Annotated in this window: 57 protein-coding genes (1 of these 57 running past the window's edge); 16 read left to right on the top strand and 41 right to left on the bottom strand. The window is 41.2% G+C overall.

The genetic code is table 11. From position 1 onward, the window contains the following. The 6 genes from dcm to DW152_RS11515 form a co-directional block, all read right to left on the bottom strand. Nucleotides 1-1076: the 5' portion of a DNA (cytosine-5-)-methyltransferase gene (gene dcm, locus DW152_RS11540; RefSeq protein ID WP_055247004.1), read on the bottom strand. 220 nt of this gene lie to the left of the window's left edge; the window shows 1076 of its 1296 coding nt (coding positions 1-1076); the start codon lies at nucleotides 1074-1076; the stop codon falls past the left edge of the window. Between the two features lie 70 nt (nucleotides 1077-1146). Then, nucleotides 1147-1698, bottom strand: a complete 552-nt coding sequence (locus DW152_RS11535) for a hypothetical protein (RefSeq protein WP_007884604.1) — start codon at nucleotides 1696-1698, stop codon at nucleotides 1147-1149. 154 nt (nucleotides 1699-1852) lie between these two features. Then, the gene (locus DW152_RS11530; protein ID WP_006426993.1) at nucleotides 1853-2143 is read right to left on the bottom strand and encodes a hypothetical protein; all 291 of its coding nucleotides are present in this window, start codon (nucleotides 2141-2143) and stop codon (nucleotides 1853-1855) included. After that, complete coding sequence (locus DW152_RS11525) at nucleotides 2140-3048, bottom strand: ParM/StbA family protein (RefSeq protein WP_044912250.1); 909 nt, start codon at nucleotides 3046-3048, stop codon at nucleotides 2140-2142. Before DW152_RS11525 ends, DW152_RS11530 begins: the two co-directional genes overlap by 4 nt. A 187-nt stretch (nucleotides 3049-3235) precedes the next feature. Beyond that, nucleotides 3236-3568, bottom strand: coding sequence for a DUF5720 family protein (locus DW152_RS11520; protein ID WP_005341391.1), 333 nt, complete (start codon nucleotides 3566-3568; stop codon nucleotides 3236-3238). A gap of 40 nt (nucleotides 3569-3608) precedes the next feature. Continuing rightward, entirely contained in the window at nucleotides 3609-3920 is a 312-nt protein-coding gene (locus tag DW152_RS11515) for a hypothetical protein (RefSeq protein WP_215727210.1), read from the bottom strand. A gap of 210 nt (nucleotides 3921-4130) precedes the next feature. Between DW152_RS11515 and DW152_RS11510 the strand changes: the two genes are divergently transcribed. Then, nucleotides 4131-4367, top strand: a complete 237-nt coding sequence (locus tag DW152_RS11510) for a helix-turn-helix domain-containing protein (RefSeq protein ID WP_005341369.1) — start codon at nucleotides 4131-4133, stop codon at nucleotides 4365-4367. A gap of 297 nt (nucleotides 4368-4664) precedes the next feature. On the opposite strand, the gene DW152_RS11505 is transcribed toward DW152_RS11510, so the two are convergent. The 3 genes from DW152_RS11505 to DW152_RS11495 all read right to left on the bottom strand — a co-directional run bounded on the left by DW152_RS11505 (nucleotide 4665) and on the right by DW152_RS11495 (nucleotide 6743). Further along, the gene (locus DW152_RS11505) at nucleotides 4665-5843 is read right to left on the bottom strand and encodes a DEAD/DEAH box helicase family protein (protein WP_118288686.1); all 1179 of its coding nucleotides are present in this window, start codon (nucleotides 5841-5843) and stop codon (nucleotides 4665-4667) included. Nucleotides 5844-5890: 47 nt separating this feature from the next. After that, a complete protein-coding gene (locus tag DW152_RS11500) occupies nucleotides 5891-6121 on the bottom strand; it encodes a helix-turn-helix domain-containing protein (protein ID WP_118288685.1) in 231 nt (76 codons plus the stop codon). A gap of 190 nt (nucleotides 6122-6311) precedes the next feature. Further along, nucleotides 6312-6743, bottom strand: coding sequence for a helix-turn-helix transcriptional regulator (locus tag DW152_RS11495; protein WP_118288684.1), 432 nt, complete (start codon nucleotides 6741-6743; stop codon nucleotides 6312-6314). A 177-nt stretch (nucleotides 6744-6920) separates the two neighbouring features. Here DW152_RS11495 and DW152_RS11490 point away from each other — a divergent pair, with 177 nt between their 5' ends. Together DW152_RS11490 and DW152_RS11485 are read left to right on the top strand one after the other, a co-directional pair. After that, nucleotides 6921-7118, top strand: coding sequence for an excisionase family DNA-binding protein (locus DW152_RS11490; RefSeq protein ID WP_118288683.1), 198 nt, complete (start codon nucleotides 6921-6923; stop codon nucleotides 7116-7118). A 66-nt stretch (nucleotides 7119-7184) separates the two neighbouring features. Then, entirely contained in the window at nucleotides 7185-8249 is a 1065-nt protein-coding gene (locus tag DW152_RS11485) for a recombinase family protein (RefSeq protein ID WP_118288682.1), read from the top strand. 25 nt (nucleotides 8250-8274) lie between these two features. Here DW152_RS11485 and DW152_RS13530 read toward each other — a convergent pair whose 3' ends face one another. The 6 genes from DW152_RS13530 to DW152_RS11455 form a co-directional block, all read right to left on the bottom strand. Continuing rightward, nucleotides 8275-9159 (bottom strand): YecA family protein, encoded by an 885-nt coding sequence (locus tag DW152_RS13530; protein WP_118288681.1) that lies wholly within the window; start codon nucleotides 9157-9159, stop codon nucleotides 8275-8277. An 8-nt stretch (nucleotides 9160-9167) separates the two neighbouring features. Beyond that, nucleotides 9168-9650, bottom strand: coding sequence for a hypothetical protein (locus tag DW152_RS11475; protein ID WP_022465213.1), 483 nt, complete (start codon nucleotides 9648-9650; stop codon nucleotides 9168-9170). A gap of 12 nt (nucleotides 9651-9662) precedes the next feature. Then, entirely contained in the window at nucleotides 9663-10805 is a 1143-nt protein-coding gene (locus tag DW152_RS11470; RefSeq protein ID WP_118288680.1) for a DUF2971 domain-containing protein, read from the bottom strand. Between the two features lie 176 nt (nucleotides 10806-10981). Beyond that, a complete protein-coding gene (gene rlmD / locus DW152_RS11465) occupies nucleotides 10982-12442 on the bottom strand; it encodes a 23S rRNA (uracil(1939)-C(5))-methyltransferase RlmD (protein ID WP_118288679.1) in 1461 nt (486 codons plus the stop codon). 54 nt (nucleotides 12443-12496) lie between these two features. Continuing rightward, nucleotides 12497-13438, bottom strand: a complete 942-nt coding sequence (locus tag DW152_RS11460; RefSeq protein ID WP_118288678.1) for a 3'-5' exoribonuclease YhaM family protein — start codon at nucleotides 13436-13438, stop codon at nucleotides 12497-12499. Nucleotides 13439-13457: 19 nt separating this feature from the next. Continuing rightward, on the bottom strand, nucleotides 13458-14729 hold the full coding sequence (locus DW152_RS11455) for a S1C family serine protease (protein ID WP_118288677.1): 1272 nt from the start codon (nucleotides 14727-14729) through the stop codon (nucleotides 13458-13460). A 117-nt stretch (nucleotides 14730-14846) separates the two neighbouring features. Here DW152_RS11455 and DW152_RS11450 point away from each other — a divergent pair, with 117 nt between their 5' ends. The 3 genes from DW152_RS11450 to DW152_RS11440 are packed head-to-tail and all read left to right on the top strand — an operon-like array spanning nucleotide 14847 to nucleotide 19402. Further along, the gene (locus DW152_RS11450) at nucleotides 14847-17222 is read left to right on the top strand and encodes an endonuclease MutS2 (RefSeq protein ID WP_118288676.1); all 2376 of its coding nucleotides are present in this window, start codon (nucleotides 14847-14849) and stop codon (nucleotides 17220-17222) included. A 30-nt stretch (nucleotides 17223-17252) separates the two neighbouring features. Next, complete coding sequence (locus DW152_RS11445; protein WP_021860266.1) at nucleotides 17253-17957, top strand: response regulator transcription factor; 705 nt, start codon at nucleotides 17253-17255, stop codon at nucleotides 17955-17957. A gap of 23 nt (nucleotides 17958-17980) precedes the next feature. Next, nucleotides 17981-19402: a HAMP domain-containing sensor histidine kinase gene (locus DW152_RS11440; RefSeq protein ID WP_118288675.1), complete on the top strand. Its 1422-nt coding sequence runs from the start codon at nucleotides 17981-17983 to the stop codon at nucleotides 19400-19402. An 80-nt stretch (nucleotides 19403-19482) separates the two neighbouring features. Here the strand turns inward: DW152_RS11440 and DW152_RS11435 are convergent, their stop codons facing one another. Then, nucleotides 19483-20259: an SDR family oxidoreductase gene (locus DW152_RS11435; RefSeq protein ID WP_021860268.1), complete on the bottom strand. Its 777-nt coding sequence runs from the start codon at nucleotides 20257-20259 to the stop codon at nucleotides 19483-19485. 342 nt (nucleotides 20260-20601) lie between these two features. On the opposite strand from DW152_RS11435, the gene DW152_RS11430 reads away from it, so the two are divergent. Further along, nucleotides 20602-21762 carry an ROK family transcriptional regulator gene (locus tag DW152_RS11430; protein ID WP_118288674.1) on the top strand — a complete coding sequence of 387 codons (1161 nt, stop codon included), beginning with the start codon at nucleotides 20602-20604 and terminating at the stop codon, nucleotides 21760-21762. Between the two features lie 534 nt (nucleotides 21763-22296). Here DW152_RS11430 and DW152_RS13285 read toward each other — a convergent pair. Next, the gene (locus DW152_RS13285) at nucleotides 22297-22461 is read right to left on the bottom strand and encodes a hypothetical protein (RefSeq protein ID WP_021860271.1); all 165 of its coding nucleotides are present in this window, start codon (nucleotides 22459-22461) and stop codon (nucleotides 22297-22299) included. Between the two features lie 13 nt (nucleotides 22462-22474). Continuing rightward, a complete protein-coding gene (locus DW152_RS11425) occupies nucleotides 22475-23329 on the bottom strand; it encodes a hypothetical protein (protein WP_117538513.1) in 855 nt (284 codons plus the stop codon). Nucleotides 23330-23503: 174 nt separating this feature from the next. On the opposite strand from DW152_RS11425, the gene DW152_RS11420 reads away from it, so the two are divergent. The 3 genes from DW152_RS11420 to DW152_RS11410 all read left to right on the top strand — a co-directional run bounded on the left by DW152_RS11420 (nucleotide 23504) and on the right by DW152_RS11410 (nucleotide 25272). Then, complete coding sequence (locus DW152_RS11420; RefSeq protein WP_242993006.1) at nucleotides 23504-23899, top strand: BlaI/MecI/CopY family transcriptional regulator; 396 nt, start codon at nucleotides 23504-23506, stop codon at nucleotides 23897-23899. 157 nt (nucleotides 23900-24056) lie between these two features. Beyond that, nucleotides 24057-25022 (top strand): M56 family metallopeptidase, encoded by a 966-nt coding sequence (locus DW152_RS11415; protein WP_158549933.1) that lies wholly within the window; start codon nucleotides 24057-24059, stop codon nucleotides 25020-25022. A 4-nt stretch (nucleotides 25023-25026) separates the two neighbouring features. After that, the gene (locus DW152_RS11410; RefSeq protein ID WP_117538510.1) at nucleotides 25027-25272 is read left to right on the top strand and encodes a hypothetical protein; all 246 of its coding nucleotides are present in this window, start codon (nucleotides 25027-25029) and stop codon (nucleotides 25270-25272) included. Between the two features lie 82 nt (nucleotides 25273-25354). On the opposite strand, the gene DW152_RS11405 is transcribed toward DW152_RS11410, so the two are convergent. The 14 genes from DW152_RS11405 to DW152_RS11340 all read right to left on the bottom strand — a co-directional run bounded on the left by DW152_RS11405 (nucleotide 25355) and on the right by DW152_RS11340 (nucleotide 41312). Beyond that, nucleotides 25355-26782 carry a rhodanese-like domain-containing protein gene (locus DW152_RS11405; protein WP_118288673.1) on the bottom strand — a complete coding sequence of 476 codons (1428 nt, stop codon included), beginning with the start codon at nucleotides 26780-26782 and terminating at the stop codon, nucleotides 25355-25357. Nucleotides 26783-27045: 263 nt separating this feature from the next. Continuing rightward, nucleotides 27046-27798 (bottom strand): hypothetical protein, encoded by a 753-nt coding sequence (locus tag DW152_RS11400; RefSeq protein WP_118288672.1) that lies wholly within the window; start codon nucleotides 27796-27798, stop codon nucleotides 27046-27048. Between the two features lie 282 nt (nucleotides 27799-28080). Then, complete coding sequence (locus tag DW152_RS11395; RefSeq protein WP_118288671.1) at nucleotides 28081-29547, bottom strand: hypothetical protein; 1467 nt, start codon at nucleotides 29545-29547, stop codon at nucleotides 28081-28083. Then, entirely contained in the window at nucleotides 29544-30035 is a 492-nt protein-coding gene (locus DW152_RS11390) for an RNA polymerase sigma factor (RefSeq protein ID WP_118288670.1), read from the bottom strand. The genes DW152_RS11395 and DW152_RS11390 overlap by 4 nt, the downstream gene beginning before the upstream one ends. Before the next feature lie 151 nt (nucleotides 30036-30186). Beyond that, on the bottom strand, nucleotides 30187-30627 hold the full coding sequence (locus tag DW152_RS11385) for an RpiB/LacA/LacB family sugar-phosphate isomerase (RefSeq protein ID WP_021860281.1): 441 nt from the start codon (nucleotides 30625-30627) through the stop codon (nucleotides 30187-30189). Between the two features lie 232 nt (nucleotides 30628-30859). Then, complete coding sequence (locus DW152_RS11380) at nucleotides 30860-32407, bottom strand: sedoheptulokinase (RefSeq protein WP_118288669.1); 1548 nt, start codon at nucleotides 32405-32407, stop codon at nucleotides 30860-30862. A gap of 148 nt (nucleotides 32408-32555) precedes the next feature. Further along, nucleotides 32556-33605 carry a zinc-dependent alcohol dehydrogenase family protein gene (locus tag DW152_RS11375; RefSeq protein WP_118288668.1) on the bottom strand — a complete coding sequence of 350 codons (1050 nt, stop codon included), beginning with the start codon at nucleotides 33603-33605 and terminating at the stop codon, nucleotides 32556-32558. A 51-nt stretch (nucleotides 33606-33656) separates the two neighbouring features. After that, nucleotides 33657-34601: a transketolase family protein gene (locus tag DW152_RS11370; protein WP_117538503.1), complete on the bottom strand. Its 945-nt coding sequence runs from the start codon at nucleotides 34599-34601 to the stop codon at nucleotides 33657-33659. A 2-nt stretch (nucleotides 34602-34603) separates the two neighbouring features. Beyond that, entirely contained in the window at nucleotides 34604-35446 is an 843-nt protein-coding gene (locus tag DW152_RS11365) for a transketolase (protein ID WP_021860285.1), read from the bottom strand. 118 nt (nucleotides 35447-35564) lie between these two features. Then, a complete protein-coding gene (locus DW152_RS11360; protein ID WP_158570039.1) occupies nucleotides 35565-36335 on the bottom strand; it encodes a GolD/DthD family dehydrogenase in 771 nt (256 codons plus the stop codon). A 207-nt stretch (nucleotides 36336-36542) separates the two neighbouring features. Next, entirely contained in the window at nucleotides 36543-37583 is a 1041-nt protein-coding gene (locus DW152_RS11355; RefSeq protein WP_117538501.1) for an NAD(P)-dependent alcohol dehydrogenase, read from the bottom strand. A gap of 174 nt (nucleotides 37584-37757) precedes the next feature. Then, nucleotides 37758-38750, bottom strand: a complete 993-nt coding sequence (locus DW152_RS11350) for a sugar ABC transporter substrate-binding protein (RefSeq protein WP_117538500.1) — start codon at nucleotides 38748-38750, stop codon at nucleotides 37758-37760. A gap of 58 nt (nucleotides 38751-38808) precedes the next feature. Continuing rightward, a complete protein-coding gene (locus tag DW152_RS11345; RefSeq protein ID WP_117538499.1) occupies nucleotides 38809-39810 on the bottom strand; it encodes an ABC transporter permease in 1002 nt (333 codons plus the stop codon). 20 nt (nucleotides 39811-39830) lie between these two features. Next, nucleotides 39831-41312, bottom strand: a complete 1482-nt coding sequence (locus DW152_RS11340) for a sugar ABC transporter ATP-binding protein (protein ID WP_330411938.1) — start codon at nucleotides 41310-41312, stop codon at nucleotides 39831-39833. A gap of 411 nt (nucleotides 41313-41723) precedes the next feature. Between DW152_RS11340 and DW152_RS11335 the strand changes: the two genes are divergently transcribed. From DW152_RS11335 to DW152_RS11305, 6 genes are all read left to right on the top strand, one after another. Then, nucleotides 41724-42665, top strand: a complete 942-nt coding sequence (locus DW152_RS11335; protein ID WP_021860292.1) for a 1-phosphofructokinase family hexose kinase — start codon at nucleotides 41724-41726, stop codon at nucleotides 42663-42665. A 69-nt stretch (nucleotides 42666-42734) separates the two neighbouring features. Further along, complete coding sequence (locus DW152_RS11330) at nucleotides 42735-43340, top strand: class II aldolase/adducin family protein (RefSeq protein WP_021860293.1); 606 nt, start codon at nucleotides 42735-42737, stop codon at nucleotides 43338-43340. 312 nt (nucleotides 43341-43652) lie between these two features. After that, complete coding sequence (locus DW152_RS11320) at nucleotides 43653-44477, top strand: DeoR/GlpR family DNA-binding transcription regulator (protein WP_117538529.1); 825 nt, start codon at nucleotides 43653-43655, stop codon at nucleotides 44475-44477. Between the two features lie 14 nt (nucleotides 44478-44491). After that, nucleotides 44492-45955, top strand: a complete 1464-nt coding sequence (locus DW152_RS11315; RefSeq protein ID WP_118288665.1) for a rhamnulokinase — start codon at nucleotides 44492-44494, stop codon at nucleotides 45953-45955. Nucleotides 45956-45992: 37 nt separating this feature from the next. After that, complete coding sequence (gene rhaD, locus DW152_RS11310; protein ID WP_118288664.1) at nucleotides 45993-46805, top strand: rhamnulose-1-phosphate aldolase; 813 nt, start codon at nucleotides 45993-45995, stop codon at nucleotides 46803-46805. Between the two features lie 37 nt (nucleotides 46806-46842). Next, nucleotides 46843-47607, top strand: a complete 765-nt coding sequence (locus DW152_RS11305; RefSeq protein WP_021859761.1) for an SDR family oxidoreductase — start codon at nucleotides 46843-46845, stop codon at nucleotides 47605-47607. A gap of 191 nt (nucleotides 47608-47798) precedes the next feature. On the opposite strand, the gene DW152_RS11300 is transcribed toward DW152_RS11305, so the two are convergent. The 9 genes from DW152_RS11300 to DW152_RS11255 all read right to left on the bottom strand — a co-directional run. Further along, nucleotides 47799-48668, bottom strand: a complete 870-nt coding sequence (locus DW152_RS11300) for a PHP domain-containing protein (RefSeq protein WP_118288663.1) — start codon at nucleotides 48666-48668, stop codon at nucleotides 47799-47801. A gap of 47 nt (nucleotides 48669-48715) precedes the next feature. Beyond that, nucleotides 48716-49981 (bottom strand): uracil permease, encoded by a 1266-nt coding sequence (gene uraA, locus DW152_RS11295; RefSeq protein ID WP_117538526.1) that lies wholly within the window; start codon nucleotides 49979-49981, stop codon nucleotides 48716-48718. A 197-nt stretch (nucleotides 49982-50178) separates the two neighbouring features. Continuing rightward, on the bottom strand, nucleotides 50179-51636 hold the full coding sequence (xylB, locus tag DW152_RS11290) for a xylulokinase (protein ID WP_021859764.1): 1458 nt from the start codon (nucleotides 51634-51636) through the stop codon (nucleotides 50179-50181). A 17-nt stretch (nucleotides 51637-51653) separates the two neighbouring features. Further along, on the bottom strand, nucleotides 51654-53138 hold the full coding sequence (locus DW152_RS11285; protein WP_021859765.1) for an L-fucose/L-arabinose isomerase family protein: 1485 nt from the start codon (nucleotides 53136-53138) through the stop codon (nucleotides 51654-51656). Between the two features lie 96 nt (nucleotides 53139-53234). Then, on the bottom strand, nucleotides 53235-53852 hold the full coding sequence (locus DW152_RS11280; RefSeq protein ID WP_118288662.1) for a DUF4867 family protein: 618 nt from the start codon (nucleotides 53850-53852) through the stop codon (nucleotides 53235-53237). Nucleotides 53853-54050: 198 nt separating this feature from the next. Next, the gene (locus DW152_RS11275; protein ID WP_118288661.1) at nucleotides 54051-54869 is read right to left on the bottom strand and encodes an AraC family transcriptional regulator; all 819 of its coding nucleotides are present in this window, start codon (nucleotides 54867-54869) and stop codon (nucleotides 54051-54053) included. Between the two features lie 223 nt (nucleotides 54870-55092). Further along, nucleotides 55093-55938 carry a hypothetical protein gene (locus tag DW152_RS11265; protein ID WP_118288660.1) on the bottom strand — a complete coding sequence of 282 codons (846 nt, stop codon included), beginning with the start codon at nucleotides 55936-55938 and terminating at the stop codon, nucleotides 55093-55095. A 212-nt stretch (nucleotides 55939-56150) separates the two neighbouring features. Beyond that, on the bottom strand, nucleotides 56151-57014 hold the full coding sequence (locus DW152_RS11260) for a hypothetical protein (RefSeq protein WP_118288659.1): 864 nt from the start codon (nucleotides 57012-57014) through the stop codon (nucleotides 56151-56153). A 300-nt stretch (nucleotides 57015-57314) separates the two neighbouring features. Continuing rightward, nucleotides 57315-57671 (bottom strand): dihydroxyacetone kinase subunit L (locus tag DW152_RS11255; RefSeq protein ID WP_118288339.1); only part of this gene is annotated, 357 nt, incomplete at its 5' end.

The raw sequence follows: 57671 nt of genomic DNA, 5'->3' as shown, positions 1-57671 counted from the left end.
TGATACAAGATGCCATGACGATCGGTTGCAGTAATTGTAAACATCGGTTCTTCGGGTTCTTTCATACGTCTGCCGTTCTGACGAACATTCTCTTTTGCTGGTGTTAAGACTGCTCTTGCTCCATCCTCTGCTAATACACCAGAACATTCTCCTTTGTATTTGTGGACACCGCATTGTCTGGTATTCAGGCTTCTGCATTCTTCCGTTACCACCGGCGGAGGTGAAAGATCGACAAAGTGCAGCGTTCCCTGTTGAACACCTGTTGTCAGGGTATGTGCGATCTGGTGTCCGACTCTTCCTCTCCTGCTGTTGAGATTCGCATAACCCAGATCGATGCTGTCCCCTTCTCTTGCAAGTTTGTAGCCGAGCTTTGTATTCTCTTTGATTGGAACACCTACATCATATAATCCTGTCTTGCCGCCCATTCCACCTGCCTGTGATGTCAGGGTACAGCTTAGTCCTTTGGGACTGTAGACTCTTTTCCCCTGACTTCCTGCCCGGACTTGAACAAGAGCTGCTCCATTTGTTTCTGGTTCAGGTAATACTTTTCCGGCACATCGGAAATCAAAATATCCGACAATATACACCCGTTTTCTTGCTTGGGGGACTCCGAAATCCTTGCTGTTAAGCACTTTCCATTCGACATGGTACCCCAGTTCAGAAAGCGTACTGAGGATGGTGCAAAACGTCCGGCCTTTGTCATGCGATAACAAACCGGGAACATTTTCAAGGATAAAATACGAGGGTCTTTTAGCTTCAAGAATCCGGGCAATTTCAAAAAAGAGAGTTCCTCTTGCATCTGCAAATCCTTCTCGCTTTCCGGCGATAGAGAATGCCTGGCAAGGAAATCCTGCACAGAGTAAATCAAAATCTGGCATTCGTTCTGGTTCGATTGTTCTTGCGTCATTACAATACCACTCCCCTTCCGTATCAAACAGCAATCGGTAGTTCTTATCCGCATAAGTATCCACCTCGCAATGTCCGACACAGACAAAGTTTCCTGCCCGTCTTAAGCCTTCACGAAATCCCCCGATTCCGCTAAAGAGATCAAAAAATTGAATGGTTGCGGCTATCAACCTCCTTTTTGCTGATAAAAACAGGCGGCATGATCTCTCATACCGCCCTTCGTTATTCTGTATCAATTGGTTACCATTCTGTTGGTTCTTCTGCTTTGGATTCTTCCGGATCAGTCTCTCCTTCTGGTTCAGTTTCCTCTTCCGGTTCACTTTCCCCTTCTGGTTTGTTTTCCTCTTTCGGTTCACTTTCTCCATCCGGTTCGGCTTCCTCTTCTGGTTCACTTTCCCTTTCCGGCTCAGTTCTTTCTTCCGGTTGAGTTTCTTCTGTTCCCAATTCTCCAGTTGTCTGTTCGGATTCTTCAGGCTGCTCTTTGCTTTGCCATTCGACCTCTACCTTTTCCAGTGCTTCTTCTATAATCTGAATTAAGAAGTCTTTCTGTTTCATGTGTTTCTTTCCGATGACTACTTTTAATCTCTGGAATAATTCCTCTGATACCTGTACTGCTACTGTTCTTACTGCTCCCATGCTTATTTCTCCTTTTCCTTCCACTCTGTTGAAATGTTCTTCAATGACCTGTTGTAAAAATTTTTGTGTGCTGCTTTCTGTGAGTTCAATCTCTTCTCTTACTTTCTCATGTAAGTCCATCGGGATCTTTCCGCAGATATTTTTCATCTCTGCCATAACCTTTCTCCTTTCACTTTTGCTACACACAACATACTCCAAAGCCGCATGGAAAGCTATTCACAATACCCACCAAAGATATCGATGCATTTCTTGCCTTACCCCTAGCAGATCCAACAATGTATGTATCGTGCAATCATAGGCCTCACCCCCTTTACAAATTTTCCATTTGAGATAGAAAATCCATCATCTGATCTGGTATTTCTTCCGATGATGGTTTCGTTTTCAATTGTTCCGTAGTGCCACATATTCCTAATTCCCGAACACTTTCTTTTATCGTCTTTTGAATGACTTCTTCCATCCATTTCCGATCCTCTTTTTCCAGAATTGCCTGAACCAGATACTGGCTTTTCTGCCCTTCTGGAACACTTTGAAATTTCTCCCATGCCCTCTGGTGTTCTGGATTTTTCAGGTTCGGGCGGAACGAATATACCGGGCGTGTCATCTCGTCCACATCTGCTCTACAATCCGTTCATACCCTGTTGCGTTGGCATGGACGTCCTCTATAAAAACGGGGCGGCAAATCGCGTCCTGTGCGGTCACGTGGCGTTTTAAAATTGCGGAGCCTCCCCCCATAAATACGGTGGGTACTGCCCGGAGATCAAACCCGGATTCTGTCACCGCAGACAGTATTCTTTCTATATATTTCCGTCCGTTTTCCTGTATGATCCGTCTGGCCTCCTCTGCCATACTGCAAGATTCCCTCCGAAGCACACGCTCAATTTGAGTTTCTGTCACAGACAGTCCGGTATTTCTACGCACTTGTTCTGCTGTCTCATCAATACATCGGATTACTCCAAGTTCCAGACTTCTGCACGTTGCTGCATTCGGAACAGCATTGTCCAGCCTCATAAGGTCAACGGTCCAGCCACCAATATCAACAAGCAGAACAGACGGTTCATTCTTCAGATACTCTGGATGCAGAGCAAGCGCAGAGTATCCCTGTGGGAACAGTTTCACATCTTTTATTGTTATCTCATATAACTCACTTTCATATAAAAATCGCACTGGCTGCTCTTTCCGCAACAGATACTCCCTGAATCCCTGTTTCTCTCTTCCAAAACTTGAAAGCGGAAGTCCAACAGCCAGAATTACCTCTGTCTTTCGTTCCGCTTTCCGATGCTTGATTTCTTCTGCAATGGCTGCCAACGTCAGCAGATAATAATTATCATTGGACGTTTTATTTTTTACCAGCGTCTGTCTTCCCGTACCGCAGACATAATACTTTCCTTGATATTGCAGAACATTCTGCATGGTATACGGCTCGTAATCATACCCAATAATTCCACTTGGGAAAGACACTTGTCTTGTTTTAATGGCATAATAGCCATGATCAATTCCTATGATTATCGCAATCACATCCTTTCATTTTTTCTGTTTAACGTAAGGTCAAAAATGTTGTCACTGCTGCAACGGATCGTTGCAAAAGTGCCATTCGTGAACACTTTTCTATGTTCCAGCGTCCCAAAACCTGCGGAAAATCTGGTTTTTTTATACCACTATCGCCAGAGGAACACTACTGTTCCTTCCCAGCCGGTTATAAAAGATCCCTCTCCCGGCGGCGGTCCAGCCTGTCCGGGGGAGGGATATATCGCAAGTTTCCTTTTTGAACAATTGCCTGTCTTTTTATTTTTATGAGATGTTTTTCCTGCTTTTGTAAAATGGGAAGATACTCCGGTTCTGTCAAAAACTTCCGTATATAATTGCCCTTTTTTCCCAGCTTGTTATCATTTTTCAGCAGTTCTATTTCTACCATGTAATGGGTATCTGGATGAAATCTCTTCTCACACAAAATGCTGTCCCCTTTTATATAATCAGATTTAGCCGATTCTCTTGCTGCCGCCAAGAGTTCATAAATACTTACTTCCACCTCTTATCACCTCCCAAAAGACCAGAAAAAAGCAGACCTCTTAATCGAAGTCTGCTCCTGTCGGATATGGTAATCCTCTTTCTTCATATTTTTTATCGATATAATTTCGAATCCATTCCCTGTATTCTTCCGTTAATGCCAGTTCCTGAAATTCTAACAACCACTTTTCCCCTTTTGCTTCGTCATCAAGCCATCGATCTTCTATGCACTCCGGCTCATCTAACATTTTCATCATCGCTTCAAATGGCTCTTTTACATCATCACCAAATTCTTTCCATAAGGCGATTCCATAGTTCTCCAGTTCAAAAAATTCTGTCAGATATGTCAATCGTTCCATATCCCCCAATGTCATTCTTTTTTCACCTGACAATAATGCTCGATCTCTTTTGCCACATAGATTTAAAAATTTTCTCTTTTCCATCTCCACATCCATTATACTTTTACCTCTTCCTGTTAAAAATAATTCCTTATTACGAAACATTATAAAATTTAAATTCTTTAGAATCAATATATATATTTCTGTATTACGAATCTTTTTATTTTATAAGGGGAGTTCATCATTATGCAAAAGATTAGACCAGATATGGATATTGGTAAAAATATCCAAGCAATTCGATATAAAAACAATATGACTCAAGACCAAGTAGTTGCAAAATTAAATCTTATGGGTATCTCCATCACCAAAAGTACCTATGCCAAACTGGAAACAAATCGCATGAACATTAAGGCATCTGAATTAGTTGCACTTGCAAAACTCTTTCATACCGATATCAATGCTTTCTTTTCCGGCTTGCTATAGTTCGACATTCCCCGACTCCCTGTGTATATAATAGCATATTAAAAATAAGAACCAGTCTATATTCTTATCGGATATAAACCAGTTCTTTTTTCTTATCAAATAATATAAAAGTGACAGGGAATTCAGATTCTTATCTTCTGTCACTCATGTAATTATTATTCTATTTTAAATTTAATGAATTTACCCATTCTTGAATTTCTTTTTCAATGTTATTTTCTATATAAACGTCATACACATTTTTCCACATTATCTGTGTATACTGTTATTTTCAACCCCATAATTATAACTTGGTACACGCTATACACTACTATAAACTGTACTCCATTTTACGGTAACATCCGTAATAATTCTATAAATTCTCGATGGCACATTGACACCATCTACGATAGAATCTTCATACTTATAATTTTCGATAATATTGTTATTGAAGAATGCATATGCCTCTGGTGTAGGAGTTGCTGTAAGACCTAATACCGTTGCTCCTGAAAAATAATCTAATACTTTTTTCCACTTTCCATAAATGGATCTGTGACATTCATCCACGATAATGAGTTGAAAATAATCTGGAGGAAGTTTCAAATCATTACAAAGTTCTACAACTTCTTTACTTTCTTTTTCCTCATTCTTCTTTGCAAGCTCATCCTCTTCATCTTCATTGCCATCTTGAATTGCCTGACCTGTGAGTACTGCAAAAAGTTTTTGAATTGTTGAAATCACTATATCTGCGTTTACATCATTTTCTTTTCTTAATCGTTTGATAGTATACAGGTTGCCCATTTGCTGCATATTTTCAGTTCTGTCAAACAAACTGAATTCTGACAGTGCCTGCTTTGCAAGGTTATTTCTATCCGCTAAAAATAAAATTCTCTTCGTCTGTGTATAATTCAACAATCTATATGAAGCTAAGCAGGCAAGATATGTCTTACCAGACCCCGTAGCTAGTACCGCCAAATTCTTTTTATTACCCAGTTTCAAGGATTCTTCCAACTTAGTCTCAGCCTTATACTGGCAGTCACGAAGTCCTCGCTTCTCAAGTAGTGGAAGTGCTCCGTACTCAGACTTCTTTCCAATTATCTGAAGCATCTTCTTTGGAGAGTGCATCTGTGACAGTTCTTCATATTCGCTATCTTCCACAAGCATATTTTTGAAATATATTTTATTTCCGTTGGCCATATATACTAATGGAATTAATTTTTCAAACCACAGCGCATACCAAGACTGTGGTGATACCGCATAATCCTCAGCCTGTTTCTTTACTTCATCACCTAACGGATTTTCTTCTCTTTTTGCCTCTACAACTGCAATTGCTTTTCCATCAACAAACAGAAGATAATCACTTTCCGTATTACCAACCATCAAAGCTTCCTTTACAGCAGTCGTACTGTTAGGCAAATATTCATTTCTTGAAATGATATCCCAGCCGGCGTTTCTTAGCTGTTTATCGATTTTCACACGTGCTTTTTCTTCCGGTAACATAGCATCTTCCTTTCTGGATTTCACTACCACATCTATACTCTATCAGATTAGCTGTCCTTTTTTACGGACTCTATCTGCACAATATCATCAAATCCACAATTTAATTCCACACAAATACGTGCAAGCACACCCATTGATACCTGCTGGTCATTATTCATTTTTGTAAATGTACTTGGTGCAATCTGCGTCTTCTTTCTTAAGTCAGTTTTGCTCATTTCACGATCTATGAGCATCTTCCATAAGGGTTTATATGTTATTTTAATTTGAGTTTCTGACATGTCATTTTCCTCCATATTTCTCACGTCAAAACAGCCTATAATACTGCATTATATTATACACTAGTTCTTTCTAATTTACAATTATAGCTTTTGAGTTCTCGAAATTACTTTTGCATAAAAATACCGTCTTGCACCTGGAATTTACTCCTGAATTTACTTCTGCACAAGACGGTTATCACCATGATATATTCTATTCTTCATTCTTTCTTCTTGTGGATATCTTTCCAAAATACACACCGGCTTCAGCCAGCTCATTCTGACTTCTACATCTATTATATTCAGCTCTGATAACTGCCTCCACAGCCTCTCTTCCGAATTGATCAAGTCTTGCATACTTCAGTGCATATTCTGTAAGGTCATCTTCCACCTGTGACAAAGCCAAATCTTCCATAGCCGCTTCATCTATTACAGGCGCAGATGAATCATCTGACTTTCCCATAATATATTCGATACGCTTCTGGAATATATCGCTCATCTTACTTAATGTTTCAAATCCAGGAGTTCTGGTATCGGTCTCCCAAGTAGATACCGTACCCTTTGTTATACCAAGTGCCTCTGCAAGTGCAGTCTGCGTCATGCCATTTTCTTTACGAAGTTCCTTAATTCTTTCACCCATTGTCATGATTTGTCACCTTCCTTCTATATTAAAGTATGCTAATTTCATCACTTTGTCAACAAAAATAATTATTTTTGTAAACTTTTAGTATTGACAGGTAATGAACAGTAATATATACTAGCATCATCAAAGTATGCCAATATCGTTACTTTGATGACAAAATAAAGAAGGAGGAATCATTACATGCAGAAACCAACAATCAGTGTTCCTGAAATGGCAGCGGAGTTAGGAATCGGCTTAACCAAGGCATATCAACTTGTTCACGAGCCTAACTTTCCCACCATTCGAATAGGAACTCGCATCCTTATTCCGGTTGACCGTTTTCACGAATGGTTAACGCAGGAATCCAAGGGAGGTGAAGCCAGTGAAGGAAAACACTAATTTACCTTTCCCTCTTACCATCTACCAGGCAGATTGCTGTGGCGATACAGAAGAAATGACAACTAAATATTATACCGCTACCAACAGGGCAAGGTACAAGTAAACCACAATCGTTTCTTAGGCTATACCAAGGATGCCGAAGGTAATCTTATCATCGACCCAGAACAAGCTGAAACAGTAAAGCGAATCTACCGTGAATACCTTGAAGGCTCTAGTATGGATAAGATTGCAGCCGGACTGGAAGCCGATGGATTACTCACTGGTGCAGGTGGAAAAAGGTGGCATACAAGCACCATAAATAAAATTCTTCAAAATGAAAAATATATGGGCGATGCACTTTTACAGAAAACCATCACAACGGATTTCCTTACCAAAACAAGAATAAAAAATAATGGTTCTGCCCCTCAATACTATGTTGAGAATGACCATGAAGCCATTATTCCAAAAGATATATTCCTATTGGTACAGGAAGAACTTGTAAGAAGACGTGGCATTAAGAAAGACCACAATGGCCGAGCCTGCTCCTACACTTCCAACCATATTTTTTCTAAGATGGTTATCTGTGGAAACTGCGAAGATTTCTTCCGAAGAATTCATTGGAATAACCACGGTTGCAAATCCATCGTATGGCGCTGTTCCAGCCGCCTTGACCGTTCACGAAGCACCATCCCTTGTACGACTAGAACTGTAAACGAAGAAGAATTAAAGAGCATTGTCATCCGGGCTATCAACGAAGTATTTGCTTCAAAAAAGGATTATTTGAAAGTACTGCAAAACCACATTGCACAGGTAGTCAAAGAATCTGCTGCCATTTCGGAAATTGAAATTGATAAGCATCTTCTGGAACTCCAGAAAGAACTCATCAACAAAGCCAACAACAAGGAAGAATACAATTCCATCGCAGAAGAAATCTTCCACTACCGTGAACTTAAGCAAAAGACTCTCACCGACGGTGCTACCCGCGATGACCAGGTTAACAGGCTCAAAGAACTCTATGATTTCATAAAATCACAATCCACTGAACTCACCGAATTTGACGAATCTCTGGTCAAAAGAATGGTCGAGAGAATCGTGGTATATGATGATAAAGTGTGCGTTGAGTTTAAGTCCGGAATGACGGTGGAGGTATAGTTTTCAAATATCAGAGGTGCTATAACTAAAGCACCTCTGAAACTAATTCTATTTTTACAAGTTTTATCTTTTCCTTTGGAGTAATAATATTTCTTTCATGTTGATAATATATATCTTTTCCACAACACTTCTTATATTTTATTCCACTTCCGCAAGGACATTTATCATTTCTTCCCGCAATGCTCTTATTCCTTCTCGTTTCAATTTTACTGTCTATTTCAAACATCTGCAAAAAAGGTAATCCAAGTTTGAGAAATTCATCCAATTTCTTAAACTTTTCGCTTTCCGGTCTATCATCATCTGAAGGCTCAATAATACATCGTTTGTCTTCCGGATGACTAACTAAACAAACTGCTTGAATCGTTTTTATTTCATCAATATGTTCAATCGCTGGTTTTCCCCAATAAAGATTCCCCTTAATATGAGAGCACGCAAGACTTTGCATTGATTCTCCACATATACTGCAATGTGACTTTGAAATAACATACTCACTACTCGCAAACACCTTATAAGGATACATGTTTTCATATTTCAATAGCAACTCCAATATAACTGGCAATTCCAGTCTGTCTTCCGCAAATTTTCCTATATACTGTATGTCATCTATACAGTCTTGTAACCTAGACCAAGAAGACTTATAACTACGCTCTTGTAACAGTGAAAAATACGACATCAGGTGGCAAAACAATAAAAAATAGCATTTAAAAACGTAATTTGAATTTGCCAATTTTTCATTATTTTCATTTTCAGCAATTGTGAAAATCTCTTCAAACGAGACATTGCATAACTCTAATTCTTTTTGGGGATTATCAAAATCATTCAAATATAATCTGTTTTTAACTTCATTCAACTGCTTACATATATAATTCACTTGCTGCAAATCAGCGCGTTCAATAAAATATCTCAGCATTATTTTCCTCACATATCATTTAAATCTATTTTTTCAAAAGATTCCTTAAATGCAACTGCATCACCTTTATAATGTAATGATTTTTCTTTTCCTTTTGATTTTACTATAAATGTTACATCTACTTGAGTTTCTTCCTTCTCACGTCCTTTACGCTTCTCCGCAATATAATTGCATACCATATTAATAGCAAACGGCAATAGTATATTAGATGCCACCCATATCACAGGCATCCATATATCAAAAGAGTGCAACGAACGCACACTAATATCTCCATCTGCCAATACATCATAAGTATGCTCCGCATCATTTAATCGACAATATTTGATAAAATCAATTGTCTCCTGTGCAAAATAATACTCTTTGTCTTGATATTTACTCGGAACAACAAGAAAATCTTTTGTTTCAAATTTCTCTTTTGTTTCATCTGAAGCATTACAAATATCAAAATATTCATTAAAATCAGCTTTAGTATCTTTTATAATCAAATCCATCTTAAAACCTCTCTATTTCTTTCCACTATCCATAAAATTAACACAATCCTCACATTTCAAGCTACACTCTTGCATCTCATATATGTTGGGATTTCTTTGGACTCCAATATATGGAATACCTTTATTATTGCAAAAATCTATTATTTCCTTTCTCTTTTCACTCTGCATACGATTTCCTAAATACACTCTAGTTATAGGAAAGAATTCCACATTACAATTATCACCATTCTTCTCACTTAACGGAAGAAGTAATCTCCATTCATTCTGAAATGCCCAATCAATACTTTTTCTTAATGCACCATTAAAATAAATATCCCATAAATATTCTTTATTCTTATTTCTATCTTTCCACTCTACCAATTCTTTTGTAATATTGGGACGCGTTTTACAATAGACCATTGGAAACAAATTGTAGAATAGGTCTTTATATTTTTCGTCATTTGGAAGTACAGTATATTCGATGCAAAAACCATTATGGCAATCTGCATATTTTCCCCACATTAATTGTGAATATGGCGTTGTTGCGAAACATGATATTCTAAATGTATTTCTCAATTCTTCCATATACTCTTGATATTCTTCCGAAATAATTTTCGAGACAACTTGTCCAATATCTTGATTTTCTGATAATCCTATTTCAATTTTATTTATGAAAATCTCATTAGACATCGATTCTATTTCAGAAGTTGGTGACACTGTAAAAATATGATCAAAATCCTTATTTTTCTCAACAGATTCTTGAATTGCTTTTAACAGCTCTATGCCAATATTTTCTATCGTTTTGCTTTCATCAACAGGTAATCCGCATCTTCTACAGTATTCTAAAAGACGATATTTATGGTAGTCATAATAGTCAATATTAATCTCAGAATCATAAACATCATCAAATAGACTCGGCGATTGCATGTACACTGTATTATTCTTTAATGCAATCATTGAATAATTCACTTTGCTTCCTTCTTTATCATTTTCTGCATTTGAAAAATATTTATATAACCTTAATGGCATATTTATTTTGGATCTATATAAAAACTCATCATATCCCATCTTTTCTACATCTTCCAAGGTCATAAATGCACCATTAATAACACAACACGTAGATGCTAATTGCGGTGCCAACTGTTGTATATTCATTATTAATTCCGATAAATCCATCTTTCTTCACCTCGCATCCAATCCACAGTCTCAGATACCCACTATCCAATCAGCCTACCCGACCATCAATTCTAGCGACATATCCATCCTGCAAAACAAAAATCCGAGCCTTTTCATCAGTTAGGCTTTTCATCCTAACCTCCGAAAAAGCCCGGAAATAAGCCATTTTCTTATTTTTACTTATCTTTCCTTGACATCAAAATCACTGTCTCCACATGCACCGTATGAGGGAACTGATCCACCGCGCGCACCTTCGCAAGCTCGTAGCCTTTCTCGCGCAGGAACTTCACATCCCTTGCGAGTGTTGCGCTGTCGCAGCTGACATACACAACACGCTCCGGCTGCATGTCAACAATCGTCTGAAGCAACGATTCCTCGCAGCCTTTGCGCGGCGGATCGACAACAATCACATCTGCGTGTGCTTTCTCACCATTGTGCGTCTTCGCATATTCTTTATAATAATCCGGCAGAACTTCCTCGGCTTTTCCGACATAAAATTCTGCATTTTTAATTCCGTTAATCTTAGCATTATTTTTCGCATCATCAATCGCCTGCGGCACGATCTCCACACCGTACACCTGCTTTGCCTTCTGAGCAAGAAACAGGGAAATTGTTCCGATTCCGCAGTACAGATCCCACACCGTTTCCTCACCGGTCAGGTCTGCATAATCCAACGCCAGCTCATATAATTTCTTTGTCTGCACCGGATTCACCTGATAAAATGACAGTGGTGAAATCTGATACTTTACATTTCCGATATAGTCTGTGATAAATGTCTGTCCCCACAGAAGTTTAATCTTATCTCCCATAATAACATTCGTCTTTGCACGATTCACATTAACAGTAATGCTTGTCATTCCCGGAATTTTTCGCAGACGCTCCACAAGAACTTCTGCGTGCGGCAGTTCTTCTCCATTTAAGATCAGACAGACCATGATCTCATCGGTTGTGAAGCCGTAACGAATCAGCACATGGCGCACAAGACCGGTATGCTTTTCTTCATTATAAGATAGAATCTTGTATTCTTCCATAAACGCAAGAATACACTCCAGAATCTCTTTATTTACCGGAACACCAAGAATGCAGTCTGTATTTGAAATAATATTGTGCGTTCTTCCGGCATAAAATCCTGCAATCACATGTCCTTCTTTATCTGTGCCGATTGGGAACTGTGCCTTATTCCTGTAACAGAACGGCTGATAGTCCGCTGCACCTGCCTTTTCAGTATCCGCAGCAGCCGCAACTTCTGCGGTTTCGCCGCGTTCCATCCCAACAACCGGCTCCATGATCTCATCTAAAAGCTCCGCTGGCACACCACCGATCCGTTCCAGATTGCCGCACACTTTTCCCTCTTTAAATGCAAGCTGCGCCGAATATTTCATTTCCTGAATCTGACAGCCACCACATTTTCTCGCCATCGGACATGCCGGTGTCTTCACTCTCGCCTCGGACGACGTCAGGATCTTCTGTAATCTCGCATAGCCATAGTGCTTCTTCGCTTTCATGACTTTCGCTTCGATCACATCTCCGATCATGGCATCTTTAATAAAGAGGGTATAGCCATCAACTTTGCCTATGCCCTCTCCATTTACGCCGATATCTTCAATTGTAACTGTTACAACATTGTTTTTTTGCATATCTTTCTCCACTTAAATTGAATCTTATCGCTGCATCTTTGTAATTTTATTTTCCTACACAATCGTCTTTCTCAGATTGGATTCAAATAATCGGTTGTATCCAAGCCAGTCATTGTTCTTCTTGTCTTTGAAAAGTTCCGTCAGTGTCTGCATCTTCGCATCGGTTGCATCTGCGAAATTCAGTGCCAGTGCCTCTGCCAGCGCAGGTTTCTTCGGTGAACCATACTCTAATTCTCCATGATGCGCAACGATACAGTGCTTTAATTCACTTGCCAGCTGCTCCGGGAATCCCGGAATACTTCTGACTGCATCAGAGATCATCTCCACACCGATCACGATATGTCCAAGCAGCTGTCCATCATCTGTATAATCATTTGTCGGGAACGGTGACAATTCTTTTGTCTTTCCGATATCGTGACAAATGGCTGCAGCATATAGCAGATCTTTGTTGAGAATCGGATATGCACTCACCATATATTCGCACATTTTCACGACGCTTAATGTATGTTCCAGAAGTCCTCCGGCAAATCCATGATGAACGGTCTTTGCTGCAGAATGTCCGACAAATGTCTTGATAAATGTTTCATCATTTACAAAATAATACTCAACCGCCTGACGCAGATAGTCATTATCGATCTTCTTCACATATCCGATCAGTTCTTCAAACATACTGTCTGTGCTTTTCTCGGTTGTCGGCATGTAGTCTGCTGCCACATACTCATCTTCATACGCCTTACGGATCTGACGGATATTGAGCTGCAGATTGTTATTATAACTGATCACATCACCAAATACTTCGATAAAATCCATCTCATCATAGTCTGCGATTCCATTAGAATTCGGATCCCAGACCTTTCCGTCCAGTGTTCCTGTCTTATCCTGCAGGATCAGATTGTCATATGGCTTCCCGTTTCTTGTCTCTGCGCTTCTTTTTCCTTTGCACAGATAAATATTTCGGATGGTTTCGCCTTCTACTAATGTGTTGATATATCTCATATTTTATAGCCTCTTTCTATTATTTATTTCCCACTGTAGCATTAAAATGCACAGCAACATACTGATCTTTCGCACCGCGTCTGTAACCTTTGATCAACAAATGTGTGCCTTCTTTTTCTTCCATCAAAAGTTCATGATACTGTTCAAAATTCTCTATATCTGTTCCTCCTATCGCAGTCAGCACATCCCCGCTCTGGATACCGGCGCGCATCGCCGGAGAATCTGCTTCTACTTTATCTACATAGATTCCTCTTGGAATCCTGCGATCTTCCGCTATGTTCTCGGACACATCCGTTGCATGGATTCCGATGTACGGAACGCTCTCTCCGTTCGCCAGAAACTGCATAACATCTTTGATGTCTGAAATCGCATATGCATGCATCAGTTCTTCTTTCGCATCTTCGCCTGCCGCATCACAGATAATTCCAATCACTTCTCCCTGCCGGTTAAACATAATACCGCTGCCTCCGGTAAATCCGGCAAGCTCTGCTCCCAGAATATGATATGTACCATCAGCCCACTCTGCTTTCTCGGTACTGGATCTCAGCACACCATATCCCACTGCATCGCCCTGCCCGAAAAGCATACCAAGCAACACGGTGGTGTCACCCTTCTTCACCTCATAGGAACTGCCAAGCGCTGCAAGCCGGATACTCTTTGCCGTCTTTTCTTCCAGCTGTGATTCCTTCACTGCGTAAATCGTCAGTTCTAGGTTCGCATCGCTCTTCTTCTCTGTAACCCGATACTTTTTTCCATCACAGAATGTTGCCTGGATCTGCTGTGTTTCTCCCACTTCCATCGTCGGTCCCAGGATCAGAAGTTCCTGCCCGTTGTCTGCAATCAGGACACCGGATACCGACTGACTCTCACTGACAAACTCTTTATTGCCAATCGTTGCACCCGTCAGTACAAGAAGCGATACTACACTTCTCTTTCCTTTCTTCGCAACATCACTTAATGACTTCACAGACTTGCTGTAATTATCTTTCTTCTGTCCGTTTCCATCTTTCCCGAATCTGTCTGCTTCATTTTCTGCAGTCTGCTTCGTGTCTCTTGGAATCATCACTTCATCCGGATTGCCGGATATTCTGCTCTCTACCCATGGTTTGAACACACTAAAAGTAAAGCAGGCAACCAGTCCGATAAAAATTCCCACGCCTATCTTACGCAGGATTCTCTTCTTCCGCTTTCCTGTGCCACCCACTTCATCTTTGATGACTTCCTGTAAAAAAGAATACTCCGGAGTCTCGTTCATTTCTGATTCTTCTTGCTGTCTTTTTTGCTCATCCATAGGTCCTCGCGTCTCCTTCGCAATCCTTTTTCTAGTATAGCGTATCACCTGCAAATGTTCAATATTTATCCTTTTCTTTATCCTGCAAATAAGGTAGAATATATCCAGGTGAGAATTATGAATAAGAAAACATTAGCAAAACTGGAATATAACAAAATTATCGAACAATTAATAGAACATGCCTCTTCTTTCAGTGGAAAAGAACTGTGCAGAAGACTGAAACCGATGACAGACATTTCTGCCATCAGGAGCGCGCAGGATGAGACTGCGGCCGCTTTTACAAGGATCGTGAAGAAGGGACGCCCGTCTTTTAGCGGCTGCAATCCGGTCAACGATTCCATCCGCCGACTAGAGATCGGCGGAGTGCTCGGAAGCGGAGAACTTCTCCGCATCTGCAAATTATTAGAGACTGCCGGTCGTGCAAGAGCTTATGGCAGACATGACAATGCCGATGAGATGGAAGATTGTCTGGACGGCTATTTTGAACAGCTCAATCCGGTAACCATTCTGGTAAATGAGATCCGCCGCTGCGTTATCGACGAGGATGAAATCAGTGACGATGCCAGTCCGGGATTAAAACATGTCCGCCGGGCAATGAACCAGATCAATGACAAAGTACACGCCACTCTTTCCAATATGGTAAATGGATCTCTCCGCACTTATTTACAGGATCCGATCATTACGATGCGTGGCGACCGCTATTGCATCCCGGTCAAAGCCGAGTACCGCAGCCAGGTTTCCGGTATGATCCACGATCAGTCTGCAACCGGTTCTACACTTTTCATTGAACCGATGGCTGTCGTAAAACTGAATAACGATTTAAAAGAATTATATGGGCAGGAGCAGGAAGAGATTCAGAAGGTTCTGGCACGTCTGAGTGCAGACTCTGCCGAATATACAACGGAAATCCACACCTGTTATACAATCCTGCGTCAGCTTGATTTTATTTTCGCAAAGGGTGCACTTGCACTTGATATGAATGCGAGCCAGCCGATTTTTAACACGGAAGGAAGAATCCACATCCGGGAAGGAAGACATCCCCTTTTAGATAAGAAAAATGTCGTTCCGATCACGCTTACATTGGGGGATACATTTGATCTCCTCATTGTCACCGGACCGAATACCGGTGGTAAGACGGTTTCGCTTAAGACCGTTGGACTTTTTACTCTGATGGGACAGGCAGGGCTTCACATTCCGGCACTGGACCGTTCCGAGCTTGCCGTATTTCACGATGTATATGCCGATATCGGAGACGAGCAGAGCATTGAGCAGAGCCTCAGTACATTCTCTTCTCATATGACGAATATCGTTTCCTTTTTGAAACAGGTAGACGAACACTCTCTCGTTCTTTTTGATGAGCTGGGTGCCGGAACTGATCCGACCGAAGGTGCAGCACTTGCGACTTCTATTTTGAATCATCTTCACAGCCGCGGCATCCGCACGATGGCAACAACGCATTACAGCGAACTGAAAGTCTATGCACTGTCTACGCCGGGCGTGGAAAATGCGTCCTGTGAGTTCGACGTTGAGACGCTCCGCCCGACTTACCGGCTTCTGATCGGCATTCCTGGAAAGAGTAACGCTTTTGCTATCGCTTCCAGACTGGGGATTCCGGATTACATCATCGAAGATGCGAAGACACATCTGACAGAACAGGATGAATCTTTCGAGGACATTCTGACAGATCTGGAAACGAGCCGTAAGACATTGGACAAAGAGCGCGAGACGATCGCTGCTTACAAGCGTGAGATCGAACGTCTGAAAATGGAAACCTCCCAGAAACAGGAGAAGTTAGAAGCCCAGAGAGACCGTATTTTACGTGAGGCAAATGAAAAAGCACATGCTATTCTGGAAGATGCCAAAGAGACTGCCGATGAGACAATGCGAAATTTCCACAAATTCGGCAAGGCGAATTTTTCTGCCGCCGAGATGGAGAAAGAACGTGAACGTCTCCGCAAGAAGATGGCGAAAACCCGTTCCGGCATGACACCAGAACCAGCGAAACCGAAGAAACAATACAAACCGTCAGATTTCAAACTTGGCGAATCGGTTAAGGTTCTGAGCATGAATCTTACCGGTTCGGTTGTATCTCTTCCGGATGCAAAGGGCAATCTGGATGTACAGATGGGAATTTTACGCTCCAAAGTAAACATTTCCGATTTGGAGATCATCGACGAGAAGCCGAACTATCTTCAAAAGACAGCGAAGCGTACCGGCAAAGGCAAGATCAAGATGAACAAATCACTTACCGTTGCTACTGAGATCAATTTACTCGGTAAGACAGTCGATGAAGCGGTCGCTGAACTGGACAAATATCTGGATGACGCGAGCCTTGCACATTTAAGCTCTGTCCGCATTGTCCACGGAAAAGGAACCGGTGCACTGCGCCAGGGCATCCACAAATACCTGAAGCGCCAAAAACATGTAAAATCCTTCCGGCTCGGTGCTTTCGGAGAAGGTGACGCCGGAGTTACAATCGCAGAACTCAGATAGAACACTGCGAACGAAGGGAGACTATTTTATATGGTAAATAAACAGAAAATTTTAATCGTAGACGATGATGAAAATATCGCCGAACTGATTTCCTTATATTTAACAAAAGAATGTTTTGACACGATGATGGTCCATGACGGTGAAGAAGCACTTGTCGCATTTGACACTTACCAGCCGAATCTGATGCTTCTGGATCTCATGCTTCCGGGCATTGACGGCTATCAGGTCTGCCGTGAGATCCGTGCAAGATCGAACACACCGATCATTATGCTGTCTGCCAAAGGCGAGGTTTTTGACAAAGTACTTGGGCTGGAAATGGGCGCTGATGATTATATTATGAAACCATTTGATTCCAAAGAAATGGTTGCCCGTGTAAAAGCTGTTCTCCGTCGCTACCAACCGGGGCAGAAGATGGAATCTCCGGTGGAAGACAAAAGTAAGCGTGTCGAATATCCGGGCATTTCCATTAACCTTACCAACTATTCGGTTATTGTGGATGGTCAGACTGTCGATATGCCGCCAAAGGAACTGGAACTTCTCTATTTCCTTGCTGCTTCTCCGAATCAGGTGTTCACAAGAGAGCAGCTTCTGGATCAGATCTGGGGATATGAATACATTGGCGATACCCGTACAGTAGACGTACATATCAAACGTCTCCGCGAGAAGATCAAAGATCATGCTACATGGGGACTTGCTACCGTCTGGGGTATTGGTTACAAATTTGAAGTAAAATAAGAAATAAACCACAGAGGCACTACATGAAAAGTACATTATATTTGAAATTTGTTATTGTATATATCATTTTCGGTTTCCTGAGCCTTTTTACGATCGCAACACTCGGCTCTGGCTTAGTCAGTGATCCGCTGACAGCCAGCACCGGTTCTTCCGTTCATCAGGAAGCGAATATCATTGCAACGAATTACCTGCCGCAATATTTTTATGGAAATATTACGCTCAACGATGTTCATCTGCAACTGTCCGGTATCGAATCGCATCTGAATGCTGCATGCTGGTTTGTTGACCGCAACGGCAAAGTGCTGACCTCGGCATCCTCCGGTGATTTTCCTTCCGCTCCGACCAGAATTGCGAACTTTGATCCGGCAGAAATTGGCAATAACCAATATGAGGTCAGTGATTACCACGGTTACTTTAATGAAGATGTACTCACGGTCATTGCACCAGTGAACAGTAACTATACTTCTCAGGGATATTTGATCATCCACAAAGACTTGAGCAGTGTTTCCGAGACACAGCATTATCTTCTGAATGCAGCTTATACGTGCTTTCTCGTCATCTACATTCTGTCCTTTATGATTCTGCTGGCGTTCCAGTTTTTCGTTTACCGGCCGCTCAGCAAGATCACGGAAGCCGCCAAGCAGTATGCTTCCGGCAATCTGGATTACGAGATACCTGTCAACACCGAAGACGAGATGGGATACCTTTCCGCATCCCTCAACTATATGTCTTCCCAGCTTCGGGATATGGAAGACTACCAGAAGAAATTTGTTGCAAATGTCTCCCATGATTTTCGTTCTCCGCTGACCTCCATCAAAGGCTATGTGGAAGCGATGGCAGATGGTACGATCCCGCCGGAATTACAGGGAAAATATCTGAAAATCATTTTATTTGAGACAGAACGTCTGACGGATCTGACACACGATCTTCTGACATTGAATGAATTTGATACGGAACATCTTCTGTTAGATAAAGTGTCATTCGATATTCATGAGATAATCAAAAACGTAGCCGCATCCTTTGAAGGGCGCTGCACCCAGAAGAAGATTTCGATTGAACTTCTTTTCGCAACCAAACATCTCTATATCTTTGCAGACAAGAGGAAGATCCAGCAGGTTCTTTATAATCTGATCGATAATGCGATCAAATTCAGTGATCAGGATTCTTCCATTACGATCGAGACAACCGAGCGTGGCGATAAAGTTTACACGTCTGTCAAAGATTACGGTATCGGTATTCCGCGAAATGCACTGAATAAGATCTGGGAACGTTTTTACAAAACTGATCTTTCCCGTGGCAAAGATAAGAAAGGAACCGGACTCGGTCTTGCCATCGTCAAAGAAGCCATACAGGCTCACGGAGAAAATATCAACGTTATCAGCACAGAAGGTGTTGGAACAGAATTTATCTTCTCCCTGCCGAAATCATCTGAAACGAGCAAATAGCAGAGAAACTGACTTATAAAAACAAGTCAATTTCTCTGCTATTTGTGCCACTCATATCTGTATTCTCCTATATTCTATGTTTAGAAACATGTAAATGCTCCGTCGATCACGAAATCAGATCCGGTTGTAAATGTGCTTGTATCGCCTGCCAGATACACACAGATGGATTCTAATTCTTCCGGTTTACCCATTCTTCCAAGCGGTGCCATCTCGTTCCATTTCTCGATCAGCGGAATCAGTGTCGGAGAGTTCAGTGTCAGTTCTGTGCCGATATATCCAGGGCTGATACAGTTCACACGCACACCACGTTTAGCCCACTCGATCGCGAGAGATTTTGTCAACTGGATCACACCTGCTTTAGATGCATTATATGCACACTGTGGCTGTGGGACATTAACAATATGTGCAGACATGGATGCAGTATTTATGATAGATCCGCCGCCGTGAGCCAGCATATATTTTCCTGCTGCGATATCTGTTAAGAAAATACCGTTCAGGTTGATGTTAATAACCTTTGACCACTGCTCATAAGTCATCTCTTCTGCCGGAGCGTTGATGCAGATACCTGCGTTGTTATGACAGAAATCCAGTCCACCAAGTTCCTTTACAACTGTCTCTACCATCTCGTCAACCTGCTCTTTGTTCGTGCAGTCTGTCTGGATCGCAATGACTTTTCTTCCTGTCTTCTCAGCCAGTTCTGCCGCTGTCTTCTTTGCTTCCTCGATATCAAGGTCAACGATTGCCACATCAGCTCCTGCCTCTGCAAATGCAGTTGCGGTACATTTACCAATTCCTCTTGCTGCTCCTGTTACAAAACCTTTCTTTCCATCCAGTCTCATTTTCTCAATAATTCCCATGATGATTCCTCCTAATTTATAGTGTGTTTTTACGTTTTGAATCATTTTATAATTTTATTTTATAAAATCATTTTATATAATGTATTTACATAATAGCCTATTTAAAGAAAATATACAATACTGTAAACTTCACAATCTTTTACCCTCGAATTTGTGAAACACTTACAATCTCAATCTGTCTCTGGACGATTGTACTTTTATTATGTATACTTATCTTATATCTTTTTATTAATTGATTTTGTAAAATAGCTGCGTAGCTGCGAAAGAACACATTTATGTGTATTTTGCGAATTGCTGGGGTAAAAGGTTTTAAACAGTTGCAGATGAATAGGGGACTAGATTATGGATTTTTTCACACTTACAGATATAAAATTAAAGAATTTGTCGGACGTGTACTCATTTATTTACCAGCATCCGTCCTGCCCGAAGCAGATGATCGCAAATGAGCTTGGCATCAGCCTGCCAACGGTATCACAGCATCTGAATACACTTCTGGATGCTTCTCTTATTAAGACATGCGGAAGGCTGGATTCCACGGTCGGACGCCGTGCGGTTGCCTATCAGGTAGAAGCGCTTGCGCGTATTGCGATCGGGATCGAACTACTGCCGCACCGGGCGACGATTGTTGCACTTAATTTATATGGAAAGGTGATTGCACGCGAGAAGATTTCTCTGGATTTTGCACCGACAGATGATTATTTCATTTCTCTGAAGAATACCGTGCGGAACTTTATGAATACCAATCACTACAAAGAAGACACGGTGCTTGGCATTGGGCTTGGTGTACAGGGACTGATTTCCCCGGACGGGAAAAGCTTTACTTACGGCGAAATTTTGAACAGTACCGGGTTACGTCTGGATACTTTTGCAAATGCATTCCGTTTCCCATGTAAGCTGATCCATGATGCGGAATGTGCCTGCTACAGCGAGCTGTGGGAGCAGCGCGACCTGAGCGATGCCATCTACATTTCTCTTGGGCAGCATCTGGGCGGCGCCGTGCTGATTGACGGAAAACTGCAGGTTGGCGCCACAGGAAAAAGTGGTACTTTCGAGCATATGACACTCGTTCCGGATGGACTTACCTGTTACTGTGGCAAGAAAGGCTGCGCCGAATGTTACTGTTCCGGACATGCTCTGTTAGGCTCCGATGCCGACGACATTCACCAGGAACTGGATAACTTTTTTGAGAAAAAAGCAGCCGGGGATACCGACTGCCTGACTCGTCTGGATCATTATCTCTCCGACGTTGCCGTGCTGATCAACAACCTGCATATGGTACTGGAAACGCCGGTTATTCTGGGCGGACACATTGCATCTTATTTCACCGATGAAGACCTTGACCTGATCCGCAAAAAGGTAGCCGCACGCTCCACATTTGACAGCAATGTTACTTACATTCTCTCCGGCAAATGCAAAAAAGACGCCGTAGCAATCGGCGCCGCAGTTCCATATATTCAGAGTTTCACCGAGCAGTTTGTCGCTCATTTGAGGCAGGATATTTAAGTGGACTCCCGATAGACGGTTAGTCCGCATACTTATGATTACAAAAGTAACCGCTTAGTTTGTCAGACTGGGGCGGTTATTTTTGTGGTTTATGATTATCCTTGCCGAATGTGTATCCAGCACAAAAGCAGGTGATGCCAAAGCTCACAACTGCAACTATTTTATATGATTAACTATATACAGCAAAAACGGCGTTAAATATCCAAGAAGCATGAAAGCTCCCCCTCCTATGAAGAATCCGATTCCTCCTGTTATAAGTGCTATACAAAAAAGTATTAATCCCGGTTTTAACATATACACGTACCTCCGATTCTTCTTCATACCTTAGTTTCCCCAGCGCATACTCCGCTTATAACCTCTACATATATAGTAACCACAAAACTTCCCATTTTGTGACATAAAATGGGAAGTTTTGTGATTTTTGTGCATTTTATATAATTATGGAAATGTGCTGTTTCTTGCCAGGTTAATCCCAGCAAGGATCAAAAGCACTGCTAACGTGATAACCAATTAAATTATAAATATAGCACATTTTTATTTCAGATGATTTCCCAAATACACAATTGACGGTGCCAAGAAACCAATAATTGCGCCTCCCATCAATGCTGCATCTGTTAATTCTCCACCCGGGAGTCCTACTACAAGCATTCCAATACCAGCAGTAAAAATCGATACCACTAGCAATAACCATCCTTTCATTTTCTTCACCTCTTTATTTTTGAACTACCTTTTTATATGCTTCATCTCCACTTCTGCATACCAATTTCGGAGCAAAACTAATTGACGCACCTCCTCCGAACGATACTGACGGAGTTGGCGCAGCTGATACAACTATATGACCATAATTTGACGCAATACCTACCTGTGTTACCTTTTTTCCAATACTCCATGATGTTGTAATGCTGCCAGCCATAGCTACATTTTTATATCTTTTTTTATCTGTATCCCAGTTTTTTCCCATTGTAATTCGTGTAAATACACCTCTTCCAGCATCTTTAGTTTTTACAATTGCATTCTGAGAAGTTACCCCCTGGTCTTTATGTCCGTATTTATAATATTTAACCGTAGCACTTGAAGAATCCTTTGTAAAATTTTCACTGGTTGTCGTAGCCGCAATATCTGTTACTAATGCCGCTGGTTCCTTGCTCCATGACCATGTCATTTTTGTTTTTAAATCCGTTTGATCTTTTTTAGGTGTAAATTTTAAACAGCTTATCGTATACGTCACTTTTCCATAGTGTTCTTTTCCTTTCAATGGTTTTTTCAGTGCTATAATATCCGCTTCTGTAAACCCATTATTTTTCAATTCAACATTTGATGCTTTTTGAGCCGCTTTAAGCATATCGTATTCTGATACTTCTCTTGTATATGTATTTGCAGCAGCTTTAGCCGCGCTAAATACAATATCTTCATCAGATTCATTGTCACATATTTCGTTATCGTTTTCAAGCACTTCTTGATTATCTGATTCCTGTGCATATACCGTTGTGGAATTTACAGATGCTCCAAACACTAATGCCCCTGTCAATACGCCAATTAATGCTAACGATACAATTCTTTTCTTCATAACATTTTCTCCTTTTGTCTTTATTTTTCGGATCCGTTTTTGTTTTGTTTACAGTATCATTATTTTTTTAATTTGTCAATAAATTATTATTTTATATTTTTATTACTTTTTACCTATAGACTTAATTTCTCTTTTGCGTTATAGTATGAACAGGCAACAACTTAGGAGGACGACATGATGAAAAAATTTAAAAAGCAAAAGCTTACTAAAAAGCAACTGGAAATCATGAAGATCTTATGGAACAGTCCAACCCCTATGATTGCCTCTGATATTGAAAAGAGTAATCCTTCTTTGAACATCAATACCATACAGGCTTGTCTGCGGGCACTGATGAAAGCAGAATATATCAAAGTCGCAGATATTGTATATAGCGGAACCGTATTGACACGAAGCTATACACCATGTGTTTCAAAAGAAGAATATTTCAATGAATCATTCAGAGACATTGTTGGATCTTCCCCCTTCGCTCTCTTCGCTTCATTGATAGACGCGGAGACGGACGCCGAAGAATTAGAGCAATTAGAACAGTTAATTGCTAAGAAAAAAGAAGAACTGAAAAAGGAGCAATAAGCAATTTATGGAACTTTCTCTCGGACCATTTCTTACTTGTCTGACGACAAGTATGATTTTAACCGTGTATTTTTATTATGTTTTATATAGGAAAAAGACATTTTTTGCACAGGGAAAACGCTTTGTATTTATTGGAATCATATTGATTCTTCTGCGCATGGCAGTTCCCTTGAATTTTCCTTTTACTTACACACTTCGATCAGAACATATTTTGCCAACGTTAATCGGATTTCTATATGATACCACACCATTTCATGGATGGAGTATTTTAGATATCCTATATCGCATTGTTTTTATTGGTGCTGTTATTCAATTAATCCGGCTATTGATCAGCAAGATAAGATTGAATAACTATATAAAGGGATTTGAAGTAAAAGACACTGCCGAGTATCATCACTTATATGAACTGGCATCGCACTATACAACTGACAATATCCGCATTGCCGTGCTGCCGGATACTATTTCTCCGGCTATTACCGGACTTTGCACACCAACATTACTATTACCGGATATTTCTTTTACCGACACAGAACTGGAATATGTTTTCAAACACGAACTCATGCATTATAAAAAACATGATCTATGGATCACGTTACTGGTAGATGTCGTCTGCTGTATTCACTGGTGGAATCCATTGATCTATCTTCTAAAAAAAGAGTATACACTCTTTATGGAAGTTTCCAACGATCAGGCAATCCTGCAGAACAGCAGCCGAAAAGAACATATCCAATATGCCAATTTAATTGTGTCCACTGCAAAGACTGTACATTACAGGCAATGTGCACACCATGCATTATCCATGAACTTTGTTGGAAAGAGTCCATCTAATTTGCGAACACGAATCAAATTTATCACAACAGATTTTACTGATGAAAAACGAAAAAATATATCCCGAATTTTTCAGTCAGCATTTATCACTATATTGTTGATATTTTCTTTTGTATTCGTGACAGAGTTAGTTTTCCCAGATCCCGAAGGCGTTATGGCTATCACTTCAGAAAATGCTTACTTCATCCATCCCAAACATTCTTCAAATTATGATTTATATGTAGATGGAAAATATTTAACAACTTTAGATCATATCCCTGAGGAAATGACCGATTTTCAGATAAAGGAGCAATAAATATATGAAAAAAAGAGTCAAATTAATTCCAGTTTATCTATTAGTATTTAGCTTATTTGCACCATGTACTACGCAGGCTTCCACAAATATTACTCATTCCACTTATACGGCAACGCCTCAGAAAATCTCTATCTCTCCAAGACGTGGTGATGTTATCGAGTGGAGATATAAAACAGTAAATGGTGTTCTGTACAAGCGGAAATACAATAAAACGACTCATAAATGGATTGGCAAGTGGGTTAAGGCTTAGTAACTTCAATTCATCCTATTTTCAAAGACAGCTCCCCGATACACTACTGTACCGGGGAGCTGTTTAAAATTGCTTATTCATTTTATTTACTCATACCGCCGTCAAGTACTACGATCTGATTTGCTGCTACTCCGTAACCAAGCATTTTCTGATATGCTTCTGCTACGTCTTCGCCTTGTCCATCTCCGACAAGTACGAATACAGAGGTCTTTCCGGCTTTCTGCACTTCTTCTTTCAATGCACTTCCGTCATTTTCTTTTACAGATGCTGACACAGCTCCGTCGATATGACCTGCATCGTAATCTGCTTTTACACGAACATCCAGTACGTTACAGATCTTGATCTCTCCTGTCATTGCTGTTGTAAGTTGACTCTTTGTCATAGTCTGCACTGCTTCTCCTGTTTTCAATGTTCCCATTCCGATAAGATACTGTGGCGCTTCATATGGATTCTTTGCCATGGATGACCATTCCGGATCCATAGACCACTGTCCGCTTTCCAAGATATAGATGTCATCATTGTTGATTCCCATCAGACTTCTTGCGACTTTTACTCCAATTTGTGCAATTTCGCCACCATAATAGCAGATAAATACATGTTTTTTACCGTTTTCATTGGACAAGCCCACTTTCTTCAGATTCTCTACACATTGATCAGCTGCAAGGTAATCGTATTCATCAGACATCATCGGGGCACCAAGTGCGCTGATCACATGTGCTTTTGTATAAGAACCCATGTCCAGTCCGCTCTTATCTATGTTCTGGCGCACGTCGATCAATTCGTATTCGCTGTTACCGGATGCAAGTGACGTAAGTACATCTTTCGCTGTAACATACTGATATGCGCTGGATTTTACAGTAACCTGACACTCTTTTTTCTGGTCTTCTCCAGATACACTGATCACTGCTTTTCCTTCTCCTACCGGTGTGATCACACCATTTTCTACAGTTGCAACTGCTTCATCGGAAGACTCCCATGTCAGCTTGTCTGTATCGATTCCACTTGCTGTTACTGTCGCTGTATAGCCATCTTTTACATACAATGTCACTTCAGATTTATCAATTTTTAATTCCGTTTTCTCGTCAATCGGCGGTTTCGACTCATCCGGTTTTGATGGCTTCTTCACCAGTTTCTTTGTCTTAAATGTCTTTGCCTTACTATATTTGCTGTACTTCTTGCCATTCAGACTGCGTACTTTTACAGAATACTTTGTATTTCCTTTCAGATTCTTTAATGTGACCGCTGTCTTTCTGGTTGTCACTTTCTTCCAGCTCTTTTTGCCCTTTGCTTTGTAAGCAACGCGGTATTTCTTCGCATTTTTTGCTTTCTTCCATTTTACTTTCACGGTTGCTGTCTTCGTGTTGCTGGTGCTCTTGTAGACTTTCACTGTCTTAGCCTTTACTGCTGCCGGTTTCTTCGCTGCTGCCTCACTGACATTTGGCAATAACATAGACATTGCTACTGCTATCATCAATCCAAACATCAGCACTCGTTTTGCTTGATTTTTCAATACTTTTTCCTTCCTTTCCTTCTGATTATAATGCTATTTTGCGCCAATAGTTCTTAGCTCCATTCTACAGAAGGTGTGGTTGGAAAACAAATTCGAAATTAATATAAGTATTATAGATAACTTATATAAAAAAAGTGTCGCAGTAACGATTTTTTTAATCGATACTACGACACTATCTTTTCTAAAACATCTATTGTATCCGAAAGAAGCTGCCAGTGGCAGGTTCTGTGGGTGCTTCTTCACTTTATTTACTCATACCACCATCACAGCAGTCCTGTTTTCTCTTGAAATTCTTCCAGGGAGTCCGCTCTCGCGGCGACTTTCAACCAGCTTGTTAAAACCTGCAAATCTTTTTCTGATTCAATCCGGGTTTGAAGTGCTTCCGGTATATCGCCAAACTCCTGTAAGAGTTCCAGTAGAGAATCACGTATTCCAACAGCTTTGCCTTCACGCAGTCCAGCAGCTTTGCCTTTCTGTATTCCAGCCGCTTCGCCATCTGCATATTCTTCCATGCGTATTAACCTTTCCCGCTTTTCCCATGTGTAATCCAGATGTGTCATTTTCTTTACTTCTTCCTTTCTTCTCCTGAAAAAATCTTCCAATATATGATGATCTATACAATCATGTATCGCACTGTCAACTGCCTCTTCCAGATTCATTTGCTGTCTTTGATTTTCTCTTACTTTTTCCACAAAGTATGTATATCCCTCCAGCACTGTTGATTTCTTTTTCAACTTCTGATTATTTTCCGGATTGATATTATAAACCTTGCAGATGATCTCTATCTGTGGTTCCTGTGCTTTGTGGTAAAAAGAATCCGACAATCTCATTTCTTCGTATTCTGGTTTCTTTTGCATCCCATTATAAAATACAATAAAGTGCGGTGTCGGTATCTGTATTTGCCTTCTGCTGAATAAATCTTTGTCATTATCTTTCAACCAGTCTTCCAGCGCATTTTCTTTGCTTTCCATTAACATGGAAAACACATCGCTTTTGTACTCTCTGTTTTTTCTCATGAATTTCTCCCTTCTTTGATTATGAGTCCTTCACAAGAAATTTGTGCGGTCTTTTAAGTACCTCAAGGACTCCTGCTGCTATTAGTGAAATTTAAAAGCATGAATTCCTTTCAGATACTTTAGATATGAATAAGACACGCTTCAAAAGCGCAAAAGAAAAAGATGCTTTTATAGGAGTTTAGCACTATCAAAGCATCTTTTCAACTTATTTCACAACTTTTGTATGCAAATTTTATTATCAAAAAGAATGAATATATCATTCGTTCGGCAACCCCATCCGTCTCATTTCAGATTTTGCGGATCCCGTCCAAACGCTTTATAATATACAAATTTCTGCTGATTTTGTTTCACATATTCTTTTAATGTTTCAACTACACCACTCTCGACATCCATGTCCAATGTCTTTTGAACTGCCACATCATCTTTTCCATATATTTGTTCCAAGTCTTTCCGGTAATAGCCTCCACCTCTTGGACAGATAATTTTCTCCACTTTATAGCCATCTTTTGTTTCTTTCAGATATGCAACCGCTCTGTTTCCATCCGCATCTGACTCGTATAATGTCTTACCTGAAGTCACAAAGCCATACCAGTAAAATGTACCAATTATTTTAACCGTATCACCCTGCTTTTTTATACCTGTAATTTGAATAATCGGAAGCACCAATTCATATTGCTTTTCAGGCAATGTAGATTCTATATTCTTTCCATGATATACACTTCCTGCATATACTTTTGGATTTTCGTAAAAGCAGTTAATCAATGCCTGTTTCACTGAATTTTTATCCTCTACATAATATTTTGGATAGTTTTTCTCCTCTGCATCAGATTCTATAGCAAAAACATAAAGTTTATCTTTTGTTATTTTTTTTGTATTCTGGTTTTGTCGATATATATACATCTGATACTTTGATGTACCGGCATTCTTTTTCAATACCAGGCAAGAGTTCTGTATTCCCCCATTTTTTACTTTCGTTCTCAAACATTTTTCACTGTAAATCTTTCCTTCAAATATTTTTTCTGCATTTGAAAATTGCTCCCAGGTTGTTTTATATCTTTGTGATTTCTTTCTTTGTTTTTCCAGATTTTCTGTAACTTTTTTTGTCTCGACCGGCGACAGCGAAGAAATTTCCTTCTTCTTTAAATTTCCCTTACACATACCAAGATCATAGCGATAATATTTTCCATATGGCTTCCCTTCTTGGCAATTGTAAATATACAAATTATCTCCATCAACAATAAATCTTGTCTTTAATGTCTCTGTACCGAAGAAATTACTTTGAATTTTATCAAGATCTATCGTTCCTTCTACCTGTCCTCTCTCCTGATCATAAATAACGACGCCAAATGTCCCTGCTAAAATAATCCTTTCTTCCGTATCTTCCAGAAGTTCCGGTGCATAAGCAGTATCTACTTTCACATGATAGTCCGTCATCTTCTGCACTACATGTTGACTGTTTTTATCCATTTTCCAGAAATTTGCAAGAACCTCCATCATTTTTCCACCATTCATCCTGTCAATGGCTCCTAAAATTCCGATTACACTCACAAAAACTGCTGCCGCTTTTAGGAAAAACTTTCTGTAATATCCTTTTCCCTTGTTCTTTTCCGATTCTATCATCCGTCCCACTGTTGGCTCATCTATCTGTTTTTCTATTTTATTCCATATATCTTCCCGCACCTGCCCTGAAGGTTCTAACAACGAAAATGCTTTTTTTATCTGATTCTTATTCATCTGCCCATGCTTCATATTTCTTCCTCCTTTCTCGTTTCTAACATCATTTTTAACTGTTTTCTTGCTGCTGATAATCTGGATTGTATCGTGCTTTCTTTTATTCCGGTCATAGCACTGATTTCCTTTACTGAATATTCTTCATAGTAATAAAAATACAATACTTCCCTATACTTTTTCGGAAGCTTTTGAACCTTTTCCAACAAGCAATATTCTTCTTTTTGTTCCTGTGGAATTTGTTGCAAATCCGGCTCGCGATCTGCTCTTCTTTTAAACCAACCACTCTTTAATATATCCAGACATGTATGTTTTGTTGTACGAAGAAGCCACGCACGAATGTGTACTTCATTTGCAAATTCCGGCTCCTTCTCCCACATTTTCAAAAATATATCCTGAACCGCATCCCCTGCATCACTCTCATTTTTCAGGTACAACATACACAACCGATACACCATGCCATTATATTCTTCATACATACGATAGAATTTGTCTTTTGTCCATTCCAATATCTTTCCACCTCCTTTTTGTTTTCACTTTATATACGAATGAGAGGGACGGAATATCCAAAAATTACGTAGTTTTGGCTTCTCATATATAAAAGAAGCTGTAAAAAAACCGCCTATGGTTTTCCATAAGCGGTGTCTTTCTTATTTTTTATTATCTCTCGTTATCGTATTTAACGAATGCGTCTACCTTCGGCTGTGATGAGCATCCCGGTACGAATTCGTTGCCAAGGAATGCATCTACAAGAAGTTCTCTTACTTTATTTCCTGTTGTGAAAGCTCCCATACAAGCGATGTTAGCATCGTTGCTCAGTCTTGCTCTCTGCGCTGAATATACGTCAGAGATCAGTGCTGCATATGCACCTTTAACTTTATTAGCTGCGATAGATACTCCAATACCTGTTCCGCAGATCAGAATACCACGATCATATTCTTTTGCTGCAACTGCTTCTGCAACTTTGACTGCTGTATGTGCGTAAATCGGGTCTTCGCTTCCGAAGTCTGTAACTTCTCCATATCCTTTAGATTCGATATACTTGATAACTTCCTCTTTTGCTGCCTGTGCGTTTGGATCGCATCCGATTGCAATTTTCATGGTTCATTCCTCCTATATAATACGTAAATTTCTTATAAAATTATTCTAGCATTATCGATTGTTTTTGTCTACTTTCGTTTACTTTCGTTTCGAAATTCTTTCCATTTTCAGCAATCTTTACCAAATATTTTTACAAATCTATTAAAAAGAGCCCTCTTAACATCATTTTCTCCTACGTATTGCTAAGAGTCTTTTATATATCCACTCATCAAATACAATCTTCTGCAGCTTTCTACGCTTCATACCGTATCAGCCTCTGCACATCTTCCAGAGTTTCACGCTCGCCGCTTGCAAGCAGGGAAAATAACACTGCTCCATATGCCGCCTCTTCTGCATATTTCGGGATACGAAGTTTCATCCGGAAACGATCGCTTGCAATCTTCTGCAACAGTGGGTTTTTGCGAATTCCATTTCCGCTTCCAACAAAGTGACTGCCATCTTTCAGATTCTCCGGCAGTACATTATAAAACTGATACAGCTCTTCGCACAGTCCTCGAAGTACACCGTACGCCAAATCTCCCGGATGGAAGGTATCTACTGTCAGCCCGGTAATACTTCCGGTCAGTGCCGGATTCTCACGACTTCCATTGAATCTTGTATCGACTGTCAATGTTTTCTCTTTTTCTGCAGCTTCTCCTGCGATCCGGTTCATGATACTGTAAATATCTTTCGGGCAGCCTACGCCTGCCAGTGCATAGATTTCCTCAAAAAATCGTTTCACAAGATTGTAGGAATATCCACCACACAAAGAAGAGCCTGCCATCAGATAGGAACCTTTCAAATATGGGCGGCACTCGATTCCATCTGCTTTTATCAGCTCTTCGCTGTAAACAGATACCTGTCCGCCGGTTCCTACATTTAACAATACTTTGCAGTCCTGATTGACAGAACCTAAGAAACTTGCCTGATTATCTCCAAATGCAACTGCGACCGGGATTGTTTTCCCCGCATATGCCGGATATTTCTCCACATCTGCTGTATAATTTCCGCATGTCGTGCTTGTTGTTGCTACTTCCGGCAGTAATTCCGGGTTCATACCGGCTTTTTCTGCTGCCGTACGGTCAAAATCTCCGACTTTCATATTGTAAAGTCCGAGACTTGCCGCCATTGTCTGATGCATCTTCGGTCTCTTCTCACCTGCCAGAGACATTGCAACATAATCCGGGATCGTGCAAAATGACTTTGCTTCTTCCGGGACAAGTCCGTGTTTTGTATTATAATAATTGGTTGTCAGTCCAAATCCCGATGCCATATGATAACCGGTTATTTTAGATAATTCAGCGGCATATGTCATACAAACATTTCCTGATTCGCCAGTCTCTGCGTTATCTGCCACTTTGTTTCCGCTATCTATATTTCCAGAATCACCCATCTCTGAATTGTCTGCCACTTTGCTTTCAGTATCTGTATTTCCCACGCCCTCAGAATCCACTACTGGTTGTTTCTTCTGGATATCAGCACATACTAAATCTCCTCTGCCATCCTGCCATGTATACAGCGGACTGACTGCCACGCCATTTTCATCTACATAGACAATTCCGTGCATCTGTCCGGTTACGCCAATGCTCACAATATCTTCCTGTTCGGAAAGATACTCTTCTAATATATTTTTGCATTTCACAAGAATTTTATCTGCATCCTGTGTGCGTTCGTATGTATGTACACTCTCTATCACAGAGTCATTGGTAAGCGTCTTCGCATCCAAAAGTTCTCCTGTCTTCGCGTCTACAAGCACTCCACATACGGTTGTTGTTCCGATATCTAATCCTATTGCTTTCATCTTCCTGCCTTCCCTTTTCCCAAACCAATCTGACGATTATCTTCTGAATTTTTTATATAGCATGCGCCCCGATAGTAACCTGTCGGAGCGCATATGAAAATCTTATATTCAATCTGTAAATTCTACACTAACTGTTTATTTTCCGTTATTATTCTTCGTAGTTTGGATGAAGGATGACTTTCAGTGTGCCCGGACCTCCCTTGGCAGCCAGCACAATTCCTTTATCGTAATCATCCAGTGGCATTTCATGTGTAACAAGTTCTTTTACCTGTACTTTTCCAGCCTCAAGATATTCCAGTGCACGTCCGAAGCAGTGTGTCTGTGCCCATGTCGGGATCAGCTGGATCTCGTGGAGATACCAGTACTCTGGATCAATTGCCCATTTTGCACCTGCGTGCGGCATTGCAAACATCATGAATTTTGCACCCATTTTTCCGAATTTGATCATGCTTTCCATTACATCTACATTTGCAGTTGTATCAACAAGGATATCAAATCCTTCCGGAGCGATTTCTCTTAATTTAGCTTCGTGTTTGCTTGGATCGTTACGATCCATAAGAATTGTCTCTTTACATCCGTATTTCTTCAGGATATCCAGTTTGTCCTGGCTTGGTCCGCATACTACAACACGATTTGCGTTAGAGTGCATCAGCAGCTGTGTCATGATGATTCCTGTCGGTCCGCATCCATATACAAGAACGTCATCACCAAATTTCACCTGGATACGGTCCATGGAATGTACCGCACATGCAGTCGGTTCTGCGAAAATTGCCTCGTTGAAAGACAAGTTATCGCTGATCGGGAATACTTTATCTGCATTCACTGCTACATACTCAGCGAATCCTCCAGGGCCGTTGCATCCCAGCGAGTAGAAATTTTTGCAATATAATGGCTCGTCTTTTCTGCAGTAGTAGCAGTCTCCACACAGTACTGTGTTATCTGCTGTTACTCTGTCTCCAACTTTAAATGTGTCTACATGCTCACCGACTTTGTATATATATCCAGCAAATTCATGTCCGTTTAACAGTGGGAACTCTGCAAGGAATCCACCTGCTGCAAGTGCTACGTCTGCGCCTTTACAAATACCGCAGGACATAACTTTGATCAGTACCTGATGTGGTCCGATCTCCGGTACCGGAACCTGTTTTACTTCGCAATGACCTGGTTTGTCATATACGTTTGCTTTCATCATGTCCATAATAATTTCTCCTTTGCTGTCGCCTTTGTCGATTGAATTATTGTTTGCAGTTTATTTTTTTAAGGCGATTGCCTGTTTTGCTTTTTCTACAATCTTCTCCGGTGTTAAACCATATTTTACCATCAATGCTTCTGCTGTTCCGGAATGTCCAAATACATCTTCTACACCATGTTTCACAACCGGTACCGGGCAGCTTTCTGTAACGACTTCTGCTACTGCTGCGCCAAGTCCGCCGATAACATTGTGCTCTTCTGTTGTTACAATTGCACCCGTTTCTTTGGCTGCTTTGATGATAATATCTTTGTCAATCGGTTTGATCGTATGCAGGTCGATCACACGGGCTTTGATTCCTTCTGCTGCGAGAAGATCTGCTGCTTTTAATGCTTCCTGAACCATCAGACCTGTTGCGATGATTGTTACATCATCTCCGTCCTTTAACTGTGCACCCTTGCCAAGTTCAAATTTATATCCCGGGATGGAGTCAGTTATATTTTCAACTCCGGAACGTCCCAGTCGCAGGTAGCACGGTCCGTCATAATCGATCATTGCTTTTACAACTTCTCTTGTCTCATTTGCATCACATGGGCAGATAACTGTCATTCCCGGGATGGTGCGCATCAGACTTAAGTCTTCGATACACTGATGAGTTGCTCCATCTTCTCCTACAGAAAGTCCTGCATGTGTTCCGACAACTTTTACATTAAGTCCCGGATATGCAATGGAGTTTCTTACCTGATCGTAAATTCTTCCTGCTGCGAACATTGCAAATGTATGGATAAACGCTGTCTTTCCGCAAGATGCTGCTCCTGCTGCCATACCTGCCATGTTACACTCTGCGATACCTGCGTTGAAGAATCTCTCCGGATACTTCTGTGCAAAATAGCAGGACATTGTACAAATTGTAAGATCCGCATCAAATACCATGATGTTCTCATCTGCTCCGAATTCACACAGAGCTCTTCCATAGGCTTCTCTTGTTGCTATTACTTCTCCCATAATTACACCTCCAATGATGCAGCCTGTGCATCTAATTCTTTGAATGCCTGTTCAAACTGTTCCGGTGTCGGTGTGCTTCCATGGAATTTTACATTGTTTTCCATGAAGGAAACACCTTTTCCTTTTACAGTCTTTGCTACGATAACCGTCGGAGCACCTTTTGTCTCTTTTGCTTTGTCAATTGCATCTGCAATCTGTGCATAATCGTGTCCGTCGATTGTAAGTACATTCCACTTGAAGGCTTTGAATTTATCTTCAATCGGATATGGTGACATTACTTCTTCAATGGTTCCGTCAATCTGCAGATTGTTGTTATCTACGAATACGGTCAGGTTGTCCAGTCCGTAATTTCCGGCTGCCATAGCTGCCTCCCAGATCTGTCCTTCCTGAATCTCGCCATCTCCTAATGCTGCATATACACGATAATCTTTCTTATCCACTTTTCCGCACAGAGCCATTCCGATTGCTGCGGATAAGCCCTGTCCAAGGGAACCTGCTGACATATCTACACCAGGTACCTTTGTCATCTCTACGTGTCCGGAGAGATAACTGTCTACATTTCTGAATGTTTTCAGATCTTCTACCGGGAAGAATCCACGAAGTGCCAATGTCGCGTACATAGTCGGTGTACAATGACCTTTTGACAGTACAAATCTGTCTCTGTCGGGATCTTTAGGCTGCTCCGGGTTGATGTTCATTTTTTCCCAATATAAAACTGTCAAAATATCTGCCACTGAAAAGGATCCACCTACGTGTCCTGAATGAGCGGCTTCGATTGCTTCTAATGCTGTTCTGCGGACTTTTACTGCCTTCGCAGCCAGCTCCTGCACTCTTTTTTCTTCCATTGTTTTAGACCTCCGTCATTGTTTTCTTAGCTTTTTTAGCTATATCGCCATGCAGCGGGGCTAACGACTGCACGGCGAAAGCATCATTGAAATAAAATATTTGAGTAATTACTCTTGTTTAGCAGATGGTAAATCCACCATCGATCACAAGATTTGCTCCGTTTACGAGGCTGGATGCGTCACTTGCAAGGAATACTGCGCATGCTGCCACTTCTTCCGGATAACCAAATCTATGTGCCGGAATTTTCTTTTTAAATTCTACTCCACGTTCATTATTCCAGTTTTCTTCTCCCATCGGAGTCAGGATAATTGTTGGAGAGATTGCATTTACATTAATGTTGTACTGTGCCAGTTCCATAGCGAACTGTTTTGTAGCATAGATTACAGCAGCTTTACAACATCCGTAGGTCAGATGTCCGTCAAGTGCAACAACTCCTGCCTGGGAACCCATGTTGATGATCTTTCCGCCGCCCTGTTCTTTCATAACTTTTGCAGCAGCACGTCCAAATCTTACTGTTCCTGTCAGGTTGATGCTAAGTGTCTTATCCCAGAGATCTTCCTCATGATCCAGAACGCTCTGTACAACACCGATTCCTGCGCAGTTTACAAGAATATCCAGTCTTCCGAATGTCTCAACTGTCTTTGCCACACAGTCATCAATATCTGCAGTTTTTGTAATGTTTCCAACATATGCGAGATAGCCTACGCCCTGCTCCTTCATGTAATCGTCAAGGTCATCTGCCTTGTTCATGTCAAAGCTTACTACGTTAGCGCCTTTTCTTGCATACATTTTTGCAATCTCATATCCGATACCACTAGCTGCACCAGTTACAATTGCTGTCTTGCCTTCCAGACTGAAATCTTCATTAAAATTTCTATAGTCTATCATCATAAACCTCCATTTTGCTGTATTCATCTGTTTTTTATAATACCCACGGATTGCTACGTGCGTTGCACTCCCGCAATCCTACCCACTATTCGCATATCGTGGGATTAATATCCCACTTTTATGCTCATATTGGGACAGGTCCCAAGGTCTGTCCGCCACATATGATCTAGCTCACGTGGCGACCGACCTTTTTACCTTGGTATTATATTATTTGATCTTAATTACAGCTTTTACTACATCGTCTTTGTTATTGATTGCACAGTCAAATGCTTCCTGAATGTTATCGAAATCAAATTCATGTGTAACGATTCCGGATACATCGATCAGGCCATCAGAGATAGCTGCGATTGCCTGTGGGTAGATGTTTCTGTAACGGAATACAGATTTGATTTCCGGCTCTTTGTCCATGATCTGAGCAAAGTTAAATTCAACCGTTTCCTGAGCAGAAATACCAACTAATACGATTGTTCCGCCTCTCTTAACCATGAATGGAGTCTCTTTGATTGTAAATGGAGATCCTGCTGTTTCCATAACTTTGTCAACACCGGCTCCGTTTGTGATCTTCTTAACTTCTTCGATAGCATCTACTTCTTTTCCGTTGATCACACGTGTAGCTCCTAATTTCATAGCATAGTCCAGACGTTTTGGAATTACGTCAACAACTGTGATATCTGTAGCACCGTGTGCTTTACAAGCAAGTAATGTTACAAGTCCGATACAACCTGCTCCAAGAATTACTACAGAGTCTCCAAGCTGTACATTTCCCTGGTTAGCTGCGTGCATACCTACTGATAATGGCTCAACAAGTGCACCTTCTTTTGTGCTGATGTTGTCCGGAAGTTTGAAGCACATGTTCTCCGGGAATGCGATGTAGTTCTCATAGCATCCCTGTACCGGTGGTGTTGCAAGGAACTGTACATCCGGGCAAAGGTTGTAACGTCCTGATTTACAGAATTCACACTGTCCGCATGTGATTCCCGGCTCCAGAGCTACTCTGTCTCCGACTTTCAGGTTCTCTACACCTTCTCCAAGTTCTACAACTGTTCCGGCACACTCATGTCCAAGCATGAAGTCTCCATCTACTACATAGCTTCCGCATCTTCCATCATGGAAATAATGTACATCAGAACCACAGATTCCTACATATTCCAGTTCAACCAGAACTTCTTTCTCTTTCGGTGTTGGCATTGGAATATCACGGATTTCCATTTTATCCAGGTCTGTCATAAATGCTCCTCTGTTTTTCATTTCACGTATCTCCTTTCAATCTGTTAAAAATTTCTCGAACTATTTTTTGAAAATAATAACTGGCAAGCCGATATTTGACCTGCCAGTTATGTCTACTCTTACAATATACTTTTTCTCACTGACATTGATTAAGTCATTAATCTAATTCTGTGATTAATTTTTCATACGTTCAAATTATTCTTTAATCTGTCCGTTGTCTTTGTACATCTGGATGTATTCGTCAACATTGTCAGATGTGATAAGTGGTGCAGGAACGTTGTCGTTGATGTCAGTAACTTTCTTCTTACCTGTTAATACATCATGCATAGCTTCTGTATTCATCTTAGCAAGGTCGATAGCTGACTGAAGTCCTGTAGATGTCATCTTACCTTCTTTGATAAGTAAGCAAGCCTCTGCAGTTCCGTCTACACCATATGCCTGCATGTTTTTGTATTTAGCGTTATCTTTAACTGCTTCGATTGCTCCAGCTGCCATGTTGTCGTTCATAGAGATAACAGCGTCAATCTTTCCATAAGCCTGTACCCAGTCTTCCATGAGCTGCATAGCTTCGTCTTTGTTCCAGTTAGCGATATCTTCTGCTAAGATCTTAACATCAGATCTCTTGTCGAAGAATTCTTTCTTCCATGCTTCTCTTCTCTTTGTGCTGTGGAAGTTTCCTGCAGGTCCCTGAAGAACTACAACTTTAGCGTTTTTCGGGATCTTCTTAAGAGCCAGTTCACAGTTTACTTTTGCCTGCTCGTATGGATCAGCATCTACAGATCCTGTTCCTTCACACTCAACACGTGGGTTTGTTGTGATACATGGGATGTCAGCTTCTACGATCTGCTGAATGTATGGGAGCTGAGCTTCTCCATTGTTAGCCTGAACAATAATTCCGTCATATCCGTTTGCGATACAGTTCTCAATGATAGAGTTCTCTTTCTCGTCGTTAGCTTCTCCATCGAATACCTCTAATGACATGTCCCCTGTTTTCTTGAATGCTGCTCTCATCTCGTCAGCTAACCAAGCTGCGAAAGAGTCTTCCTGAGCTCTTGCGATATAAGCTACTTTGTAGCCGTCTTTTTTGTCACTCTTAGAGTCTTTTTTGCTGTCGGATGAGCTACATCCTACTGCCATTGTAGATACCATTGCTGCGCAAAGGATAGCGCTGATTACTTTCTTTTTCATAGATTGAAATCCTCCTTATTTGGTTTATATTGTAAAAGTTCTGCAACTTGTGCATTCATTATTTGGCTGCTGCTTTTTCTTTCTTGTCATCATTGTCATCTGCTGCAAGGATAACTTTCTGTGTCTTCTTATTCTTAGATCTGATATCTGCAACTACGGCGAGTGCGATGATGATACCTTTAACGATCTGCTGTACATAAGAGTCTACACCCATCAGGTTCATGATGTTGTTCAGGAAACCGATGATAAATCCACCGGCAAGAGTTCCCATTGTTGTACCAACACCACCTGAGAAACTAGTACCACCGACGATAGTAGCTGTCAAACCTTCCATCTCATATCCTACAGCTCCGTTCGGAAGACCTGCATTTACACGAGACATAAAGAGCACACCTGCGATACCTGCAAAGATACCATTGATGATGTAGATGATGTATTTGTTCCTCTTAACATTGATACCAGATGCGATTGCTGCTCCTTCATTACCACCGATAGCGTAAAGAGAACGACCGAATCTTGTATGTGTCATAATATACCATGTAATAATTGTAATAATGATCATGAATACTACAGGCATCGGAATCGGTCCTAAGTTACCCTGTCCAAATACTGTGTAATCTTTTAACTGAAGTAAGTTCTGTCCGTTTGTGAAACGAAGTGCCGCACCTCTGGCTGACATCTGCATAGCCAGTGTAGCAATGAATGCCGGTACATCAAAGTGTGTAACCAGGATTGCGTTGATGAAGTTACATGCAACACCAACTGCGATTGCTACAAGGAAACCAACTAACAGTGATCCGGTTGACTGGTATGCTGCGATTGAAAGCACACCAGCGAGTGCCAGTACAGAACCAACAGACAAGTCGATCAGTCCTGCGATTACCAGTAACATTTCACCGTATGCCAGGATTGTTCCAACTGAAAGCTGGCGGGCAACGTTGATTAAGTTACGTGCAGATAAAAAGTTGTCATTTACGATCGCACAGATGATGAACATTGCCACCAGGATGATATAGATCGAAAACTTGTGTATAAAATCTCTCGCTTTTGAATTTTTCATTTTCTCAATCCCTCCGCTAATTACATTGCATATCTCATGATTGTCTCTTGTGAGAACTCATCCTTGCTCAGACAACCAGTGATTCTACCTTTGTTCATTATGTAAATTCTGTCGCACATTCCGATCAGCTCCGGCAGTTCAGAGGAAACCATAATAACTGTCTTTCCTTCTTTAACCAGGTCTGTCATCAGTCTGTAGATCTCGAATTTAGCTCCGACGTCGATACCTCTGGTAGGCTCATCCAGAATCAATACATCCGGATCTCTTAACATCCATTTAGCCAGAAGTACTTTCTGCTGGTTACCACCACTCAGTCCCTGAATTGCAGTTTCAAGAGATGGTGTTTTAACATGCATCTTTTCAAAATATTTGCTTACCAGTTCTTTTTCTACCTTCGGATGCCATCTTCCGCCATAGATAATCTTGTCCAGACTGGAAATGCTTGCATTTTCCATAACGCTTCGGATCGGGATGATACCATAACGTCTTCTGTCTTCGGAAAGCATTACGACTTTCTGTGCGATACTGTCGCTTACCTTCTTAATAGTAACTTCTTTGCCGTGAACTTTGATCTTTCCTTCATCATAAGGATCCAGTCCGAAGATTGCTCTCATTGTTTCGGTACGTCCTGCACCCATCAGTCCGGCAAATCCTACGATCTCACCTTTGTTAGCTTTAAAGTTAATATCTTTAAATACACCTTTGCTTCCAAGTCCTTCTATTTCAAGGATCGGCTCACCAATTTCAACTTCTTCTTTCGGATAAACATTGTCCATCTTACGTCCAACCATCAGTGCAATGACTTTGTCAAGATCGATCTCTGATGCCGGATGTGTTTCAACTGTCTTACCGTCTCGAAGAACTGTGATGTCATCCGCAATACGGAATACTTCTTCCATCTTATGAGAAATGTAAATAATACTTACGCCTTTCTTTTTCAGCTCTGCGATCTTGCCGAACAACACCTCAACCTCACGGTTTGTGATTGCTGATGTAGGCTCATCCATGATTACGATCTGAGCGTTGTTGGAAATTGCTTTGATGATCTCAAGCATCTGAATGTCAGATACTGTTAATGTTTTTAATTTCTGATCCGGTTTATATGGAAGATTCTCCTGTCTCAGAAATTCAATCGTCTCTCTACGAACTCTCTTCCAATCAACATTGCCAAATTTAGTCACCGGAAGGCGTCCTAAGAACAAGTTCTCTTCGATTGACATTTCCGGTACATAGTTCAGTTCCTGTGCGATCATTGCGATACCATAATCTCTCGCCTGAATCGGATCTTTAATTGTTACCGGTTTCTCATCAAGAAAGATCTGTCCGGAATCTGCTTTGTAAATTCCGTTAATGATTTTCATCAATGTTGACTTACCGGCACCGTTCTCTCCACAAAGAGCGTGAACCGTTCCTTTTCTAACGGCGAAATTAACATTGTCCAGAGCTTTAACACCCGGAAACGACTTGTTAATTCCACTGACACGCATTTTGATGTTCTCCACTTTCCATTCCCTCCCTTAAATATTTCGCTCTTGCATGTTGTTTTGATGTTACTTTTGTGTTTGTTTGTGACCGTTTATGATTGTATATGTTTTGGATTATACATTTTTCATAATTCTGTCCACCTTTATATCAATTTATTTATGCAATACGCTTTCTATGTACTCAATACTACTACCTATCGCGTTGTATGTCAAGTCAATTTTTATCTTTCGGCATGTTATTTTTTGTCTTTTTTGTTAATTTTGTTGTAAATTTATGATTTTTTTGTTCATATCTCGTTCATAATCTTATCCGTTTGCATTTGTTATTTTATTAACTTTCTTAGTTTTATGTTGTTTTATTTCCGTTTCTGTGTTATTATACTTTCAGAACTTGTTTGTTTACTTGTGTAATACAGAAAGGGGTAGAATATGATACACACATTGACACTTAACCCCGCTATTGACAGAATTCTTTATTTGAGCAGATTCGACAAAAATATTACAAATCGAATCCAAAAAACTGTCGATACGATCGGAGGCAAAGGTACACACGTTTCTATTAATCTGAAGATTCTCGGCAAAGAGAACACTGCATTCGGAATCAGCCATGGCAAAAGCGGGCAGAAAGTCATAAATATGCTGAATGAATACGGCATCGAGGTCCGTTTTAAACATTATGATGACGGTTCCAGAGAGACAAGAACAAATTACCTTATTATAGAAGATACAGGTGACTGCACAATTGCAGCCGAGCGTGGTGTTACTTTAAAGACAGAGGAGTTAAATGAACTTCTTGAAGATATGAAAGCAACCATCCAGCCGGGTGATTACCTTATTTTCTCCGGAGACGCATCCAACTCACCGGATCCTTCCGTATATAATAAGATCCTCGAGATGTTCCGCGACCGGGATTTAAAGTTTTTCTTAGATACAAGTGGTAAATCTCTGAAAGAATGTATCCGCGAGACTCCATATATGATCAAGCCGAACCTGGATGAGCTGTCCACACTTGCCGGTCATCCGATTGCTGAAGACGACGCCTCTATAGTAGAAGCGATTGAATCACTGGATTCTTACAATGTCCCGATCATCGCCGTTTCATTAGGCGGAGACGGATCTATTGTAAAAGCTCCGGAAGGTTATTACCGTGTACACCCGCCGAAAGTAAATGTACAGAACACGATCGGATGTGGCGACTGCTTCCTTTCTGGTTTTGTATATGGTTTATCCGAAGGATATTCCATTGAGGATACCATTCGTATCGCAACTGCCGTATCTGCCGCAACCGCAGAATCCAAGCTTTCTGCCGGTTATGATCTGGAACGCGCGAAAGAATTAAAAGAGCAGGTAACAATCGAGAAGATCAAATAGATACCCAAAACCAACAGGTAACAATTGAAAAAAACAAATAAATCAAATACAATAAAAGGAGAATGAATTATGAGCAACTTATCTTACTATGAAATGAGACTGGAAATGTGCAAGGTAGCAAAAATGATGTGGGACCGCAGACTGACAAATGCTGCAGGCGGTAACTTTGCTGTACGTGTAGACGAGAACCGTATCTTAATCTCTCCATCTCTGATGTCTGAAAGAAAACATTGCGAGATGCAGCCGGAAGATTTCCTTCTGATCGACTATGACCGCAACATCATTGAAGGCGAAGGCAAACTTTCCAGAGAAAGTCTGATGCATGTACTGATCTTACAGAACTTCAAAGAGATCGAGTGTACAATCCATGCACATCCGTTCTACTGTATGCCATTCGTTGCTCAGTCCAAACCGATTCCGAACGTAACAGAAGCTACTATGGGACGTGGCGAAGTCGGATGTATCGAATGGACAAAAGCTTACTCTGAAGAGCTGAGCAGAAATGTATATCAGTATTTCGAAGATCACCGCGAGACAGCAGTGAAAAAACCAATCGGAATGATCATGCCAAAACACGGCGTTGTTGTATCCGGTCCAAGCATCTACCTCGCATACAGCATGCTTGAGAGAATCGAATGCGACGCATTCTGCACAATTACAAAGAATTTGATCTAATGATACCTAAGGTCTCCGAACTCGTATGCACGTTATGCTTGCATAAAAGTGCTTGCGAGTTTGAGAGACCTGCAACAATATGAGCATAAAAGCTAAGGCGTAGCCTTGCGATATGCGAATATTGTGTAGGATTGCGAGAGTGCTTGGCACGTAGCAATCCGTAGGTATCATTAGAAATGTACCTAATAGCAATATGAGCATAAAAGCCAAGGCGTAGCCTTGCGATATGCGAATATTGTGTAGGATTGCGAGAGTGCCTGGCACGTAGCAATCCGTAGGTATCATGAAATATATTAAAAGGATGGTATTAACATGTATAGTCAGGAACGAAAAACAAAAATCATAGATCTTCTGGGGGCTCAGTCTTCGGTCAGTGTGAACGTCCTCGCAGATATGCTTCACACATCCAAAGAAACAATCCGTCGGGATCTTAAAAGCCTGGAAGCCGAGGGCATTTTAACCCGTACACATGGTGGTGCCATTCTGAATGCGAATCCATTAAATGTAGGAACCGCAGCCAAATATGGAGACACCGTTTTAAACAGTGAGTCTCCTTTTTTGCTGCGTCACGGGCGCAATATCCCACAGAAAAAGCTCATTGCACAAAAAGCTGCTTCTCTGATTGAAAACAGGGATACTATTTTTATTGATAACAGTTCCACAACTTTATTTTTACTGGATTATATTCCAAAAGAGATGCATCTGACTATCATTACCAACTCTGTAAAAGTTTTACTGGAAGCCGCCAAATTAGAGAATCCGAATCTGTCTCTGATCTGCCTTGCAGGATTTTACAATGGTAATAACTATTCTCTTTACGGAACACGTACAATTAAGAGTTCCGAAGAATTTTATCCGGATAAAACTTTTATTTCCTGCACAGGAGTTACGTTGAACAAAAGACTCACAGATATCAGTCTGAACGAAATTGACACCAAGAAAGCAATGATGGACAAGTCTGAAGAGACTTACCTTCTTGTTGACCACACAAAGTTTGAAGTAGCAGGTCCTTTCTTCCTCGGCAATTTCAATGAAATTGACTGCATTGTGACAGACAACTTCAACTATACTCCAGAGGTTTCCGAAACTCTCCGGACCATTACAAAAAAACATGGGGTCCGGATCATCACTGCGTAAGGGAGGATGTACAATTGAATATTTTAGCTTTTGATCTCGGCGCAAGCGGTGGCAAATTATTTCTCGCTAAAATCGATGGGGACAATGTATCGATTGAGAATATCCACCGTTTTGACAATGTTTCCTATTCAGCAAACGGCGCACTTTTCTGGGACATCATTAACATTTATAAAGAAATGAATGTCGGAATCAAAAAAGCCATTGAAATGACAGATGATCAGATCGACTCATTTGCCATCGATTCTTTTTCCAATGACTTTGGTCTGATCGACAAAAACGGTCAGTTACTCACACAGGTACGCTGCTACCGTGATGAGCGTACTGCCAGACATGCAGACAAGATTTACAGCAAGCTTTCAAAAGAAAAGCTTTATGAACTGAGCGGCAACCAGAATGCACTCTTTAACACTTATCTGCAATTAGGCGCTATGCGCGAAGACGGTCACGGATTTTTATTAGATAACGCTTATAAACTTCTGTTTATCCCGGATCTTCTGATCAATTTCCTGACCGGCAAGACAATTTCCGAATATACGATTTCTTCTGTCAGCCAGCTGTATGATTTTAAGAAAGATGACTGGTGTCAGGAAATCCTTGACAGTTATGATATTCCACGCGAATTATTCGGCACGCTTACAAAGCCGGGTACACTGCTTGGAAATACGCAGGAAAGTTATAATGAAATGATGGGAACAAAGGGATTCCCTGTATCCGTTGTCTGTGAGCACGATACTGCTTCTGCATATCTGTCTTCACCGCTCCACACAGACTGCGCACTTGTAAGTTGTGGTACATGGTCACTGATCGGTACGGAGCTTGACCACTGCGTAATCACCCCGGAAGGCTATGCCGCCAATCTGGCAAATGAAGGTGGCTACGAAGGTCATCACCGCATCCTGCGCAATGTGATGGGTTCCTGGTTCATACAGGAGAGCAAACGTTATTACAAAGAACATGGAAAAGACTACAGTTTCAGTGAACTCGGTGAACTCGCCGAAGCTGCAGAACCATTCCGTTTTCTATTTGATCCGGATGAACCTGTTTTTTATAATCCGGGTAATATGCCAAAGAAAATCCAGAAGTACTGTATGGAACACTACGGAGAGGCTCCGGAAACAGTCGGCGAGATTATCCGCTGTATTTACGAAAGCCTTGCCATGAAATTCCGCTGGACGGTCGAACAGCTTGAGAAGGTATCCGGAAAAGAATTACCGGTCATCAACATGATGGGTGGCGGTTCCAAGGCGGAAATCCTCTGCCAGTTTGTTGCCAATGCCTGCGGACGCAAGGTTGTTGCAGGACCGGACGAGGCAACTGCCATCGGAAATATTACTGTACAATTAATTTCCATCGGCGCCGCTTCTTCCCTTGATGAAGCAAAAAATATCATGGCATCTGCCTCCAAAATGCGCGAATATTTACCTCAGAATCACGAAGAGTGGGATGTTAAGTATCAGAAATGTATCATTAACAAATAAATCACATACATCACATACATTATGAGGAGGAAAAACTATGAAAAACATTTTAACCGCACCATTTATTCAGGAAATTTCTGAAATGACAGCGAACATGTACCGCCTTGGCTGGGATGAAAGAAACGGCGGAAACATCAGCTGGCTGCTTGAGGACGAACCGCTGGAGTATTATCTGGATCTTGATCACGTTATCCGTACGATCCCGATTAACTTCGATGCTTCTTATGTTGCAGGTCGTATCTTTATGGTAACAGGAACCGGAAAATATTTCAAAAATATTACTCCAAACCCGGCAGAGAACCTTGGTATCGTACGTGTGGCACAGGATGGGAAAAGCCTGGAGTTGTTATGGGGATTTGAAGGAAATGCCGCTCCGACAAGCGAATTTCCAACACATCTGATGAACCACATGGAGCGTCTGAAAGTAGATCCTACACACCGTGTTATTATGCACTGCCACCCGGTAAACACAATTGCAATGACATTTGTACATTCCATCGACGAGAAAGAGTTTACTAAAGCTTTGTGGGGTATGTGCACAGAATGTATCGTTGTATTCCCGGACGGTGTCGGAATCGTTCCTTGGATGATCGCAGGAACGAACAAAATCGGCGAACTCACAGCCGAGAAGATCCGCGACCGCAGAATCATTCTCTGGGCACAGCACGGAATTTTCGCTGCCGGACATACGCTTGATGAGGCATTCGGTCTGATCGAGACAGTCGAGAAAGCAGCTGAAATTTATATGAAGATTGCTCCGCTTCCGATCGTAAATAAAATTCCGGAAGAGCAGTTAGGCGAACTTGCCAGAAGCTTTGGTGTAACACCAAGAGAAGGCTATCTGGATTAAAAAGAAATAATATATTTTACCAGGAGGAAACTTAAAGATGTACTTAGAAAAAATGTTTGGACTTAACGGAAAAGTTGCTATCGTAACCGGTGGTGGACGCGGTATCGGACAGGTTATCGCACAGGGGCTTGCCGAAGCAGGTGCCGAAGTTGTAATCTTAAGCCGTTCCGGTGCTGAAGAAACTGTAAAATTAATTACAGAAGCAGGTGGAAAAGCTTACGATCTCAAAGCTGATGTTACAGATGAAACACAGGTGGACAAAGCTCTTGCAGAGATTCTTGAGCGTTCAGGTTCTATCGATATCCTGTTCAATAATGCCGGTATCTGCATGCATCAGTCCACATTAGAAGCTACTGTTGAAGAATTTCGCGAAGTTGTTGATATCAACTTGACCGGAGAATTTATCATGTGCCGTGCCGTTGGACGTATCATGATCGAACGTGGCATCAAAGGAAGCATCATCAATATGGCTTCTATGTCCGGAACGATCGTTAACATCCCACAGTGGCAGGTTTCTTACAACGCTTCCAAAGCAGGTGTTATCCACATGAGCAAATCTCTTGCCATTGAATGGGCTGAATACGGCATCCGTGTAAACTCTTTAAGCCCTGGATATATTGCAACACCAATGTCAGTCGATGTACCGAAAGACTTGATTGACGCATGGATTCCGCTTATGCCAATGCACAGAATGGGAAAACCGGAAGAACTCATCCCTGCAGTTCTCTATCTTGCATCCGATGCCTCCGGATATACAACCGGAAGCGATATTATCGTAGACGGCGGATATTCCGTACAGTAATTTCACTTAGCAAAAAAGTTGCCAATGTATCACGAAAAACATTGGCAACTTTTTTATAATTTATATTTTTCCATTATCTTCTGGATGCTCTCTTCTGTTTTTTCTAACTCATCTACAATCTATTGAAGGAACTTTCCTTTATCCAGCTTCTTTTTTATCAAATCTATAAGTTCTAAAATTAAGACATTTTGCTACTTCCGCGCAAGCATAGCTTCCACATCTGCGATTTCACAGCCACAGAAGCCGAGCGGATGAGGTTTCTTTGTATACTGCCCGTGAAAATCGCTGCCACCGGTTGTAAGAAGATCATATTTCTTCGCAATCTCCAGAAGACGCTGTCTGGATTCCGTTCCGTTTCTTGGATGCCATACTTCTACACCTGCAAGCAGACCCTCTTTGGCATATCGCTCGATCAGCTCAAAGCTGTCAAACTGCTCCGCATGCGCTACCACCGGAAACCCTCCAGCTTCCCGGATTACCGTCGCCGCTTCTAACGTCGTCGGATATCGTTTCGGTACATAACAGCTTCCCTTTGAAGAAATCAGTGAACTCATCAGCTCTCCGATTGCCACATTTGTATAGCCAAAATCACATAACGGCTGCATCACATGACATTCATATATCGATTCGCTGTCTTTTGCATAAGCTTCCACCAGTTCCGGTGTCACAAGCGGATATATTTCATGTACTCTGCGCGCCATCTCCAGCTTCTGTTCTCTTCGCCATTTCAATGTATTTTCCAGAAATCCATCGATCATCTGACGATTCTTTGGCAGATAACAGAGCAAATGCACATTTCTTCCACTTTCTTCATCAAGCGTAGACATTTCCACACCCGGAACCACATGCACGCCAAGTTTTCCGCCAAGCTCCACAGCTTCATCCACACCTGCCATTGTATCATGGTCTGTGATTGCAATATACTTAAGTCCGATCATTGCAGCGTATTCTATCACCTGTGCAACCGTTCTGGATGCATCTGAATGTGTCGTGTGCACATGCAGATCACACGGATTCGCTGCTGTTAATTCATTTTTTATTATATTTTGTTTCTCTGACATTTTCTTGCCAACTTTCTTACTTTTCTTTTTTCCACAGTCTCTGGTTCTTACGCCTCTTCATCCTGATCGTTCGTCAGATGCAGTCTGTCAAGAATGTAGAAAATAAGACTTAAAATCATGCCGACTACACATGCAAGCACCATACCGGTCAGCTCAATATCCCCAAACGCCACTTTGATTCCGGAAAGTCCAGTTACAAATACTACTGAAGTAAGTGTCAGGTTTCTTGATCTGCCATAGTCCACCTGTGAGTCAACCAGAATACGGATACCGGATGCTCCGATCATACCGTATAACAGGAAGGAAATCCCTCCGATAACCGGTCCCGGAATCGTCTGGATCAGCATAGATAATTTTCCAACGAAAGAGCAGATGATAGAAAGCACTGCCGCCCCTGCGATCACGCGCACGCTGTATACTTTTGTAACCGCCATAACACCGATATTCTCACCGTAAGTCGTTGTTGGTACGGAACCGATCAAACCAGAGATCATGGTAGAGAAGTTATCTCCGAATAAAGATCTGTGTAGCCCCGGTGTTTTCAACAGATCACGGCCTACAATCTTACTCGTTACAACCTGATGTCCGATATGTTCTGACGTAATAACGAGAAGTACCGGAAGAATCATCAGGATTGCACCTGTATCGAATTTTGCCATTGTAAAGTTCGGCAGTGCAAACCAGGATGCAGAAGCCACTTTAGAAAAATCAAGGATGCCACAGCCAAGCGCTGTCAGATATCCTGCGATAACCGCAATCAGAATTGGAATAACCGATAAAAATCCGCGGAATAAAATATTTCCAAAGACCGCAACACCGAGTGTCACCAGAAATACGATCACATTTCTCATATCCAGTTTGTCATCCAGAAGTCCTGCATTACTCGCTGCTGAACTGGAAAGTTCCAATCCAATCAATGCTACTACAGGTCCCATCGCTGCCGGCGGCAATACAACATCAATCCAGTCTGTTCCACATTTATAAATAATGAGCGATAAAATACATCCGCAGAATCCAACCGCAACGAAACCGCCCAGTGCATATTCATATCCCATTTTCGAAATAACAACACCTGCCGGTGCCAGAAATGCAAAGCTGGAGCCAAGATATGCCGGCGCCTGCCCCTTTGTTACTGTCATAAAAATCAATGTTCCGACACCGTTCATAAATAATACAATCGCCGGATTAATACCGAATACAAACGGCACCAGAACAGAAGCCCCAAACATTGCAAACATATGTTGGATGCTGAGTGGAAGCAGCAGTTTAAATGGCACTTTGTCCTCAATTTGAATAATTTTACGTTCTCCCATGTTTTCCTCCTGTACCTTTCATTCCTTTAAGTTTGTGTAATTATATTATTTCACTTTGTCCATTGTATCATATCAGTATCTATAAGAAAAGAAAAAGGAGATTGCAAAATCTCATTTGCAATCTCCTTTTGTCCCATTATATGATACAAGATTTTATAGAATAACCTTACCGGCATCTCAATCCTTTATGTATGCTTTTAGTATAAGCATTTTACAGTTGGATAAATCTTTCTGAATTTCTGGTATTTCTCTTCGTATTTGTCAACCAGTTCTTTCTCCGGCTCAACTGTATCAATAACTTTTACAAGTTTGGAAGCGATCGTCTCAACATCCGGATATGCTCCGCATCCGACTGCTGCCAGCATAGCTCCGCCAAGTGCCGGCCCTTCTTCGCTTTCAATAACATCTACCTTCATGTTCATAACATTTGCAATGATCTTCTTCCACAGTGGGCTCTTTGCTCCGCCACCGCAGATCTTTGTTCTCTCAATCTTAATTCCAAGACTTCTTGCAACTTCCAGAGAATCACGAAGTCCGAATGCAACACCTTCCAGAACAGCCTGTGTCATGTCTTCTCTTGTTGTGTCCATAGACATTCCGATAAACATTGCTCTCGCGTCCGGGTTGTTGTGTGGAGAACGTTCACCCATCAGATATGGCAGGAAGAATACATTGTTCTCACCCAATTTCTGAATGCCTGCCTGCTCTGCCGCAAAGTCTGTTGTCTTGAGGATTTCCTCATTCCACCACTTGTTGCAGGAAGCTGCACTTAACATACATCCCATCAGATGATAATATCCGTCTGCGTGTGCAAAGGAATGTAAAGCGTTGTGCTCATCTACTCCAAAGTTCTTGCTGGAAATGAAAATTGTTCCGGAAGTTCCAAGAGAAATATTACATCTTCCGTCACCTACAGTTCCTGTTCCAACAGCTGCTGCGGCATTGTCTCCGGCACCTGCGATAACTTTTACTTCGGCAGGAAGTCCAAGCTCTTTCGCAATGTCTTCTTTCAGAGTTCCTACTACTTCATAACTTTCATATAACTTCGGAAGCATCTCTTCTGTGATTCCGCAGATATCAAGCATTTCTTTTGACCAGCAGCGATTCTTAACGTCCATAAGAAGCATACCGGATGCATCGGATACGTCTGTGCAGAAAGATCCGGACAGCTTGTATGCCAGGTAATCTTTTGGAAGCATGATCTTTGCAATTTTAGCGAAATTCTCAGGTTCATTCTTCTTCATCCAAAGAATCTTCGGTGCTGTAAATCCTGCAAATGCAATATTTGCTGTGTAAGCGGATAATTTATCCTTTCCAATTACTGTATTCAGATAATCTGTCTCTTCTCCGGTTCTTCCATCGTTCCACAGAATTGCCGGGCGGATCACATTATCTTCTGCGTCCAGTGCAACAAGTCCGTGCATCTGTCCACCAAAGCTGATTCCTGCAACCTGTGACTTATCACACTCTGCTGTCAGTTCTTTGATTCCTTCCATAGACTGTGCAAACCAGTCTTCCGGTTTCTGTTCAGACCAACCCGGATGTGGGAAGAACAGCGGATACTCTCTGGAGACGATCTTCTTAATGTCTCCTTCTTCATCCATTAATAACAATTTAACTGCTGATGTTCCTAAGTCTACACCAATGAATAACATTGTTTTTATCCCCTTTCTTATGCAAATGGATTCTCTGTCTTATATCTTACACCTTTTGGCTGATTATAGCCAATCTCTTCTACAGGAACTCCGATATATTTGAAAACTTCATATAAAGCTTTTCCGAAATGTCCAAATGCAACTGCTCCGTGATGTGGGTATCCTCCCTCGAGCAGTACGTGGCGGTAGAATCTTCCCATCTCCGGAATTGCGAAAATACCAACGCCTCCGAAAGATTTTGTTGCTACCGGAAGGACTTCACCATGCGCAATGTATGCACGCAGTTTGCAGTCTGCTGTGCTCTGCAGACGATAGAACGTAATATCTCCAGGAATGATATCCCCTTCCAGAGTTCCCTGTGTTACTTCTTCCGGAAGTGTTCTTGCCATAATCATCTGGTTCTTCATTTCACAGAATGCAAGCTTGCTGGATGCTGTATTTCCACAGTGGAATCCCATGAAAGTATCTTTCTGTGTATAATCGTATTTTCCTTTAATCTCGCTCTCATACATATCCTTCGGTACTGTATTGTTGATATCCAGAAGTGTTACTGTATCTTCGCTGACAACCGTTCCGATGAACTCACTGAGCGCTCCGTAAATATCTACTTCGCAGGAAACCGGGATTCCCTGGTCTGTCAGACGGCTGTTGACATAACATGGTACGAATCCAAACTGTGTCTGGAATGCAGGCCAGCATTTTCCTGCGATCGCAACATATTTTCTGTAACCTCTGTGATCTTCTACCCAATCTTTTAATGTGAGCTCATACTGTGCGAGTTTCTCAAGGATCTCCGGTTTCTTATTACCGGCTCCAAGTTCTGCTTCCATCTCTTTGACAACTGCCGGGATTCTCTCATCTCCTGCATGTTTGTTAAATGCTTCAAACAGGTCCAGCTCTGAATTTTCTTCAATCTCTACACCCAGATTATAAAGCTGTTTGATCGGCGCATTACATGCTAAGAAGTTTAACGGTCTCGGTCCAAAGCTGATGATCTTTAAATCATTTAATCCGATGACAGCTCTTGCTACCGGCATAAACTCATGAATCATATCTGCACATTCTTCTGCATCTCCGACCGGATATTCCGGAATATATGCATTGATATTGCGAAGCTGTAAATTGTAGCTTGCATTAAGCATACCACAGTAAGCATCTCCACGTCCCTGTACCAGGTTGTCTCCTGTCTCTTCTGCTGCTGCCACGAACATCTTCGGTCCGTCAAAATGTTTTGCAAGCAATGTCTCAGAAATCTCTGGTCCGAAGTTTCCAAGATATACACAAAGTGCATTACATCCTGCTTTCTTAATGTCTTCGAGTGCCTGCACCATATGGATCTCGCTTTCAACGATACAAATTGGACATTCGTAAATGTTCTCTGCTCCGTATTTCTTTGTGTAGGCATCGATCAGTGCCTTTCTTCTGTTTACAGATAAGCTCTCCGGGAAACAGTCACGGCTTACTGCTACAATTCCAAGTTTTACTTCTGGCATGTTGTTCATAATACCAATTCCTCCTTCAAAAATGTTGTTTTTCATAATACATGTTTTGTAAATCTATTGTTTGATAAATCCGTTACACTCGTAACGCCGCCGGCATTAAACCGACACATTCTCGCCTTTCAGCCCGCAAAAGGCGCCTTCAATCTTTGCATCCTCATGTGCGATGAGCCACTTGTTTCTCGCTGTGAGAAGTCTTGCTTCTCCCTTGGCATCCGCCGGTATCTCTACGTCTGTGTTTGTTCCCTTTGGCAGGATCACAACACAGCGGAACCCTTTCTCATTCGTCATACATGGTGCATAATGCAGCGTTGTTGCATACATCTCTACTGCTGTTCCTGCCGGAACAAAGAATGCTTCGATCTGATCTGTATCGTAAGTATACTCTTCTGTAATATCCTGCTGTCTTCCTACGAGGAGAATCATATCTGTCACTGCTACATTGATTTCTGAACTTCTGTGATACTCTACCGCGTTCAGATAAGTATTGAACCCGTTGCAGAATCCCACCTGGATCGGCAGTCCTCCAAACGCACGGTCTTTAAAAGCCTTTGCAACAGGAAGATCTTCCAGTTCTTCCATCCCCGGAACATAGATCACTTCCCCTTTAGGAAGCGGTGTATGTTCCATGGCTTTTAAAAGCGGTGACAACGCATACCCTTTCAGTACTCGTCCATATGTCGAAAACGCTTTGTCTTCTACTTGTTGAATTTTCATAATAATTCCTCCTAAAACACAAGGTTATTATAGCAATTTTTTAACGATCTTTCGACCAAATACTTAACCGTTCATGGCAAATTCTTGTCCTTCTTGCAATTTGAGCACTTTGTCCTGTGAACTTTTTTATTTTCTTCCTATTTCCCCCGCAAAAACAGAAACAGAGCGCAGTAACAAATATTGTTACTGCGCTCTGTTCTATAATTCTTTTCTAAATTCACTAGGCAATTTATTGTATTTTTTCTGAAATACCTTCGTAAAGGCCTTACTGTTTGGAAATCCGTTCTGACTCGCGATCATTCCGATCGGCATATCGCTGTTGACCAGATCCTTATATGCATGCTCCAGACGGATGTCGTCAAGATAATTCTTATAGTTCGTCTTTGCATATTTTTGAAACATCCTCGACAGATAAGTAGAGGAATATCCAAAAGTCTGTGCAAGGCTTTCAAGCGATAAATCCTTCGTGTAGTTTTCTTTCATGTATGCCGTTATCGCCGATAACTTGTTCAGTTTTTTGTTGCTTCGTATCATTTCACTGTCCACAGATACTTCTCTGTACTTACTCACAAGCAGATAGATCAGCTCGTAAAAATAACTCTGTACTTTCAGATCATATCCGATCTCTTTTTTCTCATAAGCATCGTACATGTCCCGGATCACCTGCATGAATTCCTCATCATGGATCCTTCTGCTGTGTGTAAAATAAATAAACTTCTCATCCGTATAATATCGTTCAAACGTTGTCAGCGGAATCTGAAGCACTACAGTAAAATTCTCTTTCGGAGAGTGGATCGAATGGATCTCATTGGAGTTGACCAACATGAATTCTCCCGGATTCAGGGAATACTTAATCTCATTCACGTAAAATTCAATCTCTCCTTCGAACAAAGCAAAGATTTCGATAGAACGATGCCAGTGCTTCTCTCTCGAGTAATTACCGTGTCGTCCCTCGAAAACAAACATTTTAAAAGGGATATCGTCATTTGGCATAATAATCTCGTGTGAATAATTCACCAGTTTCTCCCTCCTTATATTTCATAAGAATATATTGTTTGCCCGCTTCACTGCCTTTCCATTATATCATAACAACGTAAGTCTTTACAATTATAATCTCTTCTCCAGAAGTACAAGCTGCCTCCGAAATACTGTTAAATTCACATGGCACAATGTCTGCCTCTCTGTATCCAAGCCTTTTGTACATGGCTCTCGCTCTCGCTTTTTTCTTTCTACAAAGGTTTTATCCTGCGTAAAAGCACTCTTTGAAAAGTAACGATTTGTCGCTAAATTTTCTTGAGCCTTTCACCCAGCCTGTTTTTCCGTTTGCTGTTTTAATCTTAATGTTAAATGCTTTGCCTGTCATATAAATCTTCACTGCTTTTGCTTTTGTTCCGGCTTTTACAGTAGCTACTTTCTTCTTACAGGAAACACTGTTGTATAATGCTTTCGTATTCTTCATCGTTCCATATTTTCCATTTGCACGATAAGTGTAACCGGCACTTGTAATCTCATATGCGGAAGATGTCTTCTTTAATGCGCCTTTTTTATAGGTATAATTTACTTTGTACTCAACACCAGCCATCGCTGTGGACATAATATACTGTTTTGTGCTGATCGTGTTGCCTGACACTTTCAGGATATCCGTATGATGATGGTTCGTATAATTGTAAGATGTCTTTGAGAAATCAACGACTTTTTTAAATCTTCCTTTTTTATACTGATAAATACATTCCCACGGATCGTCTTCATTATCCGTCTCACCCTGTACCCAGAGATACGCTTTTCCGTTCTTTAATGTTACCAGTCTTGTGTGGATCGCATAGGAAGTCCATGTTCTTATAATCTTTGTCGTTTTCTTGTTCACCGTAATCTTTACAGTCCCGTATCTGTCATACTGGTCTTTTGGAATACTGATCTTCACTGTATCTTTCTTTTTATCGCCGGTGATATCATAACTTTTGTAAGTCTTTCCTGCTTTCAATTCCACCATGGACGGATTCTTTGCTTCTGCTTTCATCGACGGCATAAATAAAACTCCTGTCAGGCATACCATTGCAGCTACTGCTGCCTTTTTCCATTTTCTCATAAGCTCCTCCTTTTCTTCTATGTTTTCCTGTAACAATTGATACTTTGATGATAGCATTGACTTGCAGATCACACAAGATGCTGCCAGTCATATATTCGCTTTTCTGTTCCGATTTTTCAGCGACAAAAGTGCAATTACCGTTAAATGGGGACGGGGCTTTTCTAAAAAAGCCCCGTCCCCATTTATATATTTTTTCAACTAACTCTTACTATCTATCCCGCATAAAAGCACTCTTTAAAGAGCAATTTGCTTTCGTCAAATTTCTTGCTGCATTTTAACCATCCGGTTTTACCGTCAGCAGTCTTAATCTTTACACTTATAAATTTATCGCACATATAAATATTTGTTGTTTTTGCTTTTGTTCCCGCAGTCACAGCAACACCGGTTGATTTACTTGTGGATGGACTGGTATAAAGCATTTTATTATTTTTCAATGTGCCCCAGCTGCTCTTCGTGCGATAAGAATAGGATGCTTTTACGATAGCAGCAGTTCTTGATACGATATGGAATTTTCCATTCTCATATTTGTAATCATATTTATAAACAGCCTCACCAAGCGGGCTGGTCATATTGCTCTGCTTTACAGTAAGCGTGTTGCCGGAAACTTTAACTACATCCGTACTCAGATGATAGTAATATTTCTTTACATATCCATCAAATTTCAGTTTCTTTTCCAGTTTGCCTTTGCGATATTGATACAGGCATCCCCATGTATCATCTGCATCTTCTGAAGAACTCTTCACCCAGAGATATACTTTTCCGTTTTTCAGTGTTACGAGGCTGGTCTTATAATAGAAAGAACCGATTCCTTTTTTCACAATTTTCTTTCCGTTGACAGATACTGTGATCCGCTTGATAAAGTCACTTTCATCACGTTTTCCGAGTGTAATCTTGATCTTATCTTTCTTTTTATCCCCGGTAATATCATATTTTGTATAAGTTTTCCCCGGTTTCAGTCTGACAATCGCCGGATTCTTCACTTTACCGGCTGCCTTCGCATGCACCGGAGCCATTGTCAGTGCCGTGCACAGGCAAATTGCTGCGACAAACAGATACTTTCTTAATGCTTTCCTCATGTTGTTCTCCTCCATTCTTGTCATCGCGTCTGTATATTTGCTTTACATGGAAAGCATATTCCTTAATTGTTAATATTTTCATTGCAAAATTCTTAATATTTTATTACGATGCCAGGGGCAAAAGCCTGAAAACACACTGTGCTTACGTAGGAGTAGTTTTATGAAAAGTCCAGCCATTTTACTTCATCAAAAAAACCTCCGGGACTCTTTCCTTCCCGGAGATTTTATCTTTATTTTTCTTACTTTTCTCTCGAAATCCATGCTATAAAAGGATTTGTGATATGTTCTCTTATCTCTGTTTTATAATAGTTCGCTGATTCCGTCCGCCATTGCGCTGAGGATAATGCAGCAGGAGGTTGCTCCTGCATCCAGCACACCTCTGGATCTCTCGCCCAGACGGCTGGAACGTCCGAATTTTGCTACCATGTCCTTGGTAGAATCGCGTCCTGCTTCTGCAGCTTTCTTCATCTCTGCCAGTGCTTCTTTGAAATCCTTTCCTTCTGCTCCGGCTGCTTTCATTACATCCACGGATGGCGCCAGTGTATCTACTAATGTCTTGTCGCCGACTTTCGCATCTACGATCCCGTACAGCCCGTTAAGACCTGCTTCCAGCATTGTTCCAAGATCTGCCGCTGTGATCTCATCCAGATCTTCTCC

The organism is Dorea sp. AM13-35 (genome assembly GCF_003473885.1).
GTDB classification, from domain to species: Bacteria; Bacillota; Clostridia; order Lachnospirales; family Lachnospiraceae; genus Dorea_D; species Dorea_D hominis.
This window is presented reverse-complemented; position numbering and strand designations above follow the sequence as displayed.

Bases quoted from the DNA above. Each gene is read 5' to 3' on its own strand.
- DW152_RS11535 (WP_007884604.1), bottom strand. From the start codon at position 1,698: ATGGCAGAGATGAAAAATATCTGCGGAAAGATCCCGATGGACTTACAT.
- DW152_RS11435 (WP_021860268.1), bottom strand. From the start codon at position 20,259: ATGGGAATTATTGAGAAAATGAGACTGGATGGAAAGAAAGGTTTTGTA.
- DW152_RS11450 (WP_118288676.1), top strand. From the start codon at position 14,847: ATGAATAAGAAAACATTAGCAAAACTGGAATATAACAAAATTATCGAA.
- DW152_RS11410 (WP_117538510.1), top strand. From the start codon at position 25,027: ATGAAAAAAAGAGTCAAATTAATTCCAGTTTATCTATTAGTATTTAGC.
- DW152_RS11510 (WP_005341369.1), top strand. From the start codon at position 4,131: ATGCAAAAGATTAGACCAGATATGGATATTGGTAAAAATATCCAAGCA.
- DW152_RS11330 (WP_021860293.1), top strand. From the start codon at position 42,735: ATGAGCAACTTATCTTACTATGAAATGAGACTGGAAATGTGCAAGGTA.
- DW152_RS11360 (WP_158570039.1), bottom strand. From the start codon at position 36,335: ATGATAGACTATAGAAATTTTAATGAAGATTTCAGTCTGGAAGGCAAG.
- DW152_RS13285 (WP_021860271.1), bottom strand. From the start codon at position 22,461: ATGAAAGGATGGTTATTGCTAGTGGTATCGATTTTTACTGCTGGTATT.
- DW152_RS11285 (WP_021859765.1), bottom strand. From the start codon at position 53,138: ATGAACAACATGCCAGAAGTAAAACTTGGAATTGTAGCAGTAAGCCGT.
- DW152_RS11500 (WP_118288685.1), bottom strand. From the start codon at position 6,121: ATGTCAGAAACTCAAATTAAAATAACATATAAACCCTTATGGAAGATG.
- DW152_RS11425 (WP_117538513.1), bottom strand. From the start codon at position 23,329: ATGAAGAAAAGAATTGTATCGTTAGCATTAATTGGCGTATTGACAGGG.
- DW152_RS11515 (WP_215727210.1), bottom strand. From the start codon at position 3,920: ATGACATTGGGGGATATGGAACGATTGACATATCTGACAGAATTTTTT.
- rlmD (WP_118288679.1), bottom strand. From the start codon at position 12,442: ATGCAAAAAAACAATGTTGTAACAGTTACAATTGAAGATATCGGCGTA.
- DW152_RS11260 (WP_118288659.1), bottom strand. From the start codon at position 57,014: ATGAGGAAAGCATTAAGAAAGTATCTGTTTGTCGCAGCAATTTGCCTG.
- DW152_RS11280 (WP_118288662.1), bottom strand. From the start codon at position 53,852: ATGAAAATTCAACAAGTAGAAGACAAAGCGTTTTCGACATATGGACGA.
- rhaD (WP_118288664.1), top strand. From the start codon at position 45,993: ATGAAAAACATTTTAACCGCACCATTTATTCAGGAAATTTCTGAAATG.
- DW152_RS11355 (WP_117538501.1), bottom strand. From the start codon at position 37,583: ATGAAAAACAGAGGAGCATTTATGACAGACCTGGATAAAATGGAAATC.
- DW152_RS13530 (WP_118288681.1), bottom strand. From the start codon at position 9,159: ATGCTGAGATATTTTATTGAACGCGCTGATTTGCAGCAAGTGAATTAT.
- DW152_RS11350 (WP_117538500.1), bottom strand. From the start codon at position 38,750: ATGAAAAAGAAAGTAATCAGCGCTATCCTTTGCGCAGCAATGGTATCT.
- DW152_RS11400 (WP_118288672.1), bottom strand. From the start codon at position 27,798: ATGAGAAAAAACAGAGAGTACAAAAGCGATGTGTTTTCCATGTTAATG.
- DW152_RS11430 (WP_118288674.1), top strand. From the start codon at position 20,602: ATGGATTTTTTCACACTTACAGATATAAAATTAAAGAATTTGTCGGAC.
- DW152_RS11455 (WP_118288677.1), bottom strand. From the start codon at position 14,729: ATGGATGAGCAAAAAAGACAGCAAGAAGAATCAGAAATGAACGAGACT.
- DW152_RS11490 (WP_118288683.1), top strand. From the start codon at position 6,921: ATGCAGAAACCAACAATCAGTGTTCCTGAAATGGCAGCGGAGTTAGGA.
- DW152_RS11415 (WP_158549933.1), top strand. From the start codon at position 24,057: ATGGCAGTTCCCTTGAATTTTCCTTTTACTTACACACTTCGATCAGAA.
- DW152_RS11345 (WP_117538499.1), bottom strand. From the start codon at position 39,810: ATGAAAAATTCAAAAGCGAGAGATTTTATACACAAGTTTTCGATCTAT.
- DW152_RS11385 (WP_021860281.1), bottom strand. From the start codon at position 30,627: ATGAAAATTGCAATCGGATGCGATCCAAACGCACAGGCAGCAAAAGAG.
- DW152_RS11475 (WP_022465213.1), bottom strand. From the start codon at position 9,650: ATGGATTTGATTATAAAAGATACTAAAGCTGATTTTAATGAATATTTT.
- DW152_RS11320 (WP_117538529.1), top strand. From the start codon at position 43,653: ATGTATAGTCAGGAACGAAAAACAAAAATCATAGATCTTCTGGGGGCT.
- DW152_RS11495 (WP_118288684.1), bottom strand. From the start codon at position 6,743: ATGACAATGGGTGAAAGAATTAAGGAACTTCGTAAAGAAAATGGCATG.
- DW152_RS11335 (WP_021860292.1), top strand. From the start codon at position 41,724: ATGATACACACATTGACACTTAACCCCGCTATTGACAGAATTCTTTAT.
- DW152_RS11470 (WP_118288680.1), bottom strand. From the start codon at position 10,805: ATGGATTTATCGGAATTAATAATGAATATACAACAGTTGGCACCGCAA.
- DW152_RS11440 (WP_118288675.1), top strand. From the start codon at position 17,981: ATGAAAAGTACATTATATTTGAAATTTGTTATTGTATATATCATTTTC.
- DW152_RS11460 (WP_118288678.1), bottom strand. From the start codon at position 13,438: ATGAGATATATCAACACATTAGTAGAAGGCGAAACCATCCGAAATATT.
- DW152_RS11395 (WP_118288671.1), bottom strand. From the start codon at position 29,547: ATGAAGCATGGGCAGATGAATAAGAATCAGATAAAAAAAGCATTTTCG.
- DW152_RS11300 (WP_118288663.1), bottom strand. From the start codon at position 48,668: ATGTCAGAGAAACAAAATATAATAAAAAATGAATTAACAGCAGCGAAT.
- DW152_RS11370 (WP_117538503.1), bottom strand. From the start codon at position 34,601: ATGGGAGAAGTAATAGCAACAAGAGAAGCCTATGGAAGAGCTCTGTGT.
- DW152_RS11375 (WP_118288668.1), bottom strand. From the start codon at position 33,605: ATGGACATGATGAAAGCAAACGTATATGACAAACCAGGTCATTGCGAA.
- DW152_RS11265 (WP_118288660.1), bottom strand. From the start codon at position 55,938: ATGAGAAAATGGAAAAAGGCAGCAGTAGCTGCAATGGTATGCCTGACA.
- xylB (WP_021859764.1), bottom strand. From the start codon at position 51,636: ATGTTATTCATTGGTGTAGACTTAGGAACATCAGCAGTTAAATTGTTA.
- DW152_RS11530 (WP_006426993.1), bottom strand. From the start codon at position 2,143: ATGACACGCCCGGTATATTCGTTCCGCCCGAACCTGAAAAATCCAGAA.
- DW152_RS11305 (WP_021859761.1), top strand. From the start codon at position 46,843: ATGTACTTAGAAAAAATGTTTGGACTTAACGGAAAAGTTGCTATCGTA.
- DW152_RS11505 (WP_118288686.1), bottom strand. From the start codon at position 5,843: ATGTTACCGGAAGAAAAAGCACGTGTGAAAATCGATAAACAGCTAAGA.
- DW152_RS11365 (WP_021860285.1), bottom strand. From the start codon at position 35,446: ATGGAAGAAAAAAGAGTGCAGGAGCTGGCTGCGAAGGCAGTAAAAGTC.
- DW152_RS11380 (WP_118288669.1), bottom strand. From the start codon at position 32,407: ATGAAAGCAATAGGATTAGATATCGGAACAACAACCGTATGTGGAGTG.
- DW152_RS11445 (WP_021860266.1), top strand. From the start codon at position 17,253: ATGGTAAATAAACAGAAAATTTTAATCGTAGACGATGATGAAAATATC.
- DW152_RS11420 (WP_242993006.1), top strand. From the start codon at position 23,504: ATGATGAAAAAATTTAAAAAGCAAAAGCTTACTAAAAAGCAACTGGAA.
- uraA (WP_117538526.1), bottom strand. From the start codon at position 49,981: ATGGGAGAACGTAAAATTATTCAAATTGAGGACAAAGTGCCATTTAAA.